The organism is Methylocystis sp., from assembly GCF_051061285.1.
Lineage (GTDB): Bacteria > Pseudomonadota > Alphaproteobacteria > Rhizobiales > Beijerinckiaceae > Methylocystis.
Genome location: NZ_JBPFEA010000049.1, coordinates 1 through 42940, shown reverse-complemented (window position 1 = coordinate 42940; position 42940 = coordinate 1). Strand labels below are relative to the sequence as shown.

Annotated in this window: 27 protein-coding genes, 2 tRNA genes, 6 pseudogenes and 1 riboswitch; of the genes and pseudogenes, 16 read left to right on the top strand and 19 right to left on the bottom strand. The window is 61.0% G+C overall.

What is annotated here, in order from left to right; translation table 11 throughout:
• A pseudogene (locus ACR65T_RS17875) lies at positions 1 to 365 on the top strand (transposase); the annotation flags it as partial.
• Between the two features lie 813 nt (positions 366 to 1178).
• On the opposite strand, the gene ACR65T_RS17870 reads toward ACR65T_RS17875, so the two are convergent.
• A tRNA-Arg gene (locus tag ACR65T_RS17870) sits at positions 1179 to 1255 on the bottom strand.
• A 425-nt stretch (positions 1256 to 1680) separates the two neighbouring features.
• Between ACR65T_RS17870 and ACR65T_RS17865 the strand changes: the two genes are divergently transcribed.
• On the top strand, positions 1681 to 2796 hold the full coding sequence (locus tag ACR65T_RS17865) for a methyltransferase (protein ID WP_434497751.1): 1116 nt from the start codon (positions 1681 to 1683) through the stop codon (positions 2794 to 2796).
• Between the two features lie 158 nt (positions 2797 to 2954).
• Here ACR65T_RS17865 and pgi read toward each other — a convergent pair whose 3' ends face one another.
• Positions 2955 to 4589 carry a glucose-6-phosphate isomerase gene (gene pgi / locus ACR65T_RS17860; RefSeq protein ID WP_434497750.1) on the bottom strand — a complete coding sequence of 545 codons (1635 nt, stop codon included), beginning with the start codon at positions 4587 to 4589 and terminating at the stop codon, positions 2955 to 2957.
• 173 nt (positions 4590 to 4762) lie between these two features.
• Here pgi and ACR65T_RS17855 point away from each other — a divergent pair, with 173 nt between their 5' ends.
• Entirely contained in the window at positions 4763 to 5803 is a 1041-nt protein-coding gene (locus ACR65T_RS17855; RefSeq protein WP_434497749.1) for a hypothetical protein, read from the top strand.
• Here the strand turns inward: ACR65T_RS17855 and ACR65T_RS17850 are convergent.
• The 3 genes from ACR65T_RS17850 to ACR65T_RS17840 all read right to left on the bottom strand — a co-directional run bounded on the left by ACR65T_RS17850 (position 5800) and on the right by ACR65T_RS17840 (position 8809).
• Complete coding sequence (locus ACR65T_RS17850) at positions 5800 to 6765, bottom strand: L-threonylcarbamoyladenylate synthase (protein ID WP_434497748.1); 966 nt, start codon at positions 6763 to 6765, stop codon at positions 5800 to 5802. The two genes, ACR65T_RS17855 and ACR65T_RS17850, sit on opposite strands and share 4 nt — an antisense overlap.
• Positions 6762 to 7520, bottom strand: coding sequence for a peptidase (locus ACR65T_RS17845; protein WP_175094433.1), 759 nt, complete (start codon positions 7518 to 7520; stop codon positions 6762 to 6764). The genes ACR65T_RS17850 and ACR65T_RS17845 overlap by 4 nt, the downstream gene beginning before the upstream one ends.
• Positions 7521 to 7609: 89 nt before the next feature.
• Positions 7610 to 8809: a GNAT family N-acetyltransferase gene (locus ACR65T_RS17840; protein WP_434497747.1), complete on the bottom strand. Its 1200-nt coding sequence runs from the start codon at positions 8807 to 8809 to the stop codon at positions 7610 to 7612.
• Between the two features lie 120 nt (positions 8810 to 8929).
• Here ACR65T_RS17840 and mtnA point away from each other — a divergent pair, with 120 nt between their 5' ends.
• Positions 8930 to 10018, top strand: coding sequence for an S-methyl-5-thioribose-1-phosphate isomerase (gene mtnA / locus ACR65T_RS17835; protein WP_434497746.1), 1089 nt, complete (start codon positions 8930 to 8932; stop codon positions 10016 to 10018).
• A 76-nt stretch (positions 10019 to 10094) separates the two neighbouring features.
• Here the strand turns inward: mtnA and ACR65T_RS17830 are convergent, their stop codons facing one another.
• Both ACR65T_RS17830 and ACR65T_RS17825 read right to left on the bottom strand, forming a co-directional pair.
• Entirely contained in the window at positions 10095 to 10550 is a 456-nt protein-coding gene (locus ACR65T_RS17830) for a hypothetical protein (RefSeq protein ID WP_434497745.1), read from the bottom strand.
• Positions 10551 to 10591: 41 nt separating this feature from the next.
• Positions 10592 to 10653, bottom strand: a riboswitch (Fluoride riboswitch).
• Positions 10654 to 10742: 89 nt separating this feature from the next.
• On the bottom strand, positions 10743 to 11396 hold the full coding sequence (locus ACR65T_RS17825) for a class II aldolase/adducin family protein (protein WP_434497744.1): 654 nt from the start codon (positions 11394 to 11396) through the stop codon (positions 10743 to 10745).
• A 163-nt stretch (positions 11397 to 11559) separates the two neighbouring features.
• Here ACR65T_RS17825 and ACR65T_RS17820 point away from each other — a divergent pair.
• Positions 11560 to 11635: transfer RNA gene (locus ACR65T_RS17820), tRNA-Ile, on the top strand.
• Between the two features lie 61 nt (positions 11636 to 11696).
• Here ACR65T_RS17820 and ACR65T_RS17815 read toward each other — a convergent pair.
• The 6 genes and pseudogenes from ACR65T_RS17815 to ACR65T_RS17790 form a co-directional block, all read right to left on the bottom strand.
• Positions 11697 to 12614, bottom strand: a complete 918-nt coding sequence (locus tag ACR65T_RS17815) for a tyrosine-type recombinase/integrase (protein WP_434497743.1) — start codon at positions 12612 to 12614, stop codon at positions 11697 to 11699.
• Positions 12602 to 13024: a hypothetical protein gene (locus tag ACR65T_RS17810; protein ID WP_434497742.1), complete on the bottom strand. Its 423-nt coding sequence runs from the start codon at positions 13022 to 13024 to the stop codon at positions 12602 to 12604. The genes ACR65T_RS17815 and ACR65T_RS17810 overlap by 13 nt, the downstream gene beginning before the upstream one ends.
• Positions 13025 to 13072: 48 nt before the next feature.
• Positions 13073 to 13537, bottom strand: a complete 465-nt coding sequence (locus tag ACR65T_RS17805) for a hypothetical protein (protein WP_434497741.1) — start codon at positions 13535 to 13537, stop codon at positions 13073 to 13075.
• A 309-nt stretch (positions 13538 to 13846) separates the two neighbouring features.
• Positions 13847 to 14496, bottom strand: a pseudogene (locus ACR65T_RS17800) (IS66 family transposase); the annotation flags it as partial.
• 201 nt (positions 14497 to 14697) lie between these two features.
• Positions 14698 to 14859: a hypothetical protein gene (locus ACR65T_RS17795; RefSeq protein WP_434497740.1), complete on the bottom strand. Its 162-nt coding sequence runs from the start codon at positions 14857 to 14859 to the stop codon at positions 14698 to 14700.
• Between the two features lie 1905 nt (positions 14860 to 16764).
• Positions 16765 to 17094 carry a hypothetical protein gene (locus ACR65T_RS17790; RefSeq protein WP_434497739.1) on the bottom strand — a complete coding sequence of 110 codons (330 nt, stop codon included), beginning with the start codon at positions 17092 to 17094 and terminating at the stop codon, positions 16765 to 16767.
• A 136-nt stretch (positions 17095 to 17230) separates the two neighbouring features.
• Here ACR65T_RS17790 and ACR65T_RS17785 point away from each other — a divergent pair.
• Together ACR65T_RS17785 and ACR65T_RS17780 are read left to right on the top strand one after the other, a co-directional pair.
• Positions 17231 to 18107 (top strand): annotated as a pseudogene (locus tag ACR65T_RS17785) (tyrosine-type recombinase/integrase).
• Positions 18108 to 18117: 10 nt separating this feature from the next.
• Positions 18118 to 18889, top strand: a pseudogene (locus ACR65T_RS17780) (IS91 family transposase); the annotation flags it as partial.
• 112 nt (positions 18890 to 19001) lie between these two features.
• On the opposite strand, the gene ACR65T_RS17775 reads toward ACR65T_RS17780, so the two are convergent.
• The gene (locus tag ACR65T_RS17775; RefSeq protein WP_434497738.1) at positions 19002 to 19463 is read right to left on the bottom strand and encodes a hypothetical protein; all 462 of its coding nucleotides are present in this window, start codon (positions 19461 to 19463) and stop codon (positions 19002 to 19004) included.
• A 136-nt stretch (positions 19464 to 19599) separates the two neighbouring features.
• Here ACR65T_RS17775 and ACR65T_RS17770 point away from each other — a divergent pair, with 136 nt between their 5' ends.
• The 5 genes and pseudogenes from ACR65T_RS17770 to ACR65T_RS17750 all read left to right on the top strand — a co-directional run.
• The gene (locus ACR65T_RS17770) at positions 19600 to 20442 is read left to right on the top strand and encodes a hypothetical protein (RefSeq protein WP_434497737.1); all 843 of its coding nucleotides are present in this window, start codon (positions 19600 to 19602) and stop codon (positions 20440 to 20442) included.
• Positions 20443 to 21136: 694 nt separating this feature from the next.
• Complete coding sequence (locus tag ACR65T_RS17765; RefSeq protein WP_434497736.1) at positions 21137 to 21592, top strand: helix-turn-helix domain-containing protein; 456 nt, start codon at positions 21137 to 21139, stop codon at positions 21590 to 21592.
• Between the two features lie 1382 nt (positions 21593 to 22974).
• Positions 22975 to 28872, top strand: coding sequence for a DUF3320 domain-containing protein (locus ACR65T_RS17760; protein ID WP_434497735.1), 5898 nt, complete (start codon positions 22975 to 22977; stop codon positions 28870 to 28872).
• 503 nt (positions 28873 to 29375) lie between these two features.
• Positions 29376 to 30620 (top strand): metallophosphoesterase family protein, encoded by a 1245-nt coding sequence (locus tag ACR65T_RS17755; protein ID WP_434497734.1) that lies wholly within the window; start codon positions 29376 to 29378, stop codon positions 30618 to 30620.
• Positions 30617 to 31168 (top strand): annotated as a pseudogene (locus ACR65T_RS17750) (ATP-binding protein); the annotation flags it as partial. The gene ACR65T_RS17755 and the pseudogene ACR65T_RS17750, both read left to right, overlap by 4 nt.
• Here ACR65T_RS17750 and ACR65T_RS17745 read toward each other — a convergent pair.
• Positions 31145 to 31867, bottom strand: coding sequence for a hypothetical protein (locus ACR65T_RS17745; protein WP_434497753.1), 723 nt, complete (start codon positions 31865 to 31867; stop codon positions 31145 to 31147). The pseudogene ACR65T_RS17750 and the gene ACR65T_RS17745 sit on opposite strands and share 24 nt — an antisense overlap.
• A gap of 669 nt (positions 31868 to 32536) precedes the next feature.
• Here ACR65T_RS17745 and ACR65T_RS17740 point away from each other — a divergent pair.
• Both ACR65T_RS17740 and ACR65T_RS17735 read left to right on the top strand, forming a co-directional pair.
• The gene (locus tag ACR65T_RS17740; protein WP_434497752.1) at positions 32537 to 34075 is read left to right on the top strand and encodes an ATP-binding protein; all 1539 of its coding nucleotides are present in this window, start codon (positions 32537 to 32539) and stop codon (positions 34073 to 34075) included.
• 519 nt (positions 34076 to 34594) lie between these two features.
• The gene (locus ACR65T_RS17735; protein ID WP_434497733.1) at positions 34595 to 38494 is read left to right on the top strand and encodes an AAA family ATPase; all 3900 of its coding nucleotides are present in this window, start codon (positions 34595 to 34597) and stop codon (positions 38492 to 38494) included.
• A gap of 320 nt (positions 38495 to 38814) precedes the next feature.
• On the opposite strand, the gene ACR65T_RS17730 is transcribed toward ACR65T_RS17735, so the two are convergent.
• Positions 38815 to 39048: a hypothetical protein gene (locus ACR65T_RS17730; RefSeq protein WP_434497732.1), complete on the bottom strand. Its 234-nt coding sequence runs from the start codon at positions 39046 to 39048 to the stop codon at positions 38815 to 38817.
• A gap of 258 nt (positions 39049 to 39306) precedes the next feature.
• Between ACR65T_RS17730 and ACR65T_RS17725 the strand changes: the two genes are divergently transcribed.
• Positions 39307 to 39945 carry a recombinase family protein gene (locus tag ACR65T_RS17725; RefSeq protein ID WP_434497731.1) on the top strand — a complete coding sequence of 213 codons (639 nt, stop codon included), beginning with the start codon at positions 39307 to 39309 and terminating at the stop codon, positions 39943 to 39945.
• Positions 39946 to 40056: 111 nt separating this feature from the next.
• Complete coding sequence (locus ACR65T_RS17720; RefSeq protein ID WP_434497730.1) at positions 40057 to 40509, top strand: hypothetical protein; 453 nt, start codon at positions 40057 to 40059, stop codon at positions 40507 to 40509.
• On the opposite strand, the gene ACR65T_RS17715 is transcribed toward ACR65T_RS17720, so the two are convergent.
• The 3 genes and pseudogenes from ACR65T_RS17715 to ACR65T_RS17705 form a co-directional block, all read right to left on the bottom strand.
• Positions 40491 to 41677, bottom strand: a protein-coding gene (locus ACR65T_RS17715; RefSeq protein WP_434497729.1) for an IS3 family transposase whose coding sequence is annotated in 2 segments (ribosomal slippage) — positions 40491 to 41425 and positions 41425 to 41677 — 1188 coding nt in all. Because the reading frame shifts where the segments join, the coding sequence is not laid out codon by codon here. The genes ACR65T_RS17720 and ACR65T_RS17715 overlap by 19 nt on opposite strands.
• Before the next feature lie 534 nt (positions 41678 to 42211).
• Positions 42212 to 42802, bottom strand: a pseudogene (locus tag ACR65T_RS17710) (transposase); the annotation flags it as partial.
• 18 nt (positions 42803 to 42820) lie between these two features.
• Positions 42821 to 42940 (bottom strand): transposase domain-containing protein (locus ACR65T_RS17705; RefSeq protein WP_434495862.1); only part of this gene is annotated, 120 nt, incomplete at its 5' end.

Here is a 42940-nt window from a genome sequence, read left to right as displayed (position 1 = left end):
TCCGGCGAGGGCCCAAGACCCGAGCGCATCATGATCGACTCGACGCATCTGAAAGCGCATCGCACGGCGGCGAGCCTTTTAAAAAAGGGGTTCTTTCCCGTTGTATCGGGCGCACGAAAGGCGGACTGAACTCCAAGCTCCGTGTCGTCTGCGACGACGCCGGCAAGCCGCTCGTCATGATGCTGACCGAAGGCCAGATGAGCGATCGCAAGGGCGCTCGGCTGATGTTCAACGCGCTACCGAAGGCCAAAACGCTGATCGCCGACAAGGGCTATGACAGCAGCGCCTTCCGCGACGCGCTCAAAGAACGTGGAACTGAACCCTGCATCCCGCCCCGACGCAGGCGCGTCCACCGGCCAGCGACTGAACGAAGATGTCCCCGTTTAGTTGAAAGCCAGGCGATATCGGCGTGCCCTTCATGCCGGTGACGCCCATTATGTCATGACGAACGACGGAGACATGATAAAGCCCGTGCGTGATCTTGCTCCTGATTTTCAGGATCTCGTCCATTTGCCGGGAGGAAGACTGTTGGATGCTTCGCTATCGAAGCTTTCCTCGCCCTCATCGGCTTGCGCCTCCGGCAAGGATTGTGCGATCGCCCCCGTCTGCCGCGATGGAGGCGACAGAACGCCAGCCGCGCCTCCGGCGAGAGCCAGCCGTCGGCTCATTCCGATCCGACGATCCGCCAACGGTTCGATCATAGGCTTCTCCTCTCGAATGATCTGGGGATCAACTGGAGAGAAAGCGTCGCGTTCCAATGATCAGTCGTTAGGCTGCCGCGGGTTTGCCGCGCATTTCGCCAAGCCGTTGATGTAACTTCAATCCCGTCGAGGCGGCGTGACTCTGCCAATTCGCTGCTGCGTTTGCTACCTCGCATGGCTCAGTTTGGCGCCGTCCGTCGCGTGCAAGCTCCAAAAGGACAGGGACAAGACGATGGTCAGCAGGCCGAGCGATAGATAAGCGCCGTGAAGCGCCTCAATGACCGCGCGTGCGTCGGACTGGGGCGCGCCGTCGAGGAACCAGGCCGCGGCATCAGAAAGGGCATGCCGCCGACGCCGAGATCGTGTGACTGACTGGAGCGCGGCGGCCAGCGGAACCTCGCTTAGGTCGCGACCGCCTATTAACGCTACGTCGTCGCTCAAGCGTGCTACGTTCAGTAAATTAGCTGTTCGAGTGAATGGCGCACCCGACACGATTCGAACGTGTGGCCTCCACCTTCGGAGGGTGGCGCTCTATCCAGCTGAGCTACGGGTGCATCGACATTCAGATAGTGTCCAAGATCAACCAGGGTCAATCCCGAAATCAGACAATCGAACGGGCTGATCCGGAACAGGCCTCTACCCTACCGATTATCGCCGTTTGTTCTCTACGACCTCCTTTCAGTCTGCTTGCGTGGCGCTTCCGCGACCTCAAAAGCGGGTTTCTTGCTTCCTTCAGAGTTTTATCAAGACCTTGGTTTCACTCAATTTTTCAGCATCTGCGTTCCGCCAACAAGAGCTTGCCTTTGCCTTCGGAGGGCAACGCTCTATCCAGCTGAGCTACGGGCGCAGGCGCGTGCTTTTCTACAGTAAGCGCGCGTGCGCCGCAACGTCGGCGTCTGCCCCGAGACGACGTTCCGCCGACATGCTAAGGCGAAGACCTGAATCTTGAGGGTAAGACCTGAAATCTTGAGAGACTGTCTTGGCGTTACTCGATCAATGGCTCGAGCGACTGCGCAACGCGCGCGACAAGCTTGTCGCCAATCCGCGATTCCAACGCTGGGCGTTGAAAAATCCCGTCACGCGGCCCTTGGCGCGGCGCGGCGCGCGCGCCGGCCTCGACCTCGCCGCCGGCTTCGTCTACTCCCAGGTTCTCGTCGCCTGCGCGCAACTGAAGCTCTTCGACGTTTTGCGCGACGGCCCGTTGAGCCTCGACGCGCTGGCGACGAAACTCGCGCTTTCTGAGCCCGCCACGCGACGCCTGCTCGAGGCGGCCGTTTCGCTGGGCCTTGCCGAGCGACGCGGCGCGAAATATGGGCTGGGATTGCTCGGCGCCGCCTTCGCCGGCAATCGCGCGGCGCTCGCGATCGTCGAACACCAGCCGCTGCTTTACGCAGATCTCGCCGATCCCGTGGCGCTGCTGCGCCAGGAAAAGCGCGGGCGGCTCGCCGATTATTGGCCCTATTCGGATGGGGATGCGCCCGAGGCGTTGTCGGCGCAACAAATCGGTCCTTACAGCGCGTTCATGGCTGCGACGCAGCCGATGGTCGCGCAGGAGGCGCTCGACGCCTACGACATTTCGCGTCATCGGCGCCTCTTGGACATCGGCGGCGGCGAAGGCGTGTTTCTCGCGGCCGCAGCGGCTCGCGCGCCGCGTTTGCAGCTTGCTCTCTTCGATCTTCCCGCCGTGGCGGCGCGCGCCAAGGAGCGGCTCGAAGAGTCCGGCCTGCTCTCGCGCGCCGACATTCATGGCGGCGACTTCCTCAATGACGCTCTTCCAGAGGGCGCCGACGTCGCGACCCTTATTCGCATCGTGCATGACCATGACGACGCGTCGGCGCTGAAGCTCTTGCGCAATGTGCGCAAGGCGCTCGCGCCCGGCGCGACGCTGCTCATCATCGAAGGCATGTCCGGCGTCAAAGGCGCCGAGCCGCTCGACGCCTATTACGGCTTCTACACGCTGGCCATGGGACGCGGCGAGCCGCGCCGCGTCGAAGAGATCGAGGCGCTGCTGCGCGAAGCAGGCTTTGGTAAATTCCGACTCCTGCGCAATGCATTGCCGGCTCTTGCGAGCATACTTTCAGCTAAGGCGGTCTGAGGCCGTTTGGACTGGAGTCCCGCTCGCGCTTCGCGCGTCGGCAATGACAGCCAATGGAACGAAGCTGCAGAATGTCATTCCCGACAGACCGCAGGCCTGATCGGGAATCCCGTTTAAAGGCGAAAGAAAGCTGCGCCTTCGCGCCTTTGGCGGTCGACTCAGTGCGCCCTTCTCCACGCGATCAGGCCCGCCGTCGATCCATCCAGCCCTTGCGTCGATTCGCTCGGGTTCTCCACAATCGGCGCCAAGCGGTTCGCGAGCTCCTTGCCCAGTTCAACGCCCCATTGGTCGAAGGGATTGATGTCCCAGATCACCGACTGCACGAAGACCTTGTGTTCGTAAAGCGCGACGAGGCGTCCGAGCGTGCGCGGATCGAGATGTCGGTAGAGCAGAACGCTTGACGGACGATCGCCTGGAAAGGTCTTATGCGGCGCGAGGCGTGCGATTTCCTCCTCGCTCAGCCCCTGCCCGCGCAATTGCACTTTCGCTTCCGCTAGCGTTCGACCGCGCATAAAAGCTTCGGCTTGCGCCAGGCAGTTGGCGAACAGCAATTCATGATGATGTTCGTCAGCGGCGGTGGGTTCGGCCGCGACGAGGAAGTCGATCGGGACGACGTCGGTTCCCTGATGCAGCAGCTGAAAGAATGCGTGCTGCCCATTCGTGCCGGGCTCGCCGAAAATCACTGGGCCTGTCTTATAACTGACGCGGGCGCCTTCGCGCGTCACCGACTTGCCGTTCGACTCCATGTCGAGCTGTTGCAGATAGGCGGGAAACCGCGCGAGCCGCTGATCATAGGGGATGACCGCATGAGCGGCGCATCCCATCACGTTTCTGTGCCAGACGCCGAGCAGCCCCATCAGCACGGGAATGTTTTGCTCAAGCGGCGCTTCGAGAAAATGCGTGTCGATGTCGTGTCCCCCCTGCAGAAACTGCAGGAAGCGCTCCGGCCCCACGCCGATCGCGAGCGCAAGGCCGATCGATGACCACAGCGAATAGCGCCCACCGACCCAATCCCAGAAGCCGAAGACGCGCGCGGGATCGATGCCGAATTCGGCGACCTTGTCGAGCCTGGTCGAGACGGCGGCGAAATGGGCTTTCACCGCCGCTTCGCCGAGCGCGGCGACGATGCGGGCGCGCGCGCTTCTCGCGTTCGCCATCGTCTCCTGTGTCGTAAACGTCTTCGACGAGACGATGAACAGCGTGCGCGCCAGATCGAGATTGTGCAGCGTATCGGCGAGATCGGCGCCGTCGACATTGGCGACGAAATGCATGCGCGGCCCCTCGCTGGCAAAGGGTGAGAGCGCGCGCGACGCCATCGCCGGACCCAGGTCCGAGCCGCCAATGCCGATATTGACCACGTCGCTGAACGGCGCGCCTGTCGCGCCGCGAATGTCGCCGGAGCGCACGGCGCGCGCGAAGGCGAAAACCTTGTCGCGTTCGGCTTCGATCAGGGGCCGCATGTTTTCGCCGCCGACGAGAAGCGGACGCGACGAGAGATCACGCAGCGCCATATGCATGGCGGCGCGCCTTTCGGTGTTGTTGATGAGTTCGCCAGAGAACAACGCTTCGCGCCTAGCTTCGAGATCGCGCGTCTCCGCCAGCGAGGTCAGCAGCGCGATCGTCTCGCGCGTCACTCGGTGCTTGGAGAAGTCGAAGAGAAAATCGTCGAGCTTGACGCTGAAATTTTTGAAGCGCGCGGGGTCCTCGGCGAAAAGATCGAGCGTTCGCGTCCGCGCCAAAGCGGAGGCGTGGAACTTCAATGCGTCAAAAGCGACGGCCACGGCGTCCGACATTCTTTTCTCGAAAAGCAAGCGTGTTTTCCTTCGCGATTTGTAGCCGATTCGAAGGCGGAGGGCGCGCAACGACTTTACGCCGCGAGGCTGGACCCTAAATTTTTACTGTATTGTGACAGAGGGATGTGAAATCCATATCTGTTCAATGACGCTTTTCTGACAGCAGGACGACGATGGACGCGATTCACTTCCTCGACGTGCGCGACGGCGGCCCGGTCGCCCATGCGACGGCGCGGATCGACGCGGCGGCCGCGCTTCGCAAGGCCTGTCTTGGCGTGGTCGCGCCGATGGGCCGGGTTTGCCTTCCGCCCATTGACCGTATCGCCGCGAATTGGCTGAAACGCTCCGCCTCCGCCTACCGGGCGGAGCTCGAGCGCATCGTCGCCATTCTCGGCTTTCCCGGCGCGATGACGCTGAACATGTCCTATCTCTTCGCCTGCACCACTCAGGCTTACGAGGACGAGCACGGACTGCCGCGCCTGCGCCGCACGCTCGACTGGCCCTTTCAGGGCCTCGGCAGGGGCGTCGAAATCGCGTTGCAATCCGGCCGGGCCGGCGAATTTTACAACGCCACCTGGCCGGGCGCCGTGGGCGTGCTCAGCGCCATGGCTCCCGGCCGCTTTTGCGCCTCGATCAATCAGGCGCCGATGAAGCGGCGCACGCAGGGCTCCATCGGCTTCGCCTATGACGCCATCCTCAATCTGCGCGACGCCTTGGCAAGCGAAGGCGGCTGGCCGCCGGACCATGTGCTGCGCTATGCCTTCGAAAATTGCGCAAATTTCGAGGCGGCCGTCGAGTTTATCGCCGGCGCGCCGATCGCGCGCCCAACTCTCTTCACCCTGGCGGGGGTCAGGCGCGGCGAGATGGCCCTGATCGAACGCACGGAACATGAGGCGCGCGTGCTGCGCGGACCGGTCATCGTCGTTAACGACTGGCAGGAGCCGCGGGCCGGCTGGCAGGCGCGCATGAGCCATGAGAACAATGTGAACCGCAAGGCGGCGATGCGCGCCGTCGCGCCCGACGCGCCGCGCTTTTCCTGGGTGCGGGAGCCCGTGCTCAACCGCCTGACGCGCCTCGCGGTGGAGATGTGCGCCGTCGGCGCGGGCGATTTTGCCGCGCGCGGCTACGAGTGCCCCTATGTGAAGGGCCAGCCGGCCCCGGCGACGCAGGACTTCTGCCTGCGCGCGGCGACGCCGACGGCGCTCGCGGCCTAATCGAGTTTCGGCGCACTGGCGCGTCGCAGCCGATCGTTGATCGCTTCGCCCAGTCCCCGCTCCGGCACATGCGCCACTGCGACATTGGCGATTTGGCGCGCGTCGAACTCCCGCAAATGGGCGAAGAGATTAGCCGCAGCCTCTATGAGGTCGCCCGACGGCGAAAGATCGAGCACCAATGCGCCCGCCGGCGCGCGCGCGGCGAGCCGGCCGCCGAAATCCAGCGCCGCCTCGCCCTCGTTGATTTCATGCGCTTCGAGACGCAGCCGCGCGGCAGGCGCGTAATGGGACGGCGTCATGCCGGGCGCGAGGACTTCCGCCTGCGCCGGCGACGCAAGCTTTGCGCCCAGAATCTTCTCGATCGCCTCCCGCGCCACCGCGCCGGGGCGCAGCAGAACGGGCGATGCTTCGCAGAAGGACACGATCGTCGACTCCAGCCCGGCGGCGGTGCGGCCGCCGTCCAGGATCATGTCGACCCTGCCCGAAAGATCTTGAGCGACATGCGCCGCGGTCACCGGACTCACGTGGCCGGAGCGGTTGGCCGAAGGCGCCGCGATCGGCCGGCCGAGCGCCGCGATCAGCGCTTGCGCCACCGGATGCGCCGGAACCCGAACCGCGACGCTTGGCAGGCCGGCGCGGGCGAGCTCGCAAACCGCCCCGCCCGACGCGGCGGGCGCGACGATCGTCAGCGGCCCCGGCCAGAAGGCCGCGGCAAGATGCAGCGCGACTTCGGGCAGAATCGCCTCGCGACGCGCGGCTTCAAGATCGGCGACATGCGCGATCAGCGGATTGAACGAAGGGCGGTCCTTGGCGTCGTAGATCCGGGCGACCGCCCACGCCTGCGTCGCATCGGCCCCGAGGCCATAGACGGTCTCGGTCGGGAAAGCGACCAGCCCGCCCTCGCGCAGGATCGCCGCGGCGCGAGCAATCGCGGCGGCGTCAGCCGGCGCAACAATCGTCACGCGTTGCGGCCGCTGTACGGAGGCTTGGGGATCGCCATATGCGCCTCGCGCAGCGCCTTCGACCAGCTCTCGCGCAAATCGCGAAAATACGGATCGTTCGAACCGATCCTGGTCGCCACCTCCGTCTGCAGCGCGTCGCGACGCAGCAGCGCGATATCGATCGGCATGCCGACCGAAAGATTCGAGCGCATGGTCGAATCCATCGAAATAAGCCCGATCTTCAACGCATCATAAATATCGGTGTCATAGGCGACCGCCCGGTCGAGTATGGGCTTTCCATATTTGTGCTCGCCGATCTGCAGATAATTGGTGTCCGGCGTGCATTCGATGCTGTTGCCGGCCGTATAGATCATGAAAAGACGAAGCGGACCCCCGGCGATCTGACCGCCGAGCAGCAGGGACACGTCGAAACTGACGCCCTGCGCCGCAGGCTCCCCCTCGGCGTTGCCCATCTGGGAGCGCGAAAGGCGCACCGCGCGCCCGACGAGCTGCGCGGCATGCAGCATGTTCGGCGTATTCATGACGCTTTCCACGACGCCGCTCTCGGGATGTTCGATCCCGTCGCCGATCAGGTTCACGACGCCCTGCGTCACCGAGAGATTGCCCGAGGCGGCAAGCATCAGCACGCGCTCGCCGGGCCGCTCGAAGAGATACAGCTTGCGGAACGTCGAAATGTTGTCGAGCCCGGCGTTGGTGCGCGTATCCGCGATCATCACCAGTCCATCGCGCACCAGAATGCCGCAACAATAGGTCATGTGACTCCGCAGCGGTTCGCGCCAAACGCTGCAGGACTTACAAGTTTCAGGCCATGAGGCAAGTGTGGCGCGGCCACAGCGAAGGAAAATCAGTCGCCGTTTTCGCTCTTGTAAGGAAGCTCGGCCGCATGTTCGGCAGCCCATTCCGCCACCGCCGCGCGCTCGCGCGCCAAATAGTCCGAAACCGCCTCGGCAAGGCGCGGGTCGGCCAAGTAATGGGCCGAATGGGTGATCACCGGCCCATAGCCCCGTGCGATCTTGTGCTCGCCCTGCGCGCCGGCCTCGACGCGCTTATAGCCGTGGCGGATCGCGAATTCGATCGCCTGATAGTAGCAGACTTCGAAGTGGAGGAACGGCAGCGCTTCCAGCGCGCCCCAATTGCGCCCGTAGATTGCGTCGTCGCCCAGAAAATTGATCGCTCCGGCGATATGACGCGCGCCGCGACGCGCCATCACCAGCAGGATGCGGTCCGCCATGCGCGCGCCGATCTCGTCGAAAAACGCGCGAGTCAAATAGGGGCGGCCCCATTTGCGCGCGCCCGTGTCCATGTAGAAGTCGAAAAACGAATCCCAGTGCGCCGGACGAATGTCGCTTCCCGTGAGCAGATCGATTGCGAGGTCGTCGCCGAGCGCTTCGCGCCTCTCGCGTTTGATCGCCTTGCGCTTGCGCGCCGTGAGCCGCGCCAGAAAATCCTCGAAGTCGGCATAGCCTTCATTGACGAAGTGGAACTGTTCTCCGGCGCGGTAAATGAAGCCGGCGCCGCTGAGCGCAACGCGTTCCTCCTCCGTACAAAAAGTGACATGAATGGAGGACGCGCCGCTCGCCTTGCGCAATCCCTGCAAGGCGGCAATCAGCGCGTCGCACGCGCCTTCCGGCGCATCACGCGCGATCAGCAGGCGGCGCCCGGTCACAGGCGTAAAGGGCGCGGCCACCTGTATCTTCGGATAGTAGCGTCCGCCGGCAAGCTCATAAGCCTGCGCCCAGCTCTGGTCGAAGACGTATTCGCCGAGGCTATGCGTTTTGATATAGGCCGGCGCGCAGGCGACAAGACGACTCCGCGAATCCTCGACAAGCGCATGCGCCGGCGTCCAGCCGGCGCGCGCGCCGACCGACTTCGATGATTCGAGCGCGCGCAGGAACGCGTGCGAGACAAAAGGATTGTATCGCTCGCCGGCCGCGTCCGGCAGGCCGGGCGGATTGGCGCAGGCGTCCCAAGCCTCAGCCGCGACGGAGTCGAGCGATTCGGCGTATCGAACGGAAAATTCTTGCGCCGTAAATTCTTGCGCCATGTGTCCAGTGGAGCAGCCGCGTTTGAAAGCTTTCTAGCACAGCCCCGCGGCGCCCTCTAACATGGCGCGAATGGCGACATCATCCAAGCGCGACTTTTGAGCAGGCAAGAAACGAACAACATGAGAATTAACGGCCGCGACTACAGAACGATCTGGCTTGATTCGGACGGGCGGCGCGTGCATGTCATCGACCAGACCGGCCTGCCGCATCGCTTCGAGACGAGAACGCTCGCGAGTTGGGAAGACGCCGCTGAAGCGATCAGCACGATGACGGTGCGCGGCGCGCCGCTCATCGGCGTGACCGGCGCCTATGGCATGGCGCTCGCCGCCTGGAGCGATCCAAGCGACGCCGCCATTGAGAGCGCCCATGCGGCGCTGCTCGCCACGCGGCCGACAGCCGTCAATCTGCGTTGGGCGCTGGATCGGCTGCGCGCGCTACTCCTCGCGGCTCCGCCATCGGCGCGCGCGGGCGTCGCCTATGCGGAGGCCGCCAAGATCGCTGAAGAAGACATCGCCGCCTGCCAAGCCATCGGCCGCTTCGGGGCCGATCTCATTCATAAAGCGCGCCTCGGCGACGGCCCCGTCAACATCCTCACCCATTGCAACGCCGGCTGGCTTGCCACCGTCGATTGGGGAACGGCGCTGGCGCCGATCTACACGGCGGCGCGGCAAGGCGCGCCGATACATGTTTGGGTGGACGAAACGCGTCCGCGCAACCAGGGGGCGAGCCTCACGGCCTTCGAACTGCTGGGCGAAGAGATCCCGCACACTGTCGTCGCCGATAACGCCGGCGGCCATCTGATGCAGCATGGGCTTGTCGATCTCGTCATCGTCGGCAGCGACCGTACGACGCGCGCCGGCGACGTGTGCAACAAGATCGGCACCTATCTCAAGGCGCTCGCGGCGCATGACAATGGCGTGCCGTTCTATGTCGCCCTGCCGTCTTCGACCGTCGACTGGCGCGTCGCCGACGGCGTGCGTGACATTCCGATCGAAGAGCGCAGCGCGCGCGAAGTCACCCATATCAGCGGCCGAAGCGTGGATGGCGCGCCGATCGAAATTCAGCTCACGCCCGACGGCTCTGCGGCGCGCAATTTCGGCTTCGACGTCACGCCGTCGCGCTTTGTCACGAGCCTCATTACCGAGCGCGGCGTCTGCGCCGCGACGGAAGAAGGGCTGAGAGGGCTATTCCCCGACCTTGCCGGTTAGCGAACAGCCCGCGCCGGCGCTGAATGTTCCGACTTCGGCGCGCATTCGCCAATCCACGAGAAGCGCTTCTCTCTTTCTATTCAAAGCTCATCTGCAATACGGTGATTGCGCGGTCAAATGGCGCTGTAGGCGCGTAACAGAAGTGATTTGTAGCGACCGGCGCATCTTTGCAGTGGCGATGGCCCGCATCCCATTCGTAGCCGGCTTCCTTCATGCAGCCGGTGATCGCCTTGTACAGAACAACCGGGTCTGCGCCTCGGCGCGCCTCAGGGTGGGCGCTTTCCGCGTCAAGCTCACAGAGAGAAGTTTTAAGCTGCTGCTCTTTGAGAAATCCAACCGAACTGCCGTATAGGACGATCTCAAGGACAGCGAGAACGACGGCCCCCGCCGCGAGCGACGCGACCGCATAGCGGGCATTCTTTAGGTAGCGAATGTCAATGAAGTAAAGGCCGCCTGCGGTCAGTAGACCGCAAGCGAGAATAAGGGCGAAGGGAACAATAAAAACGGCGAGATCTTGGTTCAAAGCGTACACCCCTTCTTCTTGCGCCTGCGATTAGTGAAATCGCGGTTACGATCGAAGCAGGAGTCATCAGCCTTTGCGGCGGTTAAGGGGGTACCCCATCCCCTCGGCGCGTGGCGACCAAGTCACTCACGGCTCATGTGACGTAACGACCTATCATTGCAGCGCTTACGACGTCAACAGGTTGGAGGCGACTTGTGGCGTTTATTTCGATGTCTCACGCGTTCCGTAAGTCTTGAAGCGTTCGACGGTGCGCATGATCTCGTCGTCGGAGAGCACCACGGGGTCGCCGGCAAGCGCGCCAAGGTAGAAGACCTGCGCGAGCGCTTCGAGTTCGACCGCGCGCCACAAAGTTCTGCGCATATTCGCGCCGGTGACGATGGCGCCATGATTGGCGAGCAGCACGCCGTCGCGATCCGCTAGCCCAGCGACGACGAGTCGCGACAGTTCCGCCGTGCCGTAGGGCGCGTAACCGACGCAGCGCACAGTCGGGCCGCCGAAAGCGGCGATCATGTAATGCACGGCGGGAATGTCGCGCCGCAAGGTCGCGATCGTCGTCGCATAGGGCGAATGCATATGCGCGATGGCGTTCACGTCGGGCCGCGCGCGGTAGATGTCGAGATGGAACCGCCACTCGCTCGACGGCGGCAAAGGACCGTCGAAGGCGCCCTCGCCAACAAGCGGCAGGCGCGCAATCAGACCAGGGGAAAGCTCGCGGCTGGGAACGCCGCTCGGCGTGACGAGCGCGGCGTCGCCGACGCGCAGGGACAGATTGCCCGCAGAGCCGTGATTGAGACCCAGCCGCTCCATCTCTTGCGCGGCGTCGACGATCGCCGTGCGCGCATCGCGCTCCTTCATGCGAGAAGCCTTACAGGCGCGGCGCGGACCGTGGCAAGGCAGGCTGACGCATGCACACGCCCGCGCGCAGGGCGAACGCGAGCGTTCGATGAGAGCGATTGCATGCAAGCCCGCAATATTGCGCGCGCACGGGTTGCGGTATAGGACGGGCCTCCCCGTCTCGGGGCCGGTAGCTCAATGGTTAGAGCCGGCCGCTCATAACGGTCTGGTTGCAGGTTCGAGTCCTGCCCGGCCCACCAAGAAAATCAATAACCTACGAAGTCGCTGTATTTCCGGGCCACCGTTTCGGCCACCGTAACGCTACTTCTGCCCGATCGCGAGCGCCGCTTCGTCCTGATAGGTCGGAGACACGTGCCCGTAGTGATCTAGAATCATCTGCTCGCTCGTTCCGAGGAAGTCCGCGACCTTGCGCGTCGGCAATCCCTTCGCGACAAGCCACGACGCACAGCTGTGGCGCAGCGTGTAGGCCGTGACGGCCGCGTCCAAGCCGGCGAGCCTCACGGCGCGACCAAGAGCTACCTTCACGCTAGCGACCGGTGCGCCGTTGAACATGACGACGTGGCCGCGCTCACCATCAAGCCGACGCCAGCGCGACAAGTGCGCTTTAAGTCGCGGCGCGAGCTTCACGCTTGGTTGGCGTTTCGTCGTCTCGGCTTTACCCTCGGCATGACGATGGAATAGACCGCGCTCGATATCGACGTGGGATCTGCCTGGACCACGATCCCACGTCGCATTCAAGATCGCGCCGGGACGCGAGCCGCTGTATAGGCCAAGGATTAGGAAGCGGCATAGGTGACGCAGGGGGCGCTTGTCCGTCGTCACGCCCTCCTGAACCTCTCGCGTGCGCCAGCACGTCCAGAGCAGCTTTGCAGCTTCGTCACGCGTGAGCCATCGCTGGCGAGCCTTGCCCTTCTCAGGCAACACAACACGGACAATTGCACGGTGATATCCCTCTCGCTGATGATGGCCGATCGCTGCGCGAAGGTCTTCCAAATCGCGCTTTGCGCCGCCGCCCCTGCCCTTGTTGCCGCCCTTGCGCTTGTCGGAGCCTTTGCCGTAACGCGAGTCCGCATACTTCCGACAAAGGGCGCCGTTGATTTCATCTAAGCGCTTGTCGCCGAAAAACTCTAGGAGGCGTTCAGCGCGCTCGGCTGTCTTTTCCGGTCGTGCATGTCCCGGCGCAACGTCGTCGAGATAGATTTTGATTACATCCGCCACGCGAATTTCAGACAGAGCGCGTTCGCGTCTCTCCGGCGCGTATTTGCTGGCGATGTATTCCGCGAGCTTTCTTTCAGCCGCTTCACGCTCGCCAGCGCTGCATCCAGTGCTAACTTGTCGTCCGCTGTCTTTAATGATCCATCTTGTGTCTTTGACGATGCGACCAGCGGGATCTCTTCGGGGCGGACGCAACCAAAGGTGTGCGCCTTTGTTGGGACGAGGCATTGCTGAAACATCCGTTCTATGGCGGCGAGCGTCGTCCAATCCTTGTTTGCCACCCTGTAGATTTCAAGCGTCCCCTTGCGCGCTTCACGGCGCAGCGCCGCGACCGATAAGCCGGGGAAGTGCCCGGCCGCGTCGGCGAGACGCAGGGGCTTGTCTTTGGGCGTCGGTTGTTCGCAATGGCTCATGATCTTAGCGCGCGAAAGGGGCGGCTGATAGGCCGCCCCTTTTCCTCGTTAGGCCGCTGGCGGCGCATCGACTGCCGCTTTAGCCGCTAGGTGGTCTTGGTCGTCCATTTCGAACGCCGCGCCGGCGGCGATCATGCCATACGTCACGTCGGCGTCGATTAGATCAAAGACCAGGCGGGCTTCCTTTTTCGCATGCCAAATGTGGTGGTCACGCGATTCGACAAAGCCCTCGTCATCCTTCGCCGTGTCGTCGTTGGCAAGCGCAGCCCACACCAAATCGCGCCATGCAACGAGCATGCTCGTTGAAGCGCTGAAGATATGAAATGCGGTCGTTTCCTCCTCGGTCGCGGTGTGATCAGAAAGCCGGTCGTAAACGGCTGGCACACCGCTCGCGTTGCGCTCGTCGCCGAAAATTTCCGTGAAAATTTTCGCCTTCAGTTCGCGTTCCGACTGAGAAACCAAATCGCCGATGAGTTGCCGATCTTCCAAGGTAAGCTTATCAAAGGTAGACATGATACCTCACAATCTCTGCTTCGAGTTCCGGCACGCGATCTCTCGACGCCCGTAGCTTGGTGCAGCAGCGTCGCTGGCATTCCGGCTGGGTGTTATCTGCCATCGTTCAATCACTCCATCGTTTGAGAAACCAAGCCCGCGAAGGGCTGTGGTCTATAGTCAGTTCGAAGTTGGCGATTGACAAAAATCGGCACAAATTTTGTGCAATTGCTGCACAAATATTAGGTAATCGTAGAAACCGCGCCACATAGCGGAACCGTGTGAGTCAGGCCCTAGAGCGGAGTAAGCGTCCGACGCGAACCGTCTGTCGCGGGAGAAATTCCAGGGCAGGAGCGCATCGATATTTTTATTCGGCCAGCCAGCGGCTATGCGCTCCAACGTCTGCGTGAGCCATGCGCTGGGATCAACGTCATCGAGGCGCGCAGTCGCAAGCAGAGAGGCGATCGTCGCCCATGTCTCGCCGCCGGCTTCGGATTCCGCGAACAGCGCGTTTTTCGGGTAATCGTCCTGCGGTCGGATCGTGCGTTCGACGCTGTTGTTGTCGAGTTCGACGCGCCCCATCTTCGATGCAAAACTGCCGGCGCAGATGCGCCCAACGCAGGCGAGCGTCGCCGGTCCGCCGGCCGATCGGGATCGGCGAGCTTGCGGTAGGCGGCATAGCCGTCGCACTGGAGAACGCCCCGCCAGCCCGCAAGATGCCGTTCGACGCATCTGGCGGCGCGGCTGTCTTCGAAGCGGTAGGCCACGATCGGCGGCCCTGCTCCGCCACAGAGACGATCGTCTCTCAGATAAGTCCACAGATCGCCAGTTCGCGTTCGCCCGCGTCCGGTCGCCAGGACAGGCAGGGTGGTCTCGTCGGCGAAAATCCTGGCACCGTCCCGGACGAACTGGAAAAGCCGATCGGCGAGCGGCCCGAGGTGGAAGCCGACATGGCCCATCCAGCACGCCATGAGATTACGTCCCTCCGGCTCGAAGACCTCTTCGATCCGCTCGAGATGAGCCGGCAGCGGACGCCTCCCGCCGGCTTGCTCGGCGGCGGGCGCAGCTTCTCGAGCCTGGCCTCGACGGCAGCAAGCCCCGTCTGAAATTCCTCAAAGGCGAAGGCGTATTGACTGTCGTTGAGCTTCTCGGCTTCGCCCGTAGATCGCTCGCTGGATGGTCTAGAGGAGTTGCAGACGTTCGATCCGCGCCTGCGCGTCAGCGCTCGCCGCCTTCAGCGCCGCAACTTCGGCTTCAAGCGAAGAGTTCGATCGCCGTATGTCGGAGATCATCGCCTTCAAAGCGGAAGGGTCGTCCGGAAGGTCGTGGAAATCGCCGTCCATACCTCGAAGACAAGCACAGACCCTGCGATTTGTGGTGCCCCTATCTTGGCCTGAGTCACTATGTCGCAGGGTCAACCCGCGCTCGTCGGCTGCACGAGGGGTGCGCTGCGGACGCGCATCCAATCCCTTCGACAAGCGCGGCGAGCTGAGCGGCGGACATCTGCGCTTCGCGTCGCCAGCGAAAGAGCTGATGCACTCTCACGTGCGCTCTGGCCACCGCCGAGACGTTGACACCCGTAACATTGGCTTCGGCCAAGATCACGTCCTTCTCGCGAACAGGTGCGCCGCGTTCTCGCAGGGCTTGCTTCCGGCGCATCCAAAACGCGAAACGTTCTAAGCCCGGATATGGGCTCAGAAATATGATGATCACCCGGAAGATACCGGAGCTCAGATCATCCTCGTCCAAGACCGATGCGCTACACGGGAGCCGTTGGACGCTTACGAGCGGAACCGTGTGGGTCAGGCCATAGAGTATAGAGGTTGAGCCAAAGCCGGAGCGCTTCGCTTCACAAGCCGGAGGGGGTTTAAATAAATCCTTGTCTTTAAAAGAAGAAGGAAGCGCTTCGCTTTGTAGTCCGGAGGAGGTTTAAATTCTCCGGCTAGGAAATTAACTGCGCCGGGCGGAGCGTCGAAAGAGCGAGCGAAGCGAGCGATGAGCGCGGAGCGCGGCGTAATATAATAACTTCCCCACGAGCCGCCCACGACGACACTAACCGAGGCGGTTCCTTTAAAAAGGGTCTTTTGAAGACCCCTTCCGGAATACGACTCAGTTAGTCCGTGGACGGCTCGCCCGGCAGGTAAAAAGCTTTCGCAAAAACCCTTACCGGCACTTCACCGCATGCAGGTCTCGGCGTTGGCCTGCACTAGCTTACGACTTAACGACGCTGACGCCGCGCCGGCTGGGACTAAGGGCTCTAAGCTTTGACGACCACCCTGCGGGCTCCCAGCCAACCATAGCTCCCGCTAAGTTTAAGTCTCGCGCCATGGTTTGCATTCCCACGAGACCGAGCCGGTCGGACCGGCGACGCTTTGTGCTTTGACTTTGGGTGCTTTGAGCTTGGGTGCTTTGAGCTTGGGTGCTGTCTCGCGACAGCCACAATTATAGCCCAGGCGCCGCTGCTGCTGCAACGCGTATCTTTCAGGAATCTGTCAATCTGTGCAAGAGATAGGCGTCAGACGCGCCTGTAGCGGTTGCTGATGCGACGGAGCATCAAATCGAGCAACAAGCCGTCACTGCTTAAAGCGCTTGTCGCCCTTTATACGGCGATCTCCCTGCAGCCCGAGACGGTCTCCTCCTGCAAGCCACCTCGAACGGTGGTGCCCTGATCCCAGCCGCCGCGGACGTCGGCGACGATCAGGCGCCGAACTACCGGCGCGCCGAGACCGGCTGGAGCAGTTTCGAGCGGCGATATGATAATCTGATGATCGAGCCGATGTTTACCGCTGCTGCTTCGCTATGCCTTTGCCATGGGGCGTTGCGGGTCGCATCCAGCGTCACAGTTCATCGGCGACCCCGACCCGCGCGCTACGTTCTCGACGTGCTTTCCGACTTGCCGCGTCAGACCGGCGTTTTGGTCAGTCGGACGTGCCGCCGCTGGCTTGTATCGGCATATTGATGCTGACCAGCCGGCCCCGCCCGACGCGCCGAGCCTGCCGGCGATGATCTTTGGATCTCGGCAACAATCCATTAAGGCACAATCCCATTGCTCGAGGCGAGCAGATCAGCATCAAGCTCAACAATGTCCATGCTTGGCCGCACAGGGCTAGTAATCAAAACCTAACGCTTGGCGCCCAGTTCTCAGCTTTTGAGCGAAAACGATGTCGAAGTCAGCGATGCGCCAAAGGACTAAACCGCTCCCGCGGTAGTGCCTGCGATCAGCGGTGAAGCACCCCGGGGAGTTCAGGTCAGGTTCTGTTCTGTTTCTTTAGCTTCTTCACTCGATGCTTCTGGTAGTCGAACACGGCTGCGGCGAATGGCAGGGAACGATTCGCTCGCACATGAGTCAGCGAGACGATAAGCGCATCACGGCCTTCCTCTGGCGCCATGTGACAGACGATGCCGCCTTCGTCGCCGGCATATGAGATTTCCGTGACGATTTGCCGTGGCTTGACGACGACCGCGACCTGTTGCGCCCGAACATGCCCGATCACCGAGGGCGTCAATTCAACCTCGAAAGGCGCGGCTGCTCTCAACGCCGCGAGAAGCCGGTAGGTTTTCTCCGGCTTGTCGAGCATCGATGGCCTCCGAAGGTTTCACGTAAGACGGCAGAGCCTTCCCCTACCGTCGCCGCGAGGCGGCGGCATAACGGGATGTCTCGTCCTGTCTCAAGATCATGGGGTTCGCAACCTCGTGTGAGACAGGAGTATCGCCATGACCGACAAGGCCGTCAGCCCGTTGCGCCAGCGCATGATCGAAGACATGACGGTCCGTCATTTCAAGGAGAAGGTCCAGAAGGATTACATCCGTCACGTCAGGAACTTCACAGTTTTCCTCGGCCGCTCGCCCGACACCGCGACCAGCGAGGACCTTCGCCTTTTTCAGCTGCAAATGACGAGGAACCAAGTCGGCGCCGCGAGCGTCAATTGCGCGATCGTCGCGCTGCGGTTCTTCTTCAAGGTGACGCTCGAACGAGCAGACTTGGTCCGGCGTCTGACCTTCGTGCATGAACCGCGCAAGGCGCCGACCGTGTTGAGCCAAGAGGAAGTGGCGCGTCTCCTGGAAGCGGCGCCCGGCGTCAAATACAAAGCGGCGCTCGGCGTCGCCTATGGCGCCGGGTTGCGCGCGTCCGAGGTCGTCGCGTTGAAAGTGTCCGATATCGACAGTCAGCGCATGACGCTCCGCGTTGAGCAAGGCAAGGGTCACAAGGACCGCTATGTGATGCTGTCGCCGCGACTGCTCGAGCTGCTACGCGACTGGTGGCGAGCAGCGCGGCCACGGGCTTGGTTGTTTCCTGGGCAGAACCCAGTCAACCCCATGACGACCCGGCAGCTCAATCGCGCCTGTCACGCCGCCGCCCGGACGGCTGGGATCACCAAGCGCGTGTCGATGCACACGTTGCGGCACAGCTTCGCCACGCATTTGCTCGAGCAGGACGTCGACATTCGGGTGATCCAAGTTTTTGCTCGGACACGCCAAGCTAGACACGACCGCCCTCTATACGCGGGTCGCCGTCAATACGATCCGCGAAATGACCAGCCCGCTGGAGCGGCTCAGCCTGACCGCCGCAGGAGGCGAACCGCCCGCCTAACGCCACTCCCGTGGCGCGTCCAGTCCTGGAGGTCGCGGATATTTTCCGCGCCCATGGCCCGGCTTGGCGTGACGCCAACGCCGGCCGTGTGAGCCTTGGCCAGTTGAAGGCGATGTCGGCGATCGAGAGCTGCCGGACGGCGGCGCTCGGCGGGCATGTTTTGCGCTGCGAGGACTGCGCCCACACGGACATCGCCTACAACAGTTGCCGCAACCGGCATTGCCCCAAGTGCCAGGGCGCGGCGGCAAGGGCGTGGCTTACCGAGCGCGAGGCCGAACTCTTGCCAGTCCCCTATTATCACCTGGTGTTCACCCTGCCGGCGGCGATCGCCGACATCGCCTATCAGAACAAGGCGCCGATCTACGACATCCTGTTCAAGGCGTCGGCCGGGACGCTGATGACGATCGCCGCCAACCCCAAGCATCTGGGCGCGCGCATCGGGCGTCATATCCATTCTCCACACTTGGGGATCGGCGCTGACGCATCATCCCCACATTCACATGATCGCGCCGGGCGGCGGCGTCTCGCTCGATGGTCAGCGATGGGTTTCCTGCCGGCCTGGCTTCTTCCTGCCGGTGCGCGCGCTATCGCGGTTGTTCCGTCGTCTTTTCCTCGAACAACTCATGGCCGCGCACGGCGCCGGGCGTCTGCAATTCTTCGGTGCGCACGCCGCCCTCGCGGCGCGGGATACGTTCTCGGCTTTTCTTAACCCGTTACGCGCGACCGAGTGGGTCGTCTACGCCAAGCGCCCATTCGGCGGGCCAGAGGCGGTGCTGGCCTATCAACTGTTGCGAGGCAGAAGACGAATGAAAGGAGTGCCGCCGGCTTTCACCCGCCGGGCCTGCAGCGGTGCATCGTCAGCTTCTCGAAAAACCTGGAGGACGACATCCCGCTCTAGCGCCCCGTCGGCGCACGCCCTTCCCCATCGAGCACTGGGTCAAGAATGCCGCGGATGTGAGCAAACTGCTCTAGGATGAATTGGCCCCGCTCCATAAATCGCTCGAAGCGCCAGTCGGGGAATAGCTCCGCGCCGACGAAATCCTCACTCTCTAGGAACCGGGAGTGCCAGACGACGGTTGCCGCTCCGGTCGCGTCTACGAACCAGGAGCCGTGCGCGATAAGATTGCGCTCCTCGGCCAAGTCAACCGCCAGACCCCAGATCTTCGCCTCTTCAACGCCCACCTCGGCCGGCGGGGTAAAGAAGGCCTTAAGTTCCTGGAAGCCCTTCTTCGCGTTGATCCGCGCGATCTTCTTTTTCAGCGCCAGATCCGCGTCCTGGAGCACCCAGAGCGTCTCGACGACGATGCCCTCGATGCGCCCGAAGAGTGTAACGGCGTCCGCGATCTTGATCTTCAACTCCGTCGGCAGCACGAATGTCACCGGGAGCCGGGCCATCTCTTCTTTTGTGAATTCCACTGACATTGGGTTTGTCCGTTCGTCCGTGAGATATACCAAATGACATGGCATTCGATCTAAAAATGCCCCCGAACCGATGATCAGCTACTTGCCGTCAGAGATGCTGAATACGTTCTACGACTTGGCGCGTGTGGACTCCGCGAGCCTTGACAAACAGTTGCGCGGCCAGGTTCAAGCGATCGAGCGCCAGGCAGCCGCCGCAGGGGCGCTTGCCTCCGGCAGAACCATTCTGCTCGCCTGCGAGGCCGGTGCGGATTCACTGGCGGCCCGCTGCCGAATGGCCTGGGCCCAACTATTCAAGGTCATGAGCGCATATGCGATCAAGATCGATCGTGACACAGGTTCGCTTTTCCTGTCCGAACTGGGGTCGCAAGCGGCCAACTCCGCGATCACCGTTCGGTCCATCGTCGGGAGCTGCTCAGTGTTCCGAGCGGACCTCTCGGACGATGCCAAGCAGGCCGGAATGGACATCATCGAGAAGGCGCTGCAACATGAGGTCGCGCGCATGAAAGCCGAGATGAAACTGCTTATTGCCGCGTCGGAGAACATGAAAGCCGTGAGCGCCCCACCGAGCATCGCGATTACCGGCGATGGGAACCTCGTAATCGCTGGCGACGGCAACCAGGTCAACGCCCTGACACAGATCGACACGGCGGCGGCCAAGTCGCTGACGGACGCGCTGAGAGCGACGTTGGAACAACTTGCTGCGCTTCCCGCCGACGCCCCTATTGATGTCGTCGAGATTAAAGAGATCGTCGAGGAGGCACTGGTCGAGGTTCAGAAGCCAAAGCCAAATAAGATCAAGGTCACCAGCGCAATCAGGAGTATTGCCGAGACGATTAAGTTCGTCCCGGCACTCAAGGCGGCCTACGACATCATCAAGCCTGCTGCCGCGATGGTGGGTATATCTCTACCATGATCGAGGCGTGGCCGCTGCTGGATATGGAGAACCGCGGGGACGGAGTGGGCGATCTACGGTGACAAGCTGACCTGCCATGGGGTTGCAATCACTCCTCTTGACCCACCTCCCGCGCACGCATCCGAAAAGCGGACCCTCCGAACTCCTGCTTTGGGTCAAAAGTGTTCGCCCACCACCGTTTCCACCCCCTCTGTCGCTGGAACCAAAGCGTTAGATTCCGGCCACCAGATCGGGGAGACGAATTCAAACCGGAACTGCGAGAGCTCCAAAACGATCGCGTGGATGACGTGCTCAATGGTGCCCACCCGGCGTGTGAGGAGCGCACGACGGCGCTGTGTCTGCTACGCGCCATCGAGGTGCTCGATGGCGACCAGGTTGCCAACTCCGGCAAGTAGACGGATCAAGATTGTTCGCAAGGCCATTCAGCCCTGGCGCGGCGGATGGTCGACAACGCCGACGACGACGGCACGGTGTAGTCGGCAAGCTTCTCGGGTCCGCAGAACGGGGCTTGGACGGCCCGTCATCGACCCTACCAAGGTCAAAGTCATTCTCGCAGGGGAGTGAACACACCTCGATATGAAAGCATAAATCCTCATAAGTCCCACGTTTATCCTACTAATAATTGCTATTTATAAGTGTGCATCATCGATGAATAGTCACTGATGCAGACATTAATACATAAGAAAGGAAAATTATGACCAAGCGCTCCGTTGACGAAACTGTTGTTGCACGCAAGGCAATCTCCGCACCTTATGCTGATACTGCTCTTTGCAAATTCTTGACCAAGCAGATTGCAGCGTTGTCCGGCGTCAAAAGCCAGAGGGAGATCGCTGCGGAGGTTGGGTATGATCGGTCTAACATAATTTCGATGATCAAAAAGGGAGACACAGCGCTGCCACTCGACAAAGTCCCTGCGTTTGCAAAAGCACTAGACGTTGATCCAAAGCACCTCTTCCGATTAGCGCTCGAACAGAACCACCCTGAGATCGCGCGCGTAGCCCATGAGATTTTTGGCAATGTCGTAAGCGAGAATGAAATGGCGCTCGTCAGGATGTTTCGCGAAGTTACTGGCGATCGCGATCCGAAGCCGGAGGCCGTATTACTCAAGTCGATTGAAGACGCCTTCAAAACGAAACGACGGCTTGAGTGACGCCGGGCATGCTGAAAGCCCCCAACGGGGCGGCGAACCAGTCCGGCGTCGGCGGAAATCCTAGCCACGCGAGACTGCCTCGCGAAGTCCTAGATGGGGACGCAATCTCTTATTGGGATGCAGCCTGTGCCTGGTGATTTTCCATTCGCAACACCTGCCGCCAGTGCGTTCCCAACTGAACAGATAAAGGCGGTCCGATTAGATGGACTGAACTCGTGCCTGTCCCTCCCTACCCTGGTAACGAAAACGGCCTCTCCGTAAACCCAGCGTCAGGCCAGCGGACAGTTTTGTTTATTGAATGTTTGTTGAATGTTTAGACGCGATCGCTTTGAATGACCGAGTCCATACAAGATATTGATAGCGCCAGAGCTAGAGCTACTATACCTCGAACAAAAACCCATCGAACGGATCGAAAGCTAAATAAATTTGCACGATGCGGAAAACAGCAATTTTCCGAGCTTTGTTAAGCTGAAGGACGTCCGCTCAAGCGGAGGTCTCACTGAGACAATAGATACATCGGCGACGATTAACACTGCCGGGACAGACAGCTCAGAGAATTTCCCTCGTCAGGAAAACAAGGTAACACCTGCCAATCTCGGCGTTGGATCTCGCCCTGGTCTCCTCGCTCGTTCCGACGGCGTCCTCCCGGATACGCTTCGATCTTCGTCCTCACCAACGGCTCTGAAAAAAGCGCTCCGATCGCCGCCAGATCCCGGCGCGACATCATCATTCATGCAGCTGAGGCACCGCCTCGGGTTCGCATGCGACCCGGCCAATTTTACTCCTTGTCGCGCGGGCTTTCGATGCGCCACCAAAATTGGAGAAGATCACGCTCACTTTCAAATCTTTCCTTTCCAGATCCGAGCTTCGACCCATAAACGTTTAGATAGGTAATGACGCAGTCGATAAAAAGTGATTTCATCGTCTTGCGGCGAGTAGCCGCCTCTGCTTTTACTAGGGCGTGAACTTCCGGAGGAAGCTTAAAGTTAGTATCTCGAAGAGCTATTTTTAGATTAGCGTGTATAGTGTCACGATCTTCTGGCATATTCTTACACCTAAGCATGTCTGAATGACATTAAATGTAAATTGTCTGCGAATCAATACAAATTTTCAATAGTCTATTCGAGCGATTTCGCTAATTACTTATTTAGCTATCAAAGCGCGCGAACTGGTGCCATTGGATGACCTTCAACGAGGTGACGTCGCCCATCCATGCCAACTTGCATTTCCTCAGCTACCGAACACAAGTCGCAGAGGTCCTCGCCGCGCGCCGTTGCGAACTGCCCTCTCGTCAACATGCGGGCGGGCTTCGAATTTTGCGGGATCTCGGCGTGTAGGTTAACGTCCTCTTAATTTCAACGCATCGATCTTCGGGCTGGGTAATGACAGGGCGTGAGCTCAAGGTAAGCTATTCCGTCACTGATAACGTCAATCTCGCCTTTTATCAGAACGCGGTGCCGTTCCTGCGCGAGCTGATGCTGGCGAATGAAAGCGGACGAGAGCTCGCTGATGTCAGCGTCAAGCTGACAGCCGAGCCGCCCGTCCTGACGCCTCGGATATGGCGCGTAGACCGGATCGCGAACGGGTCGTCGCATCATATCCATCCACTCGATCCGAAGCTCGATCCCACGGCCCTCGGCGGCCTCAATGTCGCAAGGCGCGCGGAACTGCGCTTCCTCGTTGAAGCTGGCGGCGAAGTAGTCGCCGAGGAAAGAGTGGAGATCAATCTGCTACCGCCCTCGCATTGGGGCGGTATGAGCGCAGCGCCCGAGCTCCTTGCAGCCTTTGTGCAGCCGAATGACCCGAACGTCGACGTGATCTTGCGCGAGGCCGCGGACAAATTAGCCCAGGCCGGCCGCGACCCGGCGATCGATGGCTATAAGCACGGCAAAAAGGCGCGCGCCTGGGAAATCGCGGAAGCGATATGGTCCGCGCTCGCCGCCCATTCCATCGCCTATGTGCTCCCGCCCAAAAGCTTCGAGCGGCACGGCCAGCAAGTTAGGGGACCGAGCGAGATACTATCGCGACAAGTCGGGACCTGTCTCGATCTCTGTCTCTTTTACGCAGGCTGTCTCGAACAGGCGGGACTCAATCCGCTCATCGTTCTGACCGAGGGGCACGCTTTCGCCGGCGTCTGGCTGGTCGATGAAGATTTCACCGAAGCGGTTGTGGATGACGCCCAGGCGCTGCGCAAGCGCGTGCAGCTCCAGGAAATGGCGCTGGTCGAGACGACGCTCATCACGGGAGCGACGCCGTCCCGATTCAGGCATGCCGTCGATCAGGGCGCGAAGCAGATCGCCGAAGCCGCGACGCCGGTTTTAGAGCTCGCAGTGGATGTCCGGCGCGCCCGTGCGGCCGGCGTCAAGCCTATGGACCTCGGCAGGGGCGCCGAACCCGCGGCGGAAGCAAATGTGGCCCCTGCCGCAGAGCTGATTCTTGAAGAGGCGCCGCAATTCGAAGAGGAGTTCGACGCACGGGCTCAGCGAGACGCGCGCCCACTGGATCGGCTTGAGAGCTGGAAGCGCGCTCTTCTCGATCTGTCGATGCGCAACCGCCTCCTTAATTTCAGGGAGGGGAAGACCGCGATCTTTTTAGAATGCCCCGACCCGGCAAAGCTTGAAGACATGCTGACCGCAGGCAAGATGTTCAAACTCTTGGGCCGAGCGAGCGTTTTCGACGGTCAGGATGGCCGCGACCCGGCATTGTTCGACAGCACTTACAAGGAAGACGGCAGAAAGCGTTTCGTGCTGGAGGCGCTCGAGCGCGAGGAGCTTCATGCCCATGTCGCCGAGGCCGATCTGGAAGGGCGGCTAACGGATCTCTTTCGCACTACGAGACTGGCCTTCGAGGAAAGCGGCGCCAACGTCCTTTTTCTGTGCTTGGGCTTCCTGAAGTGGTCGCCCAAGAAAAGCGCCGGCCACTATCGCGCGCCGCTGATCCTCGTTCCCGTCAGTCTGGAGCGTAAGAGCGTGCGGGCCGGGTTCCGCCTCAAATTGCATGAGGATGAAACCCGATTCAATCCGACGCTTCTCCAGATGCTGCGCGAGGACTTCGAGCTCTCGGCGCCCGAACTCGAAGGTGATCTGCTGCGCGACGCCTCCGGCGTCGACGTCGCGGGCATCTGGCGCATCGTGCAAAAGCACGTCAGAAACATCAAGGGCTGGGAAGTTGTCGAGGACGTTGCGCTGGCGACGCTCTCGTTCACAAAATATCTTCTTTGGAAGGATCTCGTCGAGCGCACGGAGGAACTCAAGCGCAACCCCGTCGTGCGTCATTTAATCGAGACGCCCTCCCATTCCTTTGAAGGCTCGGGCGGCGGATTTGTGGAGCCGGAGACGCTCGATGCAGCTGTCGACCCGTCCGAACTTTTCACCCCGCTTTTTGCAGACTCTTCGCAGCTCGCCGCCGTCGTTTCGGCACAGCGCGGTAAGGATTTCGTGCTGTTTGGGCCGCCGGGCACGGGTAAGAGCCAGACGATCGCCAATATGATCGCCAATTGCCTGGCGCACGGCAAGACGGTGCTTTTCGTTTCTCAGAAAACTGCTGCGCTCGAAGTCGTTCGCCGCCGGCTCGACAACATCGGCATCGGTGACTATTGCCTCGAGGTGCACTCGACCAAGGCGCAAAAATCCAGCGTCGTCGCGCAGCTCGCCAACGCCTGGCGCGAACGCAGCCGCGCAGACGAAGGGGCCTGGTCGATCGCCAATGCGCAGCTTGCCTCCAAGCGCGACGAACTCAACCGCTTGGTCTCAGCGCTTCACCGCCGACGCTCGAACGGCATGACTGCCTATGAAGCCTTCGGCCGCGTAATCGCGCATCGAGATCTGCATCCGGACGTTGGATTGTCCTGGCCGCGGCATATTGACCACGACCCGCAGACTCTTGTCGCTCTTAGTGCCGTGACCGACAAACTTGCCGTCGCGGTCCGCGGGATCGGCGATCCCGCGACGCATCCGCTGAGAGGCATGCGCCAGACGCGATGGAACCCGGCTTGGCGTGACGAGGCCGCGGCCGCCATCGACCGTCTCCACGGCGCTATGCAGGACTTGCGGAGGAATGCGGAGGTGTTCTCCGGATCGATTGGCCTCCACCAGAATGCCATGGGGCTCGCGCGTCTGTCGGAACTCCTTAACCTTGGAGCCACTCTGACGACGTCCGACGCCGCCGAATGCACCGCGGCGGCCGTGCTCTTGAGAGACAACGTCAAGACAGCGATCGAGAATGCACTGCGCGAGCTCAGGAGGCTAGCGGATCGCGCCGACGCGCTCCGGAAGGACATGGACAGCAGCTACGCGCGCGCTGTCCTCCGCCTCGATTTTGCTCAGATCGAGAGAGACTGGAATGCCGCCTGCGAGGCTAATTTTCTTGTGCGCGCAGGTCGCAAGGAGAAAATACGGGCGCAACTGCAGCCCTATTGTGCGACGCCACCGCAGGACATCTCGCGGGATATCGTGCGCTTGCGCGAGCTGGCGTCGATCGCGGCCCACGCCGACGGTCTGAACACGACCTTCGCCGAACTTGGACGCTTATACCGTGGGCTCGATACGGATATAGACGGGATCGAGCGTCTCATCGCCTGGTCGGTCAAAATACGTGAGGCGGTTCGGAGCTTTGCGACAGAATCAGACGATGCGGTGTGGCTTCACGACCACGTCGCCGTGCTTCTGGCGGACTATGGCCATCTGCTCCAGCCTGGCGGCGCCGCCTATGAAGCCTTTTACGCGATGCAGACCGGCTGGGCCGACGCCTGGAGCGCCATCGTAGAACTCGCGCGCTGCGTGGGCGTTGACGATCCTGCAGCCTTCGTTGAGCCACGCGCGGATTGGGACGATGTGCTGATCGAGCGCAGCGCACGCTGGCGCGCAGGTCTCATCCAGGCGCCCCAATGGGCCAACTGGCGCGCCGCAGCGGCCGAAGCGGCGCAACTGGGTCTAGCGCCGCTGGTGGACGCCATCGAGGCAGGGGTTACGGCAATCGGGGCGATCAGACCTGCTTTTGAATTTTCATACGCGCGCTGGTTTGCGGAGAAGATCGTCAATCAGGACGAGATCCTCAGTTCTTTCCTCTCCGTCCGGCACGAAGCGGCCATCGAGGCCTTCATAGCCGCCGACCGGCGCGTCGCCGAGCTGTCGAAGGAGATCATCCGGGCGCGCATAGGCGCCGACATTCCTACTCGGACAAATTTTGGCGCGGATCCGGAATGGGGAACTTTGGCGCGCGAAACGCAGAAAAGAGCGCAGCACATTCCGCTGCGCCAGCTCTTCGCCCGCATCCCCAACGCGCTCACTAAGCTGACGCCCTGCGTCATGATGAGCCCTTTATCCATTGCGCAATATCTGCCGCCGGGCGCGAAACCTTTCGATCTTGTGATCTTTGATGAAGCTTCTCAAATACAGGTGTGCGACGCCATCGGAGCCATCGCTCGGGGCAAGCAGGCGGTTATCGTCGGCGATCCCGAGCAGTTGCCGCCGACCAGCGTGGGCGAGCGAGTGATCGACGACGCCGACGACTTGGCGCTGCCCAGCCAGAAAAGCATCCTCGATGAATGCTTGGTCTGCAACATTCCCTCCATGAGGCTGCGTTGGCATTACCGCAGCCGACACGAAAGCCTGATCGCCTTTTCCAACGCCAAATATTACAAAGGCGAGCTCGTCACCTTCCCCTCCCCCGTCACGCATGACGATGCGGTTCGCTTCATCCATGTGCCGGACGGCGTCTACGAACGGGGCGGAGCCAAGATAAACCGGAAGGAGGCGCAGGCCGTCGTTGACGAGGTCCTGCGGCGCCTGAAGAACGCCCCCCAGTCCATTGGCATCGTCACCTTTAACGGCGAGCAGCAAAAGCTTATCGAGAACCTTCTCGATCAGGCGCGGCGAGGCGACCCATCGCTGGAAAGGTTCTTCGACCCAAAGCAGGTTGCGGAGACGGTTCTGGTCAAGAACATCGAGAACATCCAGGGCGACGAGAGGGACGTAATCATCTTCTCCGTAGCAGTCGGCCCTGACCAGACCGGCCGCGTCACTGCGCAGATTTCTTCGTTGAACAGCGAAGGCGGACACAGGCGCCTGAATGTCGCGATCACGCGCGCGCGCCGGGAGCTCCTCGTCTTCTCGACGATGCGGCCGGAGCAGATCGACCTCGGCCGCACCAGCGCGAAGGGAGTCGTCGATTTCAAGCATTTCCTGGAGTTTGCGCGTAATGGCGCACGGGCGCTTGCTGAATCATTCGCGCCGACGGGAGGCGAGACCGAGTCGCCCTTCGAGGCGGGGGTCAAGCGGGCGCTGGAGGCGAAAGGCTGGCAGGTCCATCCGCAGATCGGAGTCTCGCAATTTCGGATTGATCTCGGCGTGGTTCATCCGGACGCGCCCGGGCGCTATCTCGCCGGCATTGAATGCGACGGCGCGACCTACCATCGCTCCGCCACTGCCCGGGATCGTGACCGGCTGCGGGAGTGGGTGCTCACCGACCTCGGCTGGCGGATACGTCGCATCTGGAGCACGGACTGGTGGATGAACCCCGACGCCGCGCTGGAAAAGCTTCAAGCGCAGCTAGAGCAAGATCTTGCGGCCGATCGGATCGCGGCGCCCGAGACAGAGGAACCGCAGCATCAGTCGTCCTCTTCGACCAACGAGACGAAGCATGCTTTCGAGCCGACGCCGTTGCAGCCGACGCCGGAACGACAAGCGCCGGAGACTGAGGACGCTACTGCTGTCGTGCAAAGCCCAACTAAAGTCTACGCCGACATGGCGCCAACGTCCCAGCAGACGACGGCTTGGACTGTCTACCGGTTTGCCGATCCGACGACCGTCGCCGCGCCAGACGCAACGCGCTTCTATGACAGGGATTATAGGCCAGTGCTGCGCGACATGATCGACCATGTCGCGGCCATTGAAGGGCCGATCTATCTCGACCTTCTCGTTGAACGCATCGCGCGCGCCCATGGTTTCCAGCGTGCCGCCGAGCGCATTCGCGGAATCGTGAAAGCAGCTCTCGGCGCCAACCGGCTGGCCGTGACCCGCGACGGCGACCGGGAGATTGTCTGGCCGCCGGGCGCCGATCCTATGGAACTATCGCCCTATCGGCAGGGGCAGCGCGAGCACGGCGACATTCCCTTGCCCGAACTCGCAAGTCTCGCGGCCCAGTTTCGCCGGGATGGCCTCGCGGGCGAGTTGCTGGTCCGAGAGATGCAGGATCATTTCCGGCTCGGGCGGCTTTTCACCTCGACTAGAGATCGTTTTGAAAACGCTATCGAGCTCGCGCTGACCGTCGAGCGGGTTTAGAGTTCGCCGCGTCCATAGCGAGCAGCGTCGACCTGCTTTTTGGCGCGCTCTGTCGGCTTTGCTCTCGGAGGACACCGGCATAGCATGGCTCGAACTCCGAGGTGGAATAGAAAATGAACAACTGGGCCAAGCTCGTTCGATTCGCCGCCGGGATGGCTTTCGGCCTAGATGTGCGCATGCGGCGGGGCGTCCGGTCAAACCGACCACGAGCTAGCGTGTCTGGGATAACAAGTCTCCGAGTCATCGCGTCACGGGCGCTCTGTCGGAGCGTCGATCATTGTTCACTATGCCGATCTTATCTGGCTACGACTTACTGCGCGACTCTTCCCTTTCGCGAGCATCCACGTATCGCTCGGCGGATATGACGCTTTGAGCAGTTCCAACGATGAAATCCGCTTGGTATCTTCGATACTCTCCCGAAGGTCTTGGATGAAAGGCCGCTAATTCCAGATGGCTCAATCTCCTTCTCTGAGATTCAGTCCTCCGCGAGGGATTTTCTGTTCATGCGATTTACATTCATTCATGCCGCTGACCTTCACATCGACAGTCCGTTCGCTGGCCTCGGTCTGAAAGACCCGATTGTTGCGGAGCGTTTTGCCCATGCCGGGCGCCGCGCAGTGGAGGCGCTGATCGACGAGACGATTTCCGCGAAGGCAGCGTTTCTCGTCATCTCCGGCGATATCTTCGATGGCGATTGGAAGGATGTCACTACGGGCCTCTTCTTTGCACGTGCTCTCGGCCGTCTAGACCGGGAAGGCATTCAAACCTTTATCGTGAAGGGCAACCACGACGCCGACAGCTTAATGTCGAAATCTTTGCCTTATCCCGAAAGCGTTCGGATCTTTTCCTCGGCGCAGCCTGAATCCATCCCGCTCGAAGTGCTGCGGGTGGCTCTCCATGGACGGAGCTTTGGGGGGCGCCTCGTTGGCAATGATTTCGTCGCGAGTTATCCCACGCCGCGCGAGGGATGGTTCAATATTGGTGTCCTACACACCGCGCTGGACGGGACACGCGGGCATGAATCCTATGCCCCCTGCACGGTCGATGATTTGCGCCGCTTCGGCTATGATTACTGGGCGCTCGGCCATGTGCACGCCGCGGAGGAAATCTGCCAGGATCCCTGGATCGTCTATCCCGGCAACATCCAAGGACGCAATGTGCGCGAAACCGGGCCAAAGGGCGCGATGCGCGTCGTTGTCGAAGATGGGCGCGTCATCAGCCTGTCGCGCGTTCCGCTTGATGTCGCGCGTTGGGAGCATGTGCGCGTCGAGGCGTCGGACTGCGATGACGAAGAGGAGCTTCTCAAACGAATCGAAGCGCAGCTAAGTGCTACTTATGCCGAGGCCGAGGGACGTCCACTGGCCGCGCGCGTTACGCTCGAGGGCGTGACGCCGCTGCATGCACAGCTCGTCGCGAGGCGGGAGGCGATCGAGGCGGACGCGCGCGCATTTGGCTTTCGCGTCGCTGAGGATTGTTGGGTTGAGCAGATCAAGATCACGACCCTAGGGCCGGCAGACGCAGCCGTGGCCAGCGAAGATGATGCGTTCGATATCGAAGCCCTATTACGTGACGCGGCGGAGGATCCAGACTTCACACAAGCGCTGGCCAAGTTAATCAATCAGGTCATGGACAAACTGCCGCGTTCCTTGAGGAACGAATTGCCCGCGGACGCCTCGGCGCTGGCGAGCCTTGTAGCCGAGGCGCGCGACCGTCTCCTTGGCGAGCTGGCGATGGAGATGGGGGCGTGAGATTTGAAACGTTAACATTCGAGCGCTACGGCGCTTTCACCGATCGCGTGCTCACCTTTCGCGCGAACGCGAATCTGCATGTCGTGCTCGGCCCCAATGGAGCCGGCAAGACCTCGGCGCTCTGCGGCGTTGGTGATCTGCTCTTTGGCTTTGGCAAGCGCACTGAATACGATTTCTTGTATGAGGCGAAGGCCCTACGCATTGGAGCTAAGTTGCGCCTCGCCGACGGCTCACCGCTCGCTTTTAGACGGCGCAAGGGCGACAAGAACACTATTCTGGACGAGGCTGATAAGCCGCTCTCTGATGATCTACTCAGACCGTTGCTCGGCACGGTGAAGCGCGAGGTCTTTTTCAATGAATTTGGCCTTACGGCGCAGGCGTTGCGGGCGGGTGGCCAAGAATTATTGAGGGCGGGCGGGCGCCTAGCGGAGACGCTTGCAGCCTCGTCCGCGCAGCTGTCCGCCATGTCGCGCGTGCGCATGCGCCTGGAAAAAGAGGCCGATGATCTGTTTGGCCCGCGTCGTTCAGCGAGCAAGGCCTTTTACGCCGCCACCGACAGATTTGACCAGGCTGAGAAGCGCCTGCGCGAAGCGATTGTCACCACCGATGCGCTGAAAGTGGCGGAGCAGGTGGTCGCTGAGGCGCAGCGTCGTTTGGACGAACTGCATGTCAAGCATGATAGCATAGGGCGCGACCTCGCGCGCCGACAGCGGGCCTTGCGCACGCGCCCAAGACTGCTCCGAATTGAGGCGTTGCGCAGCAAACTGGAAACTCATGCGGATTTGCCGCCTGTTGGTGCCGACGTCGTTCAGACATGGCGGTCTGCGCTCGAAGAGCAAAACCAGATCGACTGCCAACTGGCCGAAATTGATCTGGTGGAGGCGCAAAATAATACCGAGATCGCCCAACTCGACGTCGATGAGGCTCTGCTCGCTGTTGGCCCGAGGGTGGACGCTTTGCGTGAGAAGCTCGGAGCCGTGCGCAAGGCGGAAGAGGATTTGCCGAAGCGCAATGAGGCATTGCGCCTCGCGCGAGAGGAGTTGACCAAGTGCGCGCGTCGGCTGGGCCTCGCCTCGCATGACGAACTGTTGACTGGAATGCCGTCTGATATTGATCTGGTGACCGTGCGGGACTTGATTGGGGGGCGAAAGGAGGCCGAACGAAGGCTCGCGGAAGCGGAAAGCGGCCTGGAGACCGCGCGATCGGAGTTGCAACGGCTTGACCAAGACATCGGAGCACAGCGCCACGCCGCTGATCCCAATCCTTTTTCACGACGGCTTGACGCATTCGCCGACGTTCCCGCCGACGCCGATCGCCTTCGCCGCGAGATGGCGGCGCATGGGGCGGAGAACCGACGCTTGTCCGAAGACGCCGCGAAACTCGATCCGCCGGCGGGATCGCCCGATGAGTTTGCTCGCCGCCCACTGCCGCAGGCGTCACAGATTGAAGCCGCCCATCAGCTGTTCGCCAAGATCAGCGACGAAGAAAAGAGCGTTGCGGAAAAGATTGAGGCCGTAAGGAGGACCTTGACGGCGATTGACGAGGAGCTGAAGCGCCTCTCAGAATCTGGCGCCGTGGCGACGAAGGAAGACCTCGTTAAAGCGCGAATCCGGCGCGACAAAGAGTTCGCGACGCTTGGCGTGCTTCTCGTCGAGAATCCGACGTGCGGGCGGGAGAGTCTTGAGGCTCTGGGGGCAGCCAATGTCACAATCGACGTAACTACGGATCTGCTGCTCTCCAACGCGGACCGAGCGTCGCGTTTCGAAGCCGCACACGAGCGCCTGTCAAAGGAACGAGTGCAACAGGAAAGCCTTGTTTCCTCGCAAGAGGAGATCGAGTCGCGCAGACGCGAAGCGGAGACGGCTTGGCTAGCATTGTGGGCGCGAAGCGGCATAAACCCTCATGCGCCGGCGATCATGGCGCGATGGCTCGAGCGAACGGCGGACCTTTTGGAGCACCGCCGCCGCCTCGAAGACCAGAAAATCGAACACGAGGCGCTGGCCCGAAAGCTCGAGGAACATCACGGCGCTTTGAAGCGACTCGTTGAAGATATGAGCGTCGTGGCTGATGCCGAATTGCCGATCGAAGCGCTATACAAAGTTGCGCGCGCCGCCGTCGATCACCTGCAAGAAAGCTGGGCCGCACTGCGCGAACAGACAGTCCTGCGGGCCAAGGCGGTGGAGGCTGTGACCCGCGCGGATGCGACCTTGGCGCGCATTCGAGAAGAGGTGGAAAGCTTTCGCTCCTCTTGGCCGAAAGCACTTGTTGCGGTGGGCCTCTCCGGAGACGCATCAATCGTGCAGGCGGAAGCGGCGCTCACTATTTGGCAGGGTGTTCCGATCCAGAAACAGAACTTCGATCAAGAAGCTCATAGAGTCGAAGCAATGCAGAGCGACATCGCGGCTTTTGAGCAAGCAGTCACCGCACTCGCCCGAGAGGCGGCACCCGATCTGACGGCTCTGCCGCCGCGCGAGGTGCTCGATAAGATCAGCCAAAGATTGGTAGCAGCGCGGCGTGCGCATGATCAGCGCGAAACATTGCGCATGGCGGGCGAGAAGCGTTCAGTATCGCGCAGGGCGCTGGCCACGAAACGCGAGCTGACCGTCGAGATGCTGAAGCGGGCGCGCGAAGTCATCGGACTAACTGAAGACGATGATCTGTTAGGCGCGATTGAGAGTTTGGAGCAACGCAACGCGCTGGCCGACGAACTCGCCGACGTCCTGCGTGATTTGGCCGACATCGGTGACAATCATGACGAACTTACATTGCGCGAGGAACAGCGCGATCTTGATTTCGATATTCTGCCGGGTGAAATTGAACGACTGACGCTCGGGCACAGTGAGCTCATGGCGGATATCGCCGGAGCTGTGACAGCACTGCACGACGCCAGAAAAGCGCGCGACCTTTTAGTGGTGGGTCGCGACGCTGAAAGCGCGGCGCGCGACAGGGCTGAAGCGAGCACCGAACTGCTCACCATCGCCGACCACTGGCTGGCTCGAGTCGCGGCGGCATGTCTCGCTACTCGCGCGATCGAGCGACATCGCGCCGCCGCGCAGGATCCGCTAGTCGGACGCGCTTCAATGCTGTTCGCAATTGCTACTGCCGGCACCTTTGCGGGCCTTGGGGCGGAATATGATGAAGCCGACACGCCCGAGCTTGTCGGACTTCGTCCCGACGGCGGGCATGTTCCCGTCCTCGGCATGAGTGAGGGCGAGCGCGATCAGCTCTATCTGTCGTTGCGTCTCGCCTTACTCGAGTTGCGCTCGAGCGAACCGCTGCCCTTCATTGCCGACGATCTACTCGCGAGTTTCGATGAAATACGCGTTGCTCGTGCTCTCGAGCTCCTCGCCGAATTTGCACACACGCGCCAGGTTATTCTTTTCACCCATCACCGCCATGTTGCCGAAATCGCAAGAGAGCGATTGCAGATGGCGGTCGACATAATCTCAATATGAATTGGCCCGCGGCGGAAGCCTTCTCTTCGCTGTCGAATGCCATATGGGCTTCGTGGCATCGTTCAAAGGATTTCTCGAGTCCAATACGCGGATATCTCTGTGCCGGTGGACCGCTTCGCCCCTGGGAGACCTTCTGTATGTCCGCTTGGGGCCTAGCTAGAAGGCGGATCTTCAGATGTTGCCGTGTCAGGCGTAGCACACGCGATGATACGCCAGTTTCAGTCTCGCAGCGGCGGTCGACGCAGGGTTCACTGCGCGAAGCTATCGCTGTTCTGTCACCCATCGAGGAATATCGCGGTGTGCGCCGAAGTGGACACCGAGCGTTCCCATACGCCACGCCGGGAGAAACTTTGATTTTACCGGGAACCGTGTGACCGGATCGCAGAGGACCAGTGCAGAGTCCACGAGTGGCAAATCTGCACCTGAATGCCGCAAGGCCGAACTAGCTTCAAGCTTCCGGTCACATTAGCATTCAGAGAGCAGGATTTCTTAAATCCATAAAATTTGCGGGCGCAATTCATGTCAGAGTTCGAAGCCAGACCGCTGCATTTGCACACCCTCGATTCATTGCTTGCGGACCTGATCAGCGGCCGCGAGATAATGCTCGGTTCGGGAGAAAGGTTTGGCCTGCCGGATAGGCGAACACGCGCGGCATTGGCTTGGTATCGCAAGAAAGGTCCGCAGAGCTGGACGAACTCTGTAACGTCCGGAGCTGGCGAAGACCTTGTCAAAGCGATTTTCAAAGAGCCGCCGGAACTCCCCGCGATTTCGGCCAGGATCGCGGGATCCGCGCGCCGATTAATCTTGAAGAAGCTCGAAGCGCATCGCTTTGCGGGTCTCCACAAGTTCGGAACCATTGAATCCCCACCGCCGAATTACTCCCATGAATTCACCGAACGGTTGACCCTCTTCGAGGGATTGAATGGATCTGGCAAAACGTCGCTCGTGAACGCCATAATCTGGGTCCTGACCGGAGAAATACTCCGGCCGCAGCGGGAGCCCGAGGAAGCGGGCCACGAATTTGAGTGCTGGATCAACACAGCAGATGAGGATGTCTTCACACCGCGCCGCCTGTCTTCAGTCACACCACTTCCTGACACTACAAAATACCGGCTGGACCAGGCATGGGTGCACGCCGATACATGGGTTGAGCTGACATTCGCAGATGAGACGGGCGCGCCGCTGCCGCCAATCCGTCGTTCACAGACAAGAAGCAATCAGGGCAGGTTGCGAGAGACGCCTCCCGATTTTTCTGTCCTCGGGATCGATCCCATTTCGGCTCGGATAGGAACCATCATGCCCGGGCTGCTGCCGTTTATCAGGGTTGGATCGGAGTCCGAGCTGGGCCGGGCTGTGGCTGAGCTTACCGGCCTTTCCGCGCTCATCGACCTCGCAGATCATGCGCGACGGGCTCACGCGAAAGTCGAAGGCGACTACACCAAAGCTGCGGTAGAGGAGCGGGAACGCGTTGACGCCGCATACAAGATGGCTCGCACCGACTTGAATGCGATCTTTGAGCAACATCCGGAAATTGCTCCTTCCATGGGCACTCCGGCCGCTTCGGACGACAAACAGATTGAAGAAAAGCTTGAGGAGATCGTCGCGCAGTTGGGGGCACTAAGGGCAGACGCATTCTCCTCAGCGAGGGCCATATTGGGCGAGGATTTCGATCCGGCCGAACGAATGTGCGTTGTCGAGCTGGAGCGCAATATCGGCGGCGCCAAAGAACGTGCCCGTGCGCCTCAACAACTTCCGTCGGCGGCTCGTCTGGGCAAGCTGCGCGCGCTCTCAGCAGAGCAGTTGAATGCCGCTGACGAAGCAATCGAAAAGTGCATTACCGAGGCTAAGACGCTTTCAGACTTGGCGAAAGACCCGTCGCGGGCGGCGCGGATCAGGCTCTATGCTCACGTCGCGTCCTGGATTGCGGATCACCCTGGTGAGCACCAAGACAAGGACAACTGCGTTGTTTGCGGGGGGGCACTCACGAATCTGCTGGATCAGGTAACCGGAAAGCCAATCACGGAACACCTACAGGAGGCTGTAACGGACGCTGCTTTGGTGTCCCAGCTTCTCGGTCAGTGGGCGGCCAGTGCCCTTGGAACGCTATCAGGCGTTCTCCCCGAGGCACTGCGATCGGAGCTGCAGTCGGACTTACCCACGCATCCCTGCGACCTTCTTAGAGCCGCCATCGTTGACGAGTTGTTTGCGTTCGACCCATTCAAAGGGGTGCTCGAGCCACTCGGGGTCGCAACGTCCAGAACGTTCGATCACATCATTGATGGCCGTCCAGATCTGTCCCCGGCATGCAAAATTGAACTACCGCAGGGATGCGAGGTGGTTGGCGCCGCACTCTGTCGCCTCGAAAAGGCGATCAGGTTCGCACGGTGGCGTCACGAGAACGATGCATTGGCGCTCCGAATATTAACCGAGGCTATTGGTAGGTTACCAAGAGATGGTGAGACAGTTCAACTCGGAAGCCTCCTTGCGACCCTCGTCGAGTTGGAGCGAATTGTCAAAGCAGCCAAGCCGATTTCCGAGGCTTTGACGAGATGTGATCGCCTAAAAACAGAATTGAAGAAACGCCGGGCAATGGAGCGGCAGCTGGGCGATCTTGCCGAGGCTAGCGAAGCCATTCGCGGTTTGCTGATTCTGGGCACATTGGCTGATCAGCAGGTCGATAGCCTACGCCAGACGCTGAGGAAAGAGGCGGCGACCTGGCGTTCCGCGATTTATGCCGGAGCTTATCCGGATACGGGCCACGAACTCGTCGATGCTCGGATGGGACGAAAGGGTGAACTCGGACTTATCGTCGCTACTGGCGGAGTGATGGCCCCGGCTGAGCATGTAGCGAACGCATCCGCACTGCGCGCGAGCCTGTTTGGCTTCTTTCTCGCTTTCTGGGAGCACGTTTTCAAAGAGCGCGGAGGGATTGCGACCTTGATCTTTGATGACCCTCAGGAACTTCTGGACAACGAAAATCGCGAGCGACTTGCTGTCGCGATAAAGCGGCTAGCTGACACAGGCGCCCAATTGATCCTCACATCTTACGATGAGCGCTTCGCCACACTGCTTGTGCGGCACGCCAATCCGCTTGAGCATCTAAAAGTCGAACCCGCGACACGCTTGCAACCGCGCGTGCGGACCATCCCGAGTGTGCCGGCAATCGTGGCGCGAAAAAAGATCTTTCAGGATGATCCAAACGCCGAAGAGCCTGCTCGCAATTTTGTGGACGGCTGTCGGGTCTTCCTCGAAGCCGAGCTCGGCAATCTGTTCGACGATCCGGCGCATTCAGCTTGGGTCAATGAAAATCCCGATCCAACGCTTGCCACTTTCGTGGCGAGGCTCCGGATCGAGACCAAAGGCGTGCGGGACGGGCTGTTCAGCGCCCATGTTTTTCAGCATTTCGTCAGCCACTCTGCTGTCGCCGACCACTCGCCTGTGCTCACGCTGATGAATAAATCTCACCATGGGCGCAGGCAGGAAATTCGGCCAGGCGATGTGGCGCCGCATGCAGACGCTCTTCTTAAACTCATCGAAATGGCGGAGGAGATGGGGCAGGAAGCCTTCCGCTGGCGCCGCCGCGATCGAAAGCGTGGGAACGTCGCGAACCCGCCCGACGTGCTGGACGCTATCGCATTGCTGGACCGGAGGATTCCCATTTGCCCAGATCTGGCGGCCTTCACGCGAACCACTGCAATCGGTGAATCTCAAGAAGGAATAGAATGGCTTGAACCAAGCGGCCTTGAACAGAAGTCAGTCTTCTATCTCAGGCGCCCGAATTTCGGCTTTGCCGCGCCAGAAGGAACGTTGGCGATTGTCGAGGCGTTGCCGGGGCCGTCCACGGATCGCCGCCTTGTGGTGGCGCGACATGGAATTAGAACCTATGCGCGCCGCCTCCTAAAGGGAGAGACAGACGGGCTGATCGCCCTCACGGCGGATATTCTCGATCCAAGAAATCGTGCTCCCAAGACGATCTTCCTTCCGGCAGCCGAGGTCGCATTGCATCAGGTGGCCGGAGTCATTTTCGACCACGCGATTAGCGTCGGGCTGGGCCAGGATGAAGCTGTGCCGGTCGATGCCGCCGACATCCTCGAACGCCTGGAGATCGCTTATCGCGTCAAGGACCAAAGTGCGGTTCCGCTCGCGCTCGAAAAACAGCTCGTTCTCGGCGGCCCGCTGATCGAGCTCGAAGCAGTCGGTCGTCACATGGACGCGCTGGTCGCGCTTGGCCTCGCGGACGGTAGTTGTGTGCTTAAGCGCATTGGAGCCGCGTTGCCCGGACATCTCGCACATCTACGCCAGTTCGAGAGCGTCGGCGGGCTTGGCGCGTCCGTCGTGCTTTCGGTCGGAAGAGAACATGACGGCTTCGGTCAGGTTGAGCATGCCCGAAGAATCTTCGGCGTGCTTTATCACGGATGAACGTATTTCCGTGCAATGGTCGAACGCCACCATAACGGCCTGTGCGTCCCTGTGGCGTATGAGGTCGTCGCGTCGGCCATCGCGCGGGAGCTTGGGGCCATGTTGCGGGAGAGGGCGGCGCGCCGTTCGGAGACGGTCATCTAAGCCAACGTCGACGGCGTGCGCCCCTCGCGGACAAAAGGAGCCGATCTCCCTTGCAAGAGACCGGCACGAAGTAGGAGGAAAGTGTGTCAGGGAGGTTCGCCCCATAACCAGAGCGCGCGTGGTCTCCCCTAGTTGACCTTTTGTCGCGGGAGCATGTGGGCTGCCGAGAACGCGCCTCAGTTTCGGGTCGTGCTTTCAATCGAACGCAGTTCAGCCGCCGCAGGGGCCCGCATACTGGAGTTGAGTTTTCGCAGCATCGTCACGCAGAGTTCTTTGACGGTCTCATCTTGAACCGTGTCGGCCAGCTTGGCTAAGTGGCAGAATGCCATAGTGCGCTGAGAAACAGCGTCGGCGTATTCCGCCGGGTCGGTCAAATTGAGAATGTCATCGTGGCTGCTGTCGTCAGACATAACGCGGAAACTCCAAGCTACTCGTTACGGATGACGCGAGACAGGGCCCAGCCGAGGCCGGGATTTTATCAGCCGGGCGGATCGGAAGCCAAGCGACTCTTGCGCAACGGCTTTGCTTAAATGCGAGGCGGGGTGTCCGTAAGGGTATAGCTCAGAGGACAGGCGAAGAGGGCGGAAACGAGGCGTCCGTTAGGGTTGACTTAGCCTTACGGACATGAGGGTGTGCGGACGCGATCCTAACGGACATAGGGGCCGCTCATGAAAACCATCCTTTACGCTCGGGTCTCGACTGTGGACCAGACCATCGCCCACCAAGAAGCCCAAGCCCGAGCGGTTGGGTTCGCTATCGATTATGTGGTTTCAGACGAAGGCGTGTCGGGCCTTCGCGTCCGCCTTGCCGAGCGCCCACAGGGCCGCCGCTTGTTCGATATGCTGCGATCTGGGGACACGCTCGTTGTCCGTTGGGTCGACCGCTTGGGACGCAACTACGCCGACGTGACGGACACCATCCGGGAGTTCATGCGCCGGGGCGTCATCGTTAGGACGGTCATCAATGGGCTCACCTTTGACGGCGCAACCACGGACCCCATGCAACAAGCAGTGCGGGACGCGCTAATAGCGTTCATGGCAGCGACGGCTCAAGCCCAAGCGGAAGCCACGAAGGAAGCGCAGCGGGCGGGGATCGAACACGCCAAGGCGAGCGCCCAAGAGAACAAATACCGCGGTCGGAAGCCCAGCTACTCCCGCGCGCAGTTTGAAGCGGTCCGCGACATGCTCAATCAGGGGACGGGCGTTGGACCTGTGGCGGCCGCGACGGGACTTTCACGGCAGACCGTTTATCGTATCAGGGACGATGCGGCGAGCGCCGAAGCGGCCCTTGCGGAGTGGGGGATGTAGCAGAATTGGTAGCGCGCCGACAGTGCCGCACGCTGAGTGGGTCGCAAATGTTCAGGCTAGCCTGGCTCTATCAACGTTTTAGGTTTGGGCGTTCTGGCGAGAACTATATCCATGTCCATAGGTGACGCACTGTTCACAGCCACTCTTTCAACGGTCTTGTCGATTGGCAGCGCATGGCTGACGGCGCGACTCGCACTGCGCCGCTTTGTGCGTGAAAAGGCATGGGAACGAAAGACGGGCGTTTACGCACAAATATTCGAAGCGCTCCACGACATGCGAAACTGGTATGACGCGCATCTCGATGCCGAGTTCCGCCATGCAGAACTTGACCCCGCCCAGCAGGAAGAACTGACGGAAGCCTACCGGAAGGCAAAAGCGAGTTTGTCTCGGAAGCTCAGTTCTGAGACATGGCTTCTGCCTCATTCATGTTTGGAGCGCATCTCACAACTTGAAAGGGCGCTTAGCCAAAGACACGACACGTTTTTCGAAGAGATTGATAATGGAAGCTACGAAATTGGGAAGGCTATTGACCTGCCCCCGAAGTTTCATCCAGCGGCGAGTTGAGTCCCTGCGGTTGATACGCCCGCGGGCGTGGGGTGAGCAACAGGCGATCGGCGGAGCTGGTCGGGATTGCGCAGCCGATCGTTTGTTGCGGTGAGCGCGGCTGCATAGTCCGCCGGCGTCGCATAGCCGAGGGAAGAGTGCGGGCGCCGGTGGTTATAATCGTGAACCCAAGAGCGAACTTTCTCTCTCGCATGGTCGAGGCCGAAGAACAGCGTCTCGTTGAGCAGCTCGTCCCGCATGCGGCCGTTGAAGCTCTCGCAGAAGCCGTTCTGCATCGGCTTGCCGGGCATGATGAAATGCCATTCGACCTTGTTCGCCTCCGACCAGGACAGGACGGCGTTCGAGGTGAACTCCGTCCCATTGTCGGAAACGATTATGCCGGACTTGCCGCGCCCCTCGATCAGCGCCGACAGCTCGCGCGCCACCCGCTTGCCGGAGATCGACGTGTCCGGGATCGCCGCCAGACATTCACGCGTTACGTCGTCGACGATGTTGAGGATGCGGAATCGTCGGCCACTGGCGAGCTGGTCGTGCACGAAGTCGAGAGACCATCGGGCATTCGGCTTCGCCTCGACGACAATCGGCGCCCGTGTTCCCACGGCGCGGCGGCGCGCGCGGCGCTTCCTCACCGTCAACCCTTCCTCGCGGTAGAGCCGATAGATGCGGTTCTTGCCCGAGCGCTCGCCCCGCTGACGAAGCAAGACGAACAGCCGCCGGTAGCCGAAGCGCCGACGCGCATTGGCGAGATCGCGCAGCTCGGCTCGAAGCTCGGCGTCGGCCGGGCGCGTCGACGTGTAGCGCGCCGTCTTGCGATCGATCGCGACGATCCGGCAGGCCCGACGTTCCGACAGGCCCATGACGGCCTGAAGGTGCGCGACGGCTTCGCGCTTGACGGCGGGCCCTACCATTTTTTTGCCAGGAGCTCGCGAAGTGCCGCCGCATCGAGCATCTGATCGGCCAAGAGCTTCTTCAGACGCGCGTTTTCCTCCTCCAGCGCCTTCAGCCGCTTGGCCTCGGAAACGTCCATCCCGCCGAGTTTGGGCTTCCAATTGTAGAGCGTCGTCTCCGAAACCGCGTATTTGCGCGCGAGGTCCGCCGCCTTCGCGCCGGCTTCCTGCTCCCGCAAAATCCCGATGATCTGCTCTTCCGTGAACCGTTTCTTCTTCATCGTGTCCGTCCTGCAATCGGCCGGACTCTAATCGATGCTGGTGGGATTTTTCAGGGGCACGTCAGCTATCGAGGACCTTAGGCGATTGACCCGCGCGGACCTTGGCATCGACAGTAGCTCGACAATTAAGCAGCGAATCGTAGCCTACGGCAGCCATGGCGCGAGGCTATGCAATGTGATCCTTCGCGCACTCGGTATTTCATTGAAGCGGTAAGTGAATGCGCGAGGCGTGCGCCTTGCCGCGGCCACAGGCTGAATAAGTGGCGATCACCCACTTGCCGCGCTCTGTGCAGAATTGGCCAACGCACCCGGCTCAGAAGCGATGGGGCGAGCAAAAGAGGAGCTTCAGGTATGAAGCCAAGAGACGATCCCGACCGAATGGATTTTTTGATCGCGGATTTTTCCAATGGAAATTTCCCCACCATTCAGAAATTTCCACATCCTATACAAATGTCGGTTGTCAATCGGCGTTGAACTTTGACCCTCGATCGGCGTCCAAAATTGGCTCTGACGCAAACTTGGTGCAGTCCTTGATCAGTTCGCGCCGATGAGGCGCGCCTCGAGTAGATCGAGTAATGCGCGCCCATACATTTGCCGCTTCACGAGTTTCAGCTTTGTGATCTGTCCTTCGGTCTGGCCGTTGGACCAAGCGGAGATGATTGCGGCTTGCACGGCAGCCCTGTCTCTCATGATCCCGTTAGCTAAGGACGCGACAAGGCTTGCTTTCGCTCGTTCAATCCAGGCGTCGAGTTCTTCCCCGTCTTTCTTCCGGATCATCGCATGGAAAGCAGCGATGATGCTTCGCGCGGCGACGAGTAGCGGGACGCCGTCTTCTACCGCTGCGATCGTTACAGCCTCTGATTTGGAAAGCGCGTCGCGACCAGTCGTCATCAGCCGCGCGATGGTTCTGGCGGAAGGGACGCGGCGCAAAGTTCCGGCGTCAGCTTTCTCGGCACGGCGACGCCGCCCGGCCCATTCGGAGACAACCCGCAAACATCCTCGGAAGCCTTGGCCCTTTAGACGTCGCCATAGCTCAGAGCCGTTGTGAAGCCCAGCGGCCCATTGTGCGTCAAGCCAGGGAAGATACGGCTCCAGCGAACTTTCGCGCGTTCGGAATACATCTGTAAGCGCCTTTCCGATCACCTATGCGGCGAGGCTTGACGCGGCGACGAAGCTCCACGGCATCAGTTCGTCGATGCGGCTTTGAGGATGTCCGTCGAGAATGGCTTGCAGCGTTTTGGCGATGTAGGCGACGGGATCAAG

Bases quoted from the DNA above. Each gene is read 5' to 3' on its own strand.
- ACR65T_RS17735 (WP_434497733.1), top strand. From the start codon at position 34,595: ATGTCAGAGTTCGAAGCCAGACCGCTGCATTTGCACACCCTCGATTCA.
- ACR65T_RS17770 (WP_434497737.1), top strand. From the start codon at position 19,600: ATGATCAGCTACTTGCCGTCAGAGATGCTGAATACGTTCTACGACTTG.
- ACR65T_RS17840 (WP_434497747.1), bottom strand. From the start codon at position 8,809: ATGGCGCAAGAATTTACGGCGCAAGAATTTTCCGTTCGATACGCCGAA.
- ACR65T_RS17855 (WP_434497749.1), top strand. From the start codon at position 4,763: ATGGACGCGATTCACTTCCTCGACGTGCGCGACGGCGGCCCGGTCGCC.
- ACR65T_RS17720 (WP_434497730.1), top strand. From the start codon at position 40,057: ATGTCCATAGGTGACGCACTGTTCACAGCCACTCTTTCAACGGTCTTG.
- ACR65T_RS17740 (WP_434497752.1), top strand. From the start codon at position 32,537: ATGGCGCGATGGCTCGAGCGAACGGCGGACCTTTTGGAGCACCGCCGC.
- ACR65T_RS17810 (WP_434497742.1), bottom strand. From the start codon at position 13,024: ATGAGCCATTGCGAACAACCGACGCCCAAAGACAAGCCCCTGCGTCTC.
- mtnA (WP_434497746.1), top strand. From the start codon at position 8,930: ATGAGAATTAACGGCCGCGACTACAGAACGATCTGGCTTGATTCGGAC.
- ACR65T_RS17725 (WP_434497731.1), top strand. From the start codon at position 39,307: ATGAAAACCATCCTTTACGCTCGGGTCTCGACTGTGGACCAGACCATC.
- ACR65T_RS17845 (WP_175094433.1), bottom strand. From the start codon at position 7,520: ATGACCTATTGTTGCGGCATTCTGGTGCGCGATGGACTGGTGATGATC.
- ACR65T_RS17790 (WP_434497739.1), bottom strand. From the start codon at position 17,094: ATGCTCGACAAGCCGGAGAAAACCTACCGGCTTCTCGCGGCGTTGAGA.
- ACR65T_RS17765 (WP_434497736.1), top strand. From the start codon at position 21,137: ATGACCAAGCGCTCCGTTGACGAAACTGTTGTTGCACGCAAGGCAATC.
- ACR65T_RS17730 (WP_434497732.1), bottom strand. From the start codon at position 39,048: ATGTCTGACGACAGCAGCCACGATGACATTCTCAATTTGACCGACCCG.
- ACR65T_RS17795 (WP_434497740.1), bottom strand. From the start codon at position 14,859: ATGGACGGCGATTTCCACGACCTTCCGGACGACCCTTCCGCTTTGAAG.
- ACR65T_RS17760 (WP_434497735.1), top strand. From the start codon at position 22,975: ATGACAGGGCGTGAGCTCAAGGTAAGCTATTCCGTCACTGATAACGTC.
- ACR65T_RS17755 (WP_434497734.1), top strand. From the start codon at position 29,376: ATGCGATTTACATTCATTCATGCCGCTGACCTTCACATCGACAGTCCG.
- pgi (WP_434497750.1), bottom strand. From the start codon at position 4,589: ATGTCGGACGCCGTGGCCGTCGCTTTTGACGCATTGAAGTTCCACGCC.
- ACR65T_RS17805 (WP_434497741.1), bottom strand. From the start codon at position 13,537: ATGTCTACCTTTGATAAGCTTACCTTGGAAGATCGGCAACTCATCGGC.
- ACR65T_RS17825 (WP_434497744.1), bottom strand. From the start codon at position 11,396: ATGAAGGAGCGCGATGCGCGCACGGCGATCGTCGACGCCGCGCAAGAG.